Here is a 55,683-nt window from a genome sequence, read left to right as displayed (position 1 = left end):
GAGGGCTTTCCGCGCGGCGATCTGGGCCGGCTGCTGGCCCTCATGCACGAGATCGACCACAACGGCCTGTCGGCCCTGCTGGAGCCGCTGCGCGCCCAGGCCGGGCAGGGCCCGGCGACCCGGCGCTGAACCGCCGCCGCGCGCGCCCTCAGTGGCCTCCGGCCGGCCTGTCGAAGGCCGGCAGGTGCCCGAAGCATTTGCGGAACAGCGCGCAGGCCACGCCGTGCGCGGCCTGCTGTAGCGAATGCGCCACCTCCGGCGCGAAGCGGCGCTCGGTGTGCTGACGCCACAACCCCACCCAGGCCGCGAAATGCGCCGGCGTCACGCCCTCCAGCGCGCCGTGCCGCGCGAGCACGTTGCGGCGGTAGCGCCGGCTGCCCAGCGCCACTGTGCTCCAGAAGTCCACCATGCGCGCCAGGTGCGGCTCCCAGCGGTCCTGCAGTGCCGCGTCGAACACGGGGCCCAGCAGGGCATCGGCGCGCACGTCGGCGTAGAAGCCGTGCACGAGGTCGGTGATGCCCGCCAGGTCCAGGGTGTGCCGAACGGGGGGCTGAAGGGGAGCGGTTGAATCCATCGGATCGGTGCGCGGGGCTGCGCGGTGGTTGAAGTCGGGTGGTCGGGTGGGTTGGACCGGGCCGGGGCAGAGCATGCCCGTTCCGGCGTCAAGGGGTTTGACGCGCAGCAAGCGATGGTCGCGCCGTGCCGTCGCCCAGCCAGGCCCCCGCCGCCGCCATCACGCAGCGCGTGAGCCGCTCCAGCCCCGCCTGGGCCGAGCGCGGCAGCGCCCAGTACAGGGGCACGTCCATCCCCGCCTGAGGCCGCAGCTCCACCAGCGTGCCATCGGCCAGTTGCCGTTCGATCAGCACGGTGGGGTGCATGCCCCAGCCCATGCCGACCTCGCAGCTGCGCAGGAAGCCCTGGTTGGACGGCATGAAGTGGCGGGGCGGGTGGCGGCGCGAGGCCAGGCCCTGGCGCTGCAGCCACTGGTCCTGCAGGCGGTCGTTGCGGCCATAGACCATCATGGGCGCGAGCGCGGCAGTCTCGGGCGTCACGCCGCCGCCGAAGTGGCGCTCCACGAATGGCGGGCTGCCGACCGCCACATAGTGCATGGCGCCCAGCGGCCAGGTGTTGCAGCCCGCGATGCTGCCGGCGCTGGCGGTGACGGCGGCGATCACTTCGCCTTCGCGCAGTCGCTGGGCGGTGTGTTCCTGGTCGTCGATGCGGATGTCCAGCAGCTCGTTGCCTCCTGCGGTGAAGGCCGCCATCGCGTCCATGAACCAGGTCGACAGGGAGTCGGCATTCACCGCCAGCTTCAATGTGGGGGCTGGCGCCTGGGTGTCGGGCATCAACGCAGGGTTGGCACGGCGCAGTTCGTTTTCCAGCAAGGCCACCTGTTCCACGTGCAGGCAGAGCCGGCGGCCCGCGTCGGTGCCCGTGCACGGCGTTCCGCGCAGCACCAGCACCTGGCCTGCGCGCTCCTCCAACTGCTTCACGCGTTGCGAGATGGCCGAGGGCGTGACGTGCAGCTTGCGCGCAGCGCGCTCGAAGCTGCCTTCGCGCACCACGGCCGCCAAGGCTTCCAGGCCGGCATAGTCCAGCATTAGTTTTGCTTCATATTGCTTAGAGACTTTAAGTTTACTTAAATCAATGCGGTTCGGACAATTCACCCATGTGGATCGCCTCGCCCCCCTCCTTTTCTGCCGCTTCCGTCTCCGCCTCGTGGCTGGCCGGATTCACGGTGTGCCTGACGTTGATCGTCTCCATCGGCGCACAGAACCTGTTTGTGCTGCGCCAGGCCGTGCAGGGCCGCCATGTACGCGCCTGCATTGCCTGGTGCGTCATCAGCGACGCGTTGCTGGTGGCGGTGGGCGTGGCCGGCATGGCGCAGCTGCTGGGCCGATCGCCCACGCTGGCGTGGTGCCTGACGTTGGGCGGGGCGGTGTTCCTGTTCGCGTACGGATGCTTTGCGTGGCACCGGGCGTTCTGCGCGCCGCAGGCGGCGCTGGCCGCCACGGGGCGGGCCGAACGCAGTGCACTGGGCGTCGTCGGCGCGCTGGCCGTCATCACGCTGCTCAATCCGCACGTGTACCTGGACACCGTGGTGCTGATCGGGTCGATTGGCGCGCGGCAGGATGGCGGGCTGAAGTGGGTCTTCGTGGTGGGTGCCGCCTGCGCCAGCCTGCTGTGGTTTCTCGTGCTGGCCTTCGCGGGTCGGCGGCTGCAGCACGTGTTCGCCAATCCGCGCGCGTGGCGAGTGGTCGACACGTTGACCGGTGCCACCATGTTTGCGCTGGCGTGGTGGGTGGCGCGCAGCCTGCAGGGCGATTGATCCGGCGAGCGAGCGAGTGAGCGCGCCGGCGGCGGTGCCGCCACGTGCGGATCACCGAGCCGCAGCGCCTTCGCTCGAACGCTGTGCTGCCCGCTTGGTGCGGCGTGGCGCGGCCTTCAGGGCTTCGCGCGGGCCTGCAGGAAGTCAATGAACACGCGCAGCTTGCGCGGCACGTGGGTGCGGCTCGGGTGGTAGAGGTAGAAGCCCGGAAAGGTCGGCCACCAGGGCTTGAGCACCGGCATCAGCCGGCCTGCGGCGATGTCGTCGGCCACCTGCACTTCGAACACGCAGGCGATACCGGCGCCGGCGCGCACTGCCGCGACCAGGATGTCTCCGTCGTTCGAGATCAGCGGCCCCTGCACTTCCACCTCGACCGCGCGCCCCCTGTTCGTGTATTCCCAGCGGTAGATCCCTCCGCCCAGCCGCACGTTGAGGCAGCGATGGCCGGCCAGGTCCTGGGGCACCTGCGGCAAGGCGCGTCCTTGCAGGTAACGGGGGGACGCCACCGTTGCGATGCGCTGCCGCCCGCCGATGGGCACGGCCACCACGTCCTGCGCCAGATACTCCCCCAGTCGGATGCCGGCATCGAAGCCGCCAGCCACGATGTCGAGCAGCGCGTTGTCGCAATGCAGGTCGAGCGTGATGTCCGGGAACTCCGCGAGGAACGCCTGCAGGTGCGGTAGCACCACGATGTCGGCGGCGGTGCGCGAAACATTGAGCCGCAGCAGCCCTGACGGCCTGTCCCGCGACTCGTTCATGCCTTCGATGGCAAGCGCCAACGACGCCAGGCTCGGCTGCGCCTGTGCCAGGAACCGCTGGCCCAGTTCAGTGACGCCGACGCGCCGCGTCGAACGGTCGAGCAGCCGCACACCCAGACTGGCTTCCAGCTTGCGGATCGTCTGCGACAGCGCCGAGGGCGACACACCCAGTTCCGCGGCGGCCCGGGTGAAGCTCGCATGGTGCGCAACGCGCGCGAACGCGGCAATGGGGGCAAGGAGATCGGGGGACATGGCGCCGATTGTGAAGCACTGCTTCATGCCGCATGCCGCGAGCGCCCATTTATCTGAAGCGACGTTGTGCCTATCGTTGGCGCTTCTCCGGCCCGGCGCCGATGGGAATCCCAACACTTCATTCCTCCACCCTCATCACCCCAAAGGAACATCCATGAGCTCACTCTCGGGCAAGGTCGCGATCGTCACCGGTTCGTCCAAAGGCATCGGTGCCGGCATCGCCGAGCGACTGGCCGCCGATGGCGCGTCCATCGTCGTGAACTACGCCACCGCCGCATCGGACGCGGACGCCGTTGTGCGCCGCATCACCGCCGCCGGTGGCCGGGCAGTCGCCGCGCAGGCAGACCTCTCGCAGCCATCGCAGATCCAGCCGTTGATCGATGCTGCCCTCGCACAGTTCGGTCGGCTGGACATCCTCGTGAACAACGCGGGCATCTACCGCATGGACTCGCTGGATTCGCTGACGGCGGACAGCATCGATGACCACTTCGCACTCAACGTGCGGGGTTTGCTTTTGACCACGCAGGCTGCTGCGCGCGTGCTGCCGGCGGGTGGCGTCGTGGTCAACATCAGTTCGGGGCTGGCCAAGAGTCCCTACCCGGTGGTGCATGCCTACTCGGCCACCAAGGGCGCCGTCGACACGCTGACGCGTTCGCTGGCCATAGAGCTTGGACCCCGCCAGATCCGGGTGGTGGGCATCGCCCCGGGCTTCGTGAAAACGGAAGGCAGTGCCGATGCCCCCAAGGAAATGGTCGACATGCTGGTCGGCAAGACGCCGCTCGGCCGGGTGGGGACGCCGGCGGACATCGCCGACGCCGTGGCGTTCGCGGTGTCGCAGCGCGGTGGATGGGTCACCGGAACGACCATCGACGTTGCCGGGGGCATGGTGTTCTGAGCCCGACGGAGTCCGGTGGCTCAAAGCGCCGCTGCGCCGGTGCGCCGGTGCGCTGCTGGCGCTGGCCACCGGACGCGACGGCCGTCTGCAGGCGACGTGGTCCGCACGCATCGCCGCGTGTGCCGGTGCGTGCGGGTCGCAGGCGCGACGTTGGTCCGCCCTCAGAACGCGGGCACCACGGCGCCCTGGTACTTGTCCTGGATGAACTTCTTCACTTCCGGTGTGTGCAGCGCCTTCACCAGCTTCTGGATGCGGGGGTCGTTGGCGCGGTCTGCGCGCGCGGCCACCAGGTTGGCGTAGGGCGAGTCAGCGCCTTCGATGAACAGCGCGTCCTTGGTGGGGTTGAGCTTGGCCTCGATGGCGTAGTTGGTGTTGATGAGCGCCAGGTCCACGTCCTGCAGCGCGCGCGGCAGCAGGGCGGCTTCGAGTTCGCGGAATTTGAGCTTCTTGGGATTCTTCACGATGTCGATCGGGGTGGCCGTGATGTTCTTGGGGTCCTTCAGCTCGATCAGGCCCTGCTTTTGCAGCAGGATCAGCGCGCGGCCAGCGTTGGACGGGTCGTTGGGGATGGCGACCAGAGCGCCTTCCTTGAGTTCGCCCACGGCCTTGATCTTCCGGGAGTAGGCGCCGAAGGGCTCCACGTGCACCTTGCCGTCGGGCACGGCAACGATGCTGCTCTTGCGGTCCTTGTTGTAGCTGTCCAGGTAGGGCTGGTGCTGGAAGAAGTTGGCGTCCAGCTGCTTGTCTTCCACCGCGGCATTGGGCTGGATGTAGTCGCTGAATTCCTTGACCTGCAGGTCCACGCCCTGGGCCTTGAGCTGCGGCTTCACGAAGTTCAGGATTTCCGCATGCGGCACCGCCGAGGCCGCGACCTTAAGCACATCGGCGGCATGCGCCGAGAAGGCCAGGGTGGCAACGGCAATGGCGGACAGCGTTTTCTTCAGCATGGAGAGGGCTTTCATTTCAGTCGGTTGGATCGGTCGGCAGGGCGCCCCAGCGCGCGCCGTTGGAAGACGTGAATGTAGTGAAGGGCGCGGGCATGCGCCATTCTTTTATTTTCATATCGATATAACGAGCGATCCTCTTATGCGATGCAGCGGATCGCCATTCGAATGAAAAGAGGCTGATGCCCTAGTATCGTTTGGCTTGGTTGCTATTGAAAGAATAGCAATCGAAGTGGCGCGCCGATGGGCACGCCAGGGCGTCAGCGCAGCACTTCCAGCAGGCGATCCAGCCCGCCTTCGTTGATCGCCACCTTGGCCTGGGCCCGCACCGCCGGCTTGGCGTGGTAGGCCACCGACAGGCCCGCGGCCCCCATCATGGGCAGGTCGTTGGCGCCGTCACCCACGGCAATGGCCTGGCTGGGCGAAATGCCCAGCAGCGAGGCCACCTCCAGCAGCGTCCGGCGTTTCTCGGCGCCGTCGCAGATGTCGCCCCAGGCCTGGTCCACCATGCGGCCGGTGAGCACGCCGTCCTCGACCTCCAGCTGGTTCGACCGCGCGAGATCGATGCCCAGCCCGGCGCGGACCCGGTCGGCGAAGAACGTAAAGCCGCCCGAGACCAGCAGCGTGGTCAAGCCCGCGGAGCGGGCCGCGGCCACCAGTTCCTTGGCGCCGGGGTTGAAGCGCAGCCGCTCGGCGAACACATGTTCCAGGTGCCCGACGGTCACGCCGCGCAGCAGGGCCACGCGCTGGCGCAGGCTTTCCTTGTAGTCGGTGATCAGGCCCTGCATGGCGGCCTCGGTGATGGCGGCCACTTCGGCCTTGCGGCCCGCCGCGTCGGCGATTTCGTCCACGCACTCGATGTTGATCAGGGTGGAGTCCATGTCGAATGCGATGAGCTTGAAGTCCGACAGGGACAGCGGGGTGGAAAGGCCTTGGACGACAAGGCCGGGAGCGAATTCGGTGGCGGCACTCATGGATGGGGGGAGGAAAGATCCTGCGGCGAAGACAAAGGGAAGGGGAGGGGACTGCCCGGCGCGCAGCGGCGGCGTTCCGGGACACAGCGGGGATTATCCCCAGGTCGCCTGCCGCTGCCTGCCTCTGCCGGGATCGCTGCCGCTCCCGCCTCGTTGCTTCACTGGGGCGCCAGCCCGGCCGCCTTGACCAGTTCGGCGTGCAGTTTGATTTCCGCGGCGATGGTGTCCTGCAGTTGCTGGGTGGTGCCTGGCGCCACTTCCATGCCGCTGGCTGCCAGCCGGGCCTGGGTGTCGCCCGCCAAGGCGGCGTGGGCGGCGCTGCGCAGCCGGTCGATGACGGGCTGCGGCGTCCTGGCCGGTGCCAGCAGGCCGACCCAGGCCGACAGTTCCACCTGCGGCACGCCGCTTTCCGCCATGGTGGGCACCTGCGGCAGCACCGCCGAACGCTGCGCGCTCATCACCGCCAGCGCCTGCAGCTTGCCCGACTGGATGTGCGGCAACGCTTCGGGCAGCACGGCGAACATGAGGTCCACGTTGCCCGCCAGCGTGTCGTTGATGGCCGGGGCACCGCCCTTGTACGGCACATGCAGCATGCTCGATTGCGTGCGCGTGCCGAACATGAGCGCCGCCAGGTGCTGCGGGCTGCCGTCGCCCGACGATGCGTAGGTCACCCGGCCCGGCGCGGCCCGGGCCGCCTGCAGCACGGCGGCCACGCTCGGAAACTTCTGCGCGTCCTTGGCCACCAGCACCATCGGCTGGTTCACCAGCTTGGTGATGGGCACGAAGTCGGCCTGCGGGTCATAGGGCAGGGTCTTGAAGATGCTCTTGTTGGTGGTCAGGAACGACGCGGGCGACACCATGATCGTGTAGCCGTCCGGCGCCGCACGGGCCACCATGGGCGTGCCGATCTGGCCCGAAGCGCCCGCCTTGTTGTCCACCACGAACGGCTGGCCCAGTTCGGCCGCCATCTTCTGGCCCACCATGCGCGCGATCATGTCGGCGCTGCCGCCAGCGGGGAGCGCGACGATCACTTTCACAGGGCGGTCCGGGTAGGTGCCCTGGGCCAGCGCGGGCGCTGCCGTGGCCACGAGGCCGAGGGCGCAGAAAAATGCCAGGATCGGGCGTGCAACACGCATGGGCGGACTCCTTGGATCGGTTGGAACGAATGGCCGCCGGTGCCATCCCGGCGCGTGCCATCGTCCAAGCAATTCCTGCACCTGTTCGCGGTGTGCTGGCGCGTGCGCCAGCGATTGGTGGTTAGGGCGCTATTATTTTTGTAGCTATATGCCCTAGTACTTATTGCGCTCAGGGCACGTTTCGCTCTGAATGCAAAGGGTCCGGCCAGATGGCGGGGCGCCCCGGTTGGAAGGCACCAAAAACCGCGCATGGCATGCCGCTCACCACGGCACCGTCCCAAGCCATCCGTCAGGCGGGCGCGCCCTGCGCCAGCGGCTGACCCAGGCTGCGCAGCACGTCGCGCACCATCTGCACCCGGTCCTTGGCCTCGGGCAGTTCGCGCTCGATGCGCAGCTTTTCGTTGCCCGCCAGCTTGATGTGCTTGTTCTTCTGGATCAGGTGGATGATGTTCATCGGATCGATCGGCGGCTGCGGCTTGAAGGTGATGTGGATCACGCCGGGCGCTGCGTCCACCTTGACCACGCCATAGGGTTGGCTCATGCAGCGCAGGCGGTGCACGTCGATCAGGGTCTGCGCCTGCGGCGGCAGCTTGCCGAAACGGTCCACGATCTCCTCCAGCAGGCTGTCGATCTGGTCGGTGGTCCTGGCGGTGGCCAGCTTCTTGTAGAACGACAGGCGCAGGTGCACGTCGCCGCAGTAGTCATTAGGCAGCAGCGCGGGCGCGTGCAGGTTGATGTCGGTGGTGACGGACAGCGGCGCCAGCAGGTCGGGCTCCTTGCCCGCCTTGAGCGAGCGCACGGCCTCCGACAGCATCTCGTTGTAGAGCTGGAACCCCACCTCCAGCATGTTGCCGCTCTGGTTCTCGCCCAGCACTTCGCCCGCGCCGCGGATCTCCAGGTCGTGCATGGCCAGGTAGAAGCCGCTGCCCAGCTCCTCCATCTGCTGGATGGCATCGAGCCGCTGCGCGGCCTGCTTGGTCAGGCCCTCGATGTCCGGCACCATCAGGTAGGCATAGGCCTGGTGGTGGCTGCGGCCCACGCGGCCGCGCAGCTGGTGCAGCTGCGCCAGACCGAACTTGTCGGCGCGGCTCATGATGATGGTGTTGGCCGTAGGCACGTCGATGCCGGTCTCGATGATGGTCGAGCACAGCAGGATGTTGTAGCGCTGCGCCACGAAATCGCGCATGACCTTTTCCAGCTCGCGCTCGGGCATCTGGCCGTGGGCCACGGCGATGCGGGCCTCGGGCAATATCTCTTCCAGCTTCTGGCGCCGGTTCTCGATGGTTTCGACCTCGTTGTGCAGGAAGTAGCACTGCCCGCCGCGCTTGAGCTCGCGCAGCACGGCCTCGCGGATCACGCCCGTGCCCTCGTTGCGCACGAAGGTCTTGATGGCCAGGCGCCGCTGGGGCGCCGTGGCGATCACGGACAGGTCGCGCAGGCCCTCCAGCGCCATGCCGAGCGTGCGTGGGATGGGCGTGGCGGTGAGGGTCAGCACGTCCACCTCTGCGCGCAGCGCCTTCATCTGCTCCTTGTGGCGCACGCCGAAGCGGTGCTCCTCGTCGATGATGAGCAGGCCCAGGTTGTGGAATTGGGTGGATTCGGAGAGCAGCTTGTGCGTGCCCACCACGATGTCCACCGTGCCGTCGCCGATGCCCTTGATGGCAGAGGTGATCTCCTTGCCCGAACGGAAGCGCGACACCTCGGCCACCTTCACCGGCCACTTGCCGAAGCGGTCCATCAGCGTCTGGTAGTGCTGCTCGGCCAGGAGCGTGGTCGGGGCGAGGAACGCCACCTGCTTGCCGCCCGTGACGGCCACGAAGGCCGCGCGCAGGGCCACCTCGGTCTTGCCGAAGCCCACGTCGCCGCAGACCAGGCGGTCCATGGGGCGGGGCGAGATCATGTCCTGGATGACCGCGTGGATGGCCGCGTTCTGGTCGGCCGTTTCCTCGAAGCCGAAGTCGTTGGCGAACTGCTCGTAGTCCTGTGGCGAGTAGCGGAAGGCGTGGCCTTCGCGCGCCGCGCGGCGGGCGTAGATGTTAAGCAGCTCGGCCGCGGAGTCGCGCACCTGCTCGGCCGCCTTGCGCTTGGCCTTCTCCCACTGGCCGCTGCCCAGCTTGTGCAGCGGCGCCTCGTCGGCGCTCACACCCGTGTAGCGGCTGATGAGCTGCAGCTGGCTGACGGGCACGTACAGCACCGCCTTGTCGGCGTATTCGAGGTGCAGAAATTCCTGCAGCGCGGGCGTGCCGTCGGGGTTCTTCTGGCCCACGTCCATGTTGATGAGCCCGTGGTAGCGGCCGATGCCATGCGCGCTGTGCACCACCGGGTCGCCCACGTTGAGCTCGGACAGGTCCTTGATCAGCGCCTCGACATCGCTCACCTGCTCCTGCTTCTTGCGCCGGCGCGTGGTGGCGCCGGCGGCGAACAGCTCCGTCTCGGTCACGAAGTCGATGCCGTCGCCGAGCCAGCTGAAGCCCGTCGTGACGGCGGCCGTGGCGATGCCCACCTTCTCCTCGGCATGGGCCTGGAACTCGGCCAGCGAGTCGAAGGCCGGCGGGCTCAACTGAGAGGCGCGCAGGAAATCGAGCAGGCTCTCGCGCCGCCCGGCGCTTTCCGCCAGCAGCAGCACGCGGTGCGCGGTGTTGCGGATGTGGGCGTGCAGGCGCGCCAGGGGGTCTTCGGCACCGCGCGCCACCGACAGGTCGCCCAGCTTCTGGAAATGGGCGTTGTCGGCAATGTCCTCCACACCCGGTCGCAAGGCGAGCTGCGGGTGCGCGTTGGCCCGGGTGTAGAACTGCTCGGTGGTGAGGAACAGCGCTTCCGGCGGCAGGGCCGGGCGGTCCGGGTCGCCCTGGATCAGGCGGTAGCGGTCCTTCGTGTCCTGCCAGAACCGCTGGAAGGCCGGCTCCAGATCGCCATGCAGCACCACGGTGGCCTCGGCGCCGAGGTAGTCGAACACGGTCGCCGTCTCGTCGAAGAAGAGCGGCAGGTAGTACTCGATGCCCGCGGTGGCCACGCCGTTGCCCATGTCCTTGTAGATGCGGCTCTTGGTCGGATCGCCCTCCAGCATCTCGCGCCAGCGGCTGCGGAATTTGGCCCGCGCGTCGTCGTCCATCGGGAATTCGCGGCCCGGCAGCAGGCGCACCTCCGGCACGGGGTACAGGCTGCGCTGGCTGTCCGGGTCGAATGTGCGGATGCTGTCGATCTCATCGTCGAACAGGTCCACGCGGTAAGGCACCAGCGAGCCCATGGGAAAGAGGTCGATCAGCCCGCCGCGCACCGCGTACTCGCCCGGGCTCACCACCTGCGACACATGGGAGTAGCCCGCCAGCGTGAGCTGCGCCTTGAACTTCGCCTCGTCCAGCTTCTGCTTGACCTTGAAGTGGAAGGTGTAGCCCGCGAGAAAGGAGGGCGGCGCCACCCGGTACAGCGCCGTGGTGGCCGGCACCAGCACCACGTCCGCGTCGCCCTGGCTGATGCGCCACAGCGTGGCCAGGCGCTCGCTGATCAGGTCCTGGTGCGGGGAGAACGTGTCGTAGGGCAGCGTCTCCCAGTCGGGGAACAGCGCGCAGCGCAGCTCGGGGGCGAAGAACGCCATCTCGTCGATGAGGCGCCGCGCATCGGTGGCGTCGGCCGTCACGATGGCGGTGGTGCGCCGCGCGGCTTTCTCTCGCTCGCCCAGGCGCGCCAGCAGCAGGGCATCGGCGCTGCCCACCGGGCGTGGCAGGGTGAAACGTTTTCCGGGGATGAGTTTGGGGAGGTCCATGCGGGTGGCGGTGCGTCGGGGCCGGGACACCGGCCCCGGGGGCGCGGTGTGCGCGGCGGTCGGGCGGTGCGGGCGAGTGGCAATTCTAGGCGGCGTGCTCTCGGCGCACGTTGTCAGATGGGGACGCCCGGCCCTCCTACAATGGCCGCCCCATGACCGATCTGCTCCCGCACCTTTCGCCGCCACCGCTCTCCGGCCAGGGGCGTTTCTGGGCCCTGGTGCCCTGTGCCGGCGTGGGCGCCCGTGCGGTGGCGCAGCCTTCGGGGATCGACCGGGTGGCGGCAGGCCAGGTGCCGGTGCTGCCCAAGCAGTACCAGCCGGTGGCCGGGCATCCCATGGTCCTGCACACCCTGGCCGCGTTCGCCGGCGTGGGCCGGCTGCTGGGCACGCTGGTGGCCGTGGCCCCGGGCGATGCGTTTTTCGACGGCCAGCCTCAGCCCACCTTCTTCGTGGCCCCCTGCGGGGGCGCCACCCGCGCGGCGACGGTGCTGGGCGGCCTGCGCGTGCTGCAAGAGCGCGGCGCGCTGCCCGAAGATTGGGTGCTGGTGCACGATGCGGCCCGCTGCCTGGTCACCACGGCGCAGATCGACGCGTTGATCGACGCCTGCGCCGACGACGCCGTGGGCGGGCTGCTGGCCCACAAGCTGGCCGACACGCTCAAGACCGCGATTGACGGCCCGGGCGGCGTGCGCGTGTCCTCCACGGTGGACCGCACCGACAAGTGGCTCGCCCAGACGCCCCAGATGTTCCGCCTCGGGCCGCTGCGGCAGGCGCTGGAGCACCTGGGCCCGGCGGCCACCGACGAAGCGAGCGCCATGGAGGCCATGGGCCTGCACCCCCGGCTGGTGCCGGGCGGCGCGCAGAACTTCAAGGTGACCTACCCGGCCGATTTCGCGCTGGCCGAGGCGGTGCTGGCGCAGCGCATGCATGCCGCCACCCTGGACCGCTTCGGCGGCGCCCGGGGCGAAGCCTCGGCCGTGCCGGGCAAGACGATTTTTTAGGCGCGCGCAGCGCCTGCAGGAACGCGAACGATGAACATCCGAATCGGCGAAGGCTGGGACGTGCATGCGCTGGTGCCGGGGCGCCGCCTCGTCATCGGCGGTGTGGACGTGCCGCACACCATGGGCCTGCTCGGCCATTCCGATGCCGACGTGCTGCTGCACGCCATCACCGACGCGTTGCTGGGCGCCGCCGCGCTGGGGGACATCGGCAGCCACTTCCCGGACACCGACCCCACGTTCAAAGGCGCGGATTCCGTGGCACTGCTGGTGGAGGCCGCGCGGCGCGTGCGTGCGCAGGGCTACGAGATCGGCAACATCGACAGTACGGTGATCGCGCAGGCGCCGCGTCTGGCCGCCCACATCCCCGCGATGCGGGCCCGCATCGCGCAGGCGCTGTCGCTGCAGGAGGGGCAGGTCAACGTCAAGGCCAAGACCGCCGAGCGGCTCGGCCCGGTGGGTCAGGGCCTCGCCATGGAGGCCCGGGCCGCGACGCTGCTGTTCGTCAAGCCTTCGCCGGCTTAGGGCGGCGCGGGGGCAGGTTGCGCTTGATCTGCGGGCGCTGCAGGCGCTGCTTGGGGTCCTTGCCGCCGGGCAGGTCGGTCGCCCGCTGCAATTGGATGTGGGCCACCAGCCCGCCCGATCCCGAGTTGGCCAGGGCGAAGATGCCTCCCATGCGCTGCACGGTCTTGTCCACGATGGACAGGCCCAGGCCCGCGCCGGCGGCCGCCGTGCGGGCCGAATTGCCGCGGAAGAACGGCTTGGTCAGGTTGGCCAGTTGCTCCGGCGGCACGCCCGGACCGTGGTCGCGCACCTTGATGAGCACCCACTTCTCGCGCCCCTTCGCCGCGATGTCCACGGTGGCCGTGCCGCTGTCGTGCGTCTTGCCGTAGCGGCGGGCGTTCTCCAGCAGGTTGGAGATCACGCGCGCCAGTTCGACCTCGTCGGCCAGCACGTTCAGGTCCTCGGGCACGTTCATCGAGATCTGCAGCTCGCGGTGGTCCTGCACGGCGTACACGCACGACGACACCACGCCATGCAGGTTGACCGGGTTCAGGGTCACGTTGTCGGGGCGGGCGTAGTCGAGGAACTTGTCGATGGTGGCGTCGAGCTGCACGATGTCGGCCACCATGTGTTCGCGGGCCACGTTGTCCGACACGCTCATTTCGGTTTCCAGCCGCAGGCGGGCCAGGGGCGTGCGCAGGTCATGCGAAATGCCCGCCAGCATCACTGCGCGGTCCTGCTCCAGCTTGGCGAGCTTTTGCGCCATGCGGTTGAAGCCGATGTTCACCTCGCGGATTTCGCTGGTCACGGCTTCTTCGTCGAGCTGGCTGGCGGCGAAGTCGCCGTCGCGCACCCGGTTGGCGGCATACGACAGCTGCTTGAGCGGCCGGTTGATGAGGCGCGCGATGGCTGCAGCACCCGCCAGCGACAGAGCCGCGGCGGTGATGAGCCAGATCATCCAGGTCTTGCCCCCGGCCGCACTCAAGCGGGACCGGTCCATCAGCAGCCAGTTGGGGTCGCCGTTGATGGTGAAGCCCACCCACAGGCCGCTTTCGCCATTGACGTTGCTTGCCACGATGGTGCCCGGCCCCAGGCGGGTGGTCAGCTCTTCGGTCAGCCGCATGCCGAGCGCCGAGGCGTCCAGCAGGTCGAAGCGGTCGGACGGCTCGCGCGGCAGGATGCGAACGCCTTCCTGGTCGGCCATGGTCTTGATCAGCGAGACGCGCGCGATCGCATCGGCATGCACCAGCGCCGCGCGGCTCAGGTTCACCAGCGAGGCGATCTGCTGCGCCGTCTGCAGCGTGCGCGGCTCGAACTCCAGCGCCCGCAGCGTCTGCAGCCAGGCCAGGATGCTGCCCACCAGCAGCAGCGCGAGCAGGAAGAACGTGCGCCAGAAGAGGTTCAGCCCCACCCGTGCGCGCTGCGCCCGCAGGTACACGGGGGCCTCCAGGGGGGCGGGGCTGGTGGCGTCGGACGACGCTGCTTCGTAGTTGGCGCTCATGTCGTGAGAATCATCGGGAAATTGCCGAAGGGCAAAGGGCGCCACGGCGAAAACGCAGCCCTCGGCAAAAGGGAGATCAGCTCGTGCCGTCCGGCACGAACACGTAGCCCACGCCCCAGACGGTCTGGATGTAGCGCGGCGCCGCGGCGTCCACCTCGACCAGTTTGCGAAGGCGGGACACCTGCACGTCCAGGCTGCGGTCGAACGGCTCGAACTCGCGGCCACGCGCCAGCAGGGCCAGCTTTTCCCGCGACAGCGGCTGCCGTGGGTGGCGGACCAGCGCCTTCAGCATGGCGAACTCGCCGGTGGTGAGTGGCAGCTCTTCGCCGCTGCGCTGCAGTGCGCGCGTGCCCAGATCGAAGGTGAAAGGACCGAAGGTGACGACCTCGTTGTCGCCCGACGGAGCGCCCGGCGCCTCTTGCGGCGGCCGGCGGCGCAGCACCGCGTGGATGCGGGCCAGCAGTTCGCGGGGGTTGAACGGCTTGCCCAGGTAATCGTCGGCGCCCACTTCCAGGCCCACGATGCGGTCCACGTCCTCGCCCTTGGCGGTCAGCATGATGATGGGAGTGCGATCGTTGGCGGCGCGAAGGCGGCGGCAGATCGAGAGGCCGTCCTCGCCGGGCATCATCAGGTCCAGCACGATGAGGTCCACGGTTTCGCGCAGCAGAATGCGGTTGAGGGCCTTGCCATCTTCCGCAACCATGACTTCGAAGCCCTCTTGCGTGAGATAGCGCCGCAGCAAATCGCGAATGCGGGCGTCGTCATCCACCACGAGAATCTTGTCGGTACGGTTGGTTGTTGAGGCCATTTGTTTCCCAAGTCCTATTTGTAACAGAGCCGATTCTGACCACCTTGAACCCCGAAGTTCGGCTTTTTGCCAGATACCTGACCAACTGTTACAAGTTTTGCCCCACCACGCACAGACGCTATCGGGCCTTTACCGCCGATTGATCTGGACCGGTTAACGTAGCGTTTCAAGGGTGTCCGATGCACCCGCCCACTTTCTCTTCACAAGGATTCCGATCATGAAAGTTGCTACCAAAATAATAGCTGCAGGCGCTTTTCTGGTGTGCGCTGGCGCCGCTTTCTCCCAAAACGCCGTGATGCCGCCACCGCAGAATGTGCTGCAGCTGTCCGCGACCGGCACCGTGGATGTCCAGCAGGACCTGCTGGTGCTCACGCTCGCTACCAGCAAGGAAGGCGCCGACGCAGCCACGGTGCAGACGCAGCTCAAGCAAGCGCTGGACTCCGCGTTGGCGGAGGCCAAGCGCTCTGCCCAGCCGGACCAGATGGATGTGCGCACCGGCGCGTTCGGCATGTACCCGCGCTATGGCAAGGAGGGCAAGATCAACGGCTGGCAGGGCCGGGCCGAGCTGATCCTGCAGGGCCGCGATTTCTCGCGCATCACCACCACCGCCGGCAAGATCCAGTCCATGCCGATCAGCCAGATCGCCTTCGACCTGTCGCGCGAGGCCCGCGAGAAGGTGGAGGGCGAGGCGCAGACCAAGGCCATCGAGCAATTCAAGGCCCGTGCGAATGAGCTGGCGCGCGGCTTCGGCTTCAGCGGCTACACGCTGCGGGAGGTGGCGGTGAACAGCAACGAGATGATCCCCGGCCCCCGGCCGCGCATGATGGCCATGGAGGCCAAGATGTCGTCGATGTCCGCCGATGCGCCCGTACCGGTGGAAGCCGGCAAGGCGCAGGTGGTGGTGAACGTCTCCGGCGCCGTGCAACTGCGCTGAGGGGTTGGCGGGCTGACGCCCGTGCCGGACCGCCTCCTTCCCTGGATGCCAAGGCAGGGCGCCGGTGATCGGGCGGTTAAGGCTTTTCGTTTTTACTGGGCGGCCCAGCCACCGTCCATGTTCCAGGCGACGCCGCGGACATTGTTGGCCGCCGGCGAGCAGAAGAACACCGCCAGTTCACCCAGCTCTTCGGGCGTGGTGAACTGCAGCGAGGGTTCCTTTTCGCTCAGCAACTGCTTCTTGGCGTCTTCGTTCGACAGGCCCTGGTCGGCCGCCTTGGCATCGACCTGTTTCTGAACCAGCGGCGTGAGCACCCAGCCGGGACAGATCGCATTGCAGGTCACGCCGATGGTGGCGGTTTCCAATGCGGTGACCTTCGTCAGGCCCACGATGCCGTGCTTGGCTGCCACATAGGCTGCCTTCTGGGCCGAAGCCACCAGCCCGTGCACCGAGGCGATGTTGATGATGCGGCCCCAGTTGGCCGCTTTCATTGGAGGCAGGGCCAGGCGCGATGTGTGGAAGGCGCTGGTCAGGTTGATCGCCAGGATGGCATCCCACTTCTCAACGGGAAAGTCCTCCACGTTCGCCACGTGCTGGATGCCTGCGTTGTTGACCAGGATGTCCACGCGCCCGAACTGGCTGGCGCTGTACTTCATCATGTCCTCGATGTCCGCTGCGCGGCCCATGTCGGCGCCGTGGTAGGCCACCTGCGCGCCATGGCTTTCGCCGGCCGCCAGCACTTCGGCACGGGGGCCGTCCACATCGCCGAAACCATTGAGGACGACGTTGGCGCCCTGGCGCGCGAGCGCCTTGGCGATGCCCAGTCCGATGCCGCTCGTGGAGCCGGTGACGAGGGCGGTTTTGCCTTGAAGCATGTGAGTCTCTCCGAATGAATTAGGATGAACGCAACCATTATCGAGCGCCCCCGCGACGAATTCGTTCCCATGACCGAGCCTACGCTGAATTACGTGAATTGCCCTGGAATCGCTGCCAAGGAGGGCTCGGCGGACGGAGCAGCCGTCAGCCATCGCATGGCGTATTGGGAATGGAACGCGACGGGCCAGCCGGGCCATCCCCATGTGGTGGTTTGCGTGCATGGCCTGTCGCGCCAGGGGCGTGATTTCGATGTGCTCGCCCGCCGTCTGTCCCGCCACGCCCGTGTGCTGTGCCCCGATGTGGCCGGCCGCGGCCGCAGCGACTGGCTCGCCGACCCCATGGCCTATCAGGTGCCGGTGTATGCAGCCGACATGCTGGCACTGCTGGCCGACGTGCATGGCCGTGCACCCATCCAGCATCTGGACTGGGTGGGCACCAGCATGGGCGGGCTGATCGGCATGGCGCTGTGCGGCCAGCCAAGCCTGCCGCTTCCCGTGCCGGTGCGCAGGCTGGTCCTGAATGATGTAGGGCCGGTGATCGAATGGAGTGCGCTCCAGCGCATCGGCCAGTACCTCGGGCGGCCCGCCCACTTCGAAACGGAGCAGCAGGCAGCCGATGCCCTGTGGACGATCTCCTCCAGCTTCGGCCCCCATACGCCGGCGCAGTGGCTAGCATTGTCGCGCGCCATGCTCCGGCCTGCGCCCGAGGGTGGGTTCGTGCTGCACTACGACCCGGCCATCGCCCAGCCGTTTCGCGCGATGACGCAGGAGGCCGCCGTTGCGGGCGAGGCGCAGCTGTGGCAGCTGTATGAACAGATCAGTGCGCGCACGCTGCTGCTTCGCGGCGCGCAATCGGATCTGCTCTCGCCCTCGACGGCGCAAGCCATGTCGCAACGCGGGCCCCGCGCGCAGGTGGTGGAGTGGAGCGGGGTGGGGCACGCCCCGACGCTGGTGGCGGACGAACAGGTGGATGCGGTCGAGGCATTTCTCTTCGACCCCGGCGAAAGAGGTGGGCTGTGAAGAGCCTGTCCACCGCCACTCCCGGCATGCAGGGCCAGGGGGGGCGCGGGGAGCGCGTCGCCCCGGTCCGATGCCGTGCCGCAGCTCATCGCTGCCACGGCGCTGTCGCTGCCCGAGCAAGCGGGCGCGCTGGCGCGGGCCCGGGCCTTTGCGGAACCGCTGCTGTCCAGCGAGACGCTGGAGACCGGCGAGAACACCTTCGCGCATGCCGAAGCCGTCGCCTCCATCCTCAAGAACATCGGTGGGTCGGAAGCCATGCAGGCGGCCAGCTATCTGGTGCATGCCTGCTCCCACCTGAACAAGCCCGAGGAGGTCATCGCCAAAGCCTTCGGGCAGAACTTTGCCGCCCTGGCCGTGGAGACCACCAAGCTCATGCGCGTGCAGCAGCAGGCGCGCGAAGCCCAGCTTGCCGGGCAGCCGGTGGACGACCCCGCCACGCAGACCGAGAACGTGCGCAAGATGCTGCTCGCATTCTCCCGGGACCTGCGCGTCGTGATGCTGCGTCTGGCCTCGCGCCTGCAAACCCTGCGCTTTTACGCGGCCACCAAACGCGCCGTGTCGCCCGGCATCGCGCGCGAGGCCCTGCAGGTGTTCGCCCCGCTGGCCAACCGGCTCGGCATCTGGCAGATGAAGTGGGAGTTGGAAGACCTGTCCTTCCGGTTCCTGGAGCCGGAGACCTACAAGCAGGTGGCCCGGCTGCTGGACGAAAAGCGGGCCGAGCGCGAGGTGTACATGGAGCAGCTTCGCGGCCGGCTGGAGTCCGAACTGCGGGCCCGCAGCATCAGCGCCAGCGTGCAGGGCCGGCCCAAGCACATCTACAGCATCGTCAAGAAGATGCGTGGCAAGTCGCTCGACTTCGAGCATGTGTTCGACATCCGGGCGCTGCGGGTGGTGGTGCCTTCGGTGAAGGATTGCTACGCCGCGCTGTCCTGGGTGCACGAGCATTTCAAGCCCATTGATGCCGAGTTCGACGACTACATCGCCAAGCCCAAGCCCAACGGCTACCAGTCGCTGCACACCGTCGTGCGCGACGAGACGGGCAAGGCCATCGAAATCCAGATCCGCACCCAGGCCATGAACGACCACGCCGAGCATGGCGTGGCCGCGCACTGGGCCTACAAGGAGGCCGGCACCAAAGGCTATGCGGGCGTTTCGGCCTCCGGCGAATACGACGCCAAGATCGCGGTGCTGCGCCAGTTGCTGGCCTGGGAGCGGGACATGGCGGGCACCGTGCAGCACGGGGGGCTGTTCGAGGACCGCATCTACGTGCTCACGCCGGACGCGGCCGTGGTGGAGTTGCCGCAGGGCGCCACCCCGGTCGATTTCGCCTATGCGGTGCACACCAGTGTCGGCCACCGTTGCCGCGGCGCGCGTGTCGACGGGGCCATGGTGCCGCTCAACACGCCGCTGCAGAACGGGCAGACGGTCGAAATCACCACCGTCAAGGAAGGCCGCCCGTCGCGCGACTGGCTCAATGCCGAGCTGGGCTACCTCACCAGCCACCGCGCCCGCGCCAAGGTGCGTGCCTGGTTCAACGCCCAGGCCACGCATGAGACCACGGCGCGGGGCCGCGAGGCAGTGGAAAAGCTGCTGCAGCGCGAGGGCAAGACCGCCATCAAGCTCGACGATCTTGCCGTGCAGCTGGGCTTCAAGACGGCAGACGCCTTGTTCGAAGTGGTGGGCAAGGACGAGTTCTCGCTGCGCACCATCGAGACGCTGCTGCGCCCGCCCGAACCCGTGCTGCAGCCGGACGATTACCTGCTGCTCAAGAAGACGCGCACCTCCGAGACCGCGCCCAAGGGCGGGGTGCTGGTGGTGGGCATCGATTCGCTGATGACCCAACTGGCCAAGTGCTGCAAGCCTGCGCCGCCCGACAGCATCCGGGGCTTCGTCACGCGCGGCAAAGGGGTCAGCGTGCACCGCGCCGACTGCAGCAATTTTCGCGAGATGGCGGCGCGCAGTGCCGAACGCGTCATCGAAGTGGAGTGGGGGCAATCCAAGGCGTCCGCCGGTGCCGGCCCGTCGGTCTATCCGGTGGACGTGTCGGTCGAGGCTGCAGACCGGCAAGGCCTGCTGCGCGACATTTCCGAGGTCTTCGCCAGGGAGAAGACCAACGTGATCGGCGTTCAGACGCAGTCCGTGAAAGGCACGGCCTGGATGACGTTCACGGTGGAGGTGGCCGACTCAGGCCGGCTCAACAAAGTGCTTGGCATCGTGGCCACGGTGCAAGGCGTGCGCTCTGCACGGCGCCGTTGAAAGAAAGCGCGCGAAGTTGCCTGGAACGCGTATTTTTTTACTGCTACAATCTCGCTTCTCGAATACACACAGGCGCGTAGCTCAGCTGGTTAGAGCACCACCTTGACATGGTGGGGGTCGTTGGTTCGAGTCCAATCGCGCCTACCAACTAACCATTGGTAAAAGCCTTCCAAATCATCGATTTGGAAGGCTTTTTTATTTCCGAAAGGGCTTTCGGGCGTCCTGCCGCAAAGTGTCAGCGGGACAGGGGGGATGCGGCTCTTGCAATTGGTCCCGGGTCTTCGAGGTCGCGCCTCGAATGGTTTGCTCCCGTGGTCTCGGATCGCTTGGATAAACCTCCGCAAAGCCGCCAGAAAAAGCCTTGGCGTGGATGCCAACAAAAAATGCCAGCCAGCGTTGGCTGACTGGCATTCGATGTTGCAGGCTTTGCCTTCCGGAGAAGAGGCCCATTCCAGGGCCCTCTCCAGAAATACCGCTCAGCGCTTGTCCAGCGGCTGCACGTCGCGGCGCTCCGCGCCCACGAACAGTTGGCGGGGGCGGCCGATCTTGTACTCGGGGTCGCCGATCATTTCGTTCAGCTGGGCGATCCAGCCCACGGTGCGGGCCAGCGCGAAGATGCCGGTGAACAGGTTCACCGGGATGCCGATCGCGCGTTGCACGATGCCGGAGTAGAAGTCCACGTTCGGGTAGAGCTTGCGCTGCACGAAGTAGTCGTCTTCCAGGGCGATCTTTTCCAGTTCCTTGGCCAGGGCGAACAGCGGATCCTTTTCGAGGCCCAGTTCGGCCAGCACTTCGTTGCAGGTTTCCTGCATGAGCTTGGCGCGCGGGTCGTAGTTCTTGTACACGCGGTGACCGAAGCCCATCAGCTTCACACCGGAGTTCTTGTCCTTGACCTGCTTGATGAACTCGCCGATCTTCTCCACGCCGCCCTGCGCCTGGATGTCGTGCAGCATGTTCAATGCGGCTTCGTTGGCGCCACCGTGGGCGGGGCCCCAGAGGCAGGCCACGCCAGCGGCGATGGCGGCGAACGGGTTGGTGCCGGAGGAGCCGCACAGGCGCACCGTGGAAGTGGAGGCGTTCTGCTCGTGGTCGGCGTGCAGGATGAAGATGCGGTCCAGCGCGCGTTCGAGCACCGGATTGACCTTGTACTCTTCGCACGGCGTGCCGAACATCATGCGCAGGAAGTTGCCGGCATAGCTCAGGTCGTTCTGCGGGTACATGTAGGGCTGGCCCACGCCGTACTTGTATGCCATCGACACCAGCGTCGGCATCTTGGCGATCAGGCGGATGGCCGAGATCTCGCGGTGCTGCGGGTTGTTGATGTCCGTGCTGTCATGGTAGAAGGCCGAGAGCGCGCCCACCAGGCCCGTCAGCACGGCCATCGGGTGGGCGTCACGGCGGAAGCCACGCAGGAAGAACTGCATCTGCTCGTTGACCATCGTGTGCTTGGTCACGCTGTCGCTGAACTCGGTCTTCTGCGCGGGGTTGGGCAGTTCGCCCTTGAGCAGCAGGTAGCAGGTTTCCAGGAAGTCGCACTGCGTGGCCAACTGCTCGATGGGGTAGCCGCGGTACAGCAGCTCGCCCTTGTCGCCGTCGATGTACGTGATCGAGGACTGGCATGCCGCAGTGGAAAGGAAACCGGGGTCGTAGGTGAACATGCCCGTCTGCGCGTACAGCTTGCGGATGTCGACCACGTCGGGGCCGATACTGCCTTGGTACACGGGAAGTTCCACGCTGGGGCTGCCGTTGCTGAACGATAGCGTTGCCTTGTTGTCTGCCAGTTTCATTTCCAGTTTCCTTCTGTTGTTAGCCCGCAAGCGGTGGAGGGGGTGCTGACGCTCTGCGGCGCAGCTGTTCAAGCACTTCCTTGACGTCCCTGGTATCGATCTCGCCCGTGGGTTCCTTGCGCCGCAGCAGCAGGTCCAGCAGGTCGTTGTCGGAAAGGTCCATCAAGGTCGTGAGACCTTGTGCCTGGCGCTGGGTCAGGCGCGAGCCGTAGGTGGCGAAGAACTGCTCGATGAACAGATCGTTCTCCACCAGGCCGCGGCGGCTGCGCCACTTCAGCTTGGCGGCCTCGCGTTCGTCGAGCAATTCGTCGTCGGCCATGGCGGTCAGATGGCGCGACGCACCATCAGTTCCTTGATCTTGCCGATGGCCTTGGTGGGGTTGAGACCCTTGGGGCACACGTCCACGCAGTTCATGATGGTGTGGCAGCGGAACAGGCGATAGGGATCTTCGAGGTTGTCCAGACGGGCGCCCGTGGCCTCGTCGCGGCTGTCCGCAATGAAACGATACGCCTGCAGCAGGCCGGCGGGGCCCACAAACTTGTCGGGGTTCCACCAGAAGCTGGGGCAGCTCGTCGAGCAGCTGGCGCACAGGATGCACTCGTACAGGCCGTTGAGCTCATCGCGCTCTTCCGGGCTCTGCAGGCGTTCCTTCTCGGGCGTGATGCCTTCGGTGATGAGGTACGGCTTGATCGAGTTGTACTGCTTGAAGAACTGCGTCATGTCCACGATCAGGTCGCGGATCACGGGCAGCCCGGGCAGTGGCTTGAGCACGATGGTGCCCTTGAGCGTGTTCATGTTGGTGAGGCACGCCAGGCCGTTCTTGCCGTTGATGTTCATCGCATCGGAACCGCAGACGCCTTCGCGGCACGAACGGCGGAACGAGATGGATGGGTCCTGCGCCTTGAGCTTCACCAGGGCGTCCAGCAGCATGCGCTCGTGGCCGTCGAGTTCGATCTCCACGGTCTGCATGTAGGGCTTGGCGTCCTTGTCCGGATCGTAGCGGTAGATTTGAAAGGTGCGCTTCATGGTGTTCTTTCTCGTGGGCTTGTAGGGTCAGAACGTACGGACCTTGGGAGGCACGCTGTCGACCGTCAAAGGCTTCAGGTTCACGGGCTTGTAGGTCAGGTTGTTGCCTGCGCTGTGCCACAAGGTGTGCTTCATCCACTCTTTGTCGTTGCGGCCCAGCGGGAATTCCGCGTGGTCGGCCGGATGCTCGTAGTCATACACGGTGTGGGCGCCGCGGCATTCCTTGCGGGCGGCGGCAGAGGTCATCGTGGCCTGGGCCACTTCGATGAGGTTGTCCACTTCCAGTGCTTCCATGCGCGCGGTGTTCCAGACCTTGGACTTGTCCTTGAGCGTGACGGAACCCACCCGCTCGCGGATGGCGTTGATCTTGACCACGCCTTCATCCATGCCTTCTTGCGTGCGGAACACGCCGGCGTGCTGCTGCATCGACGCGCGGATGTCGTTGGCGACGTCCTGAGCGTAGGTGCCTTCGTTCGAATCCTGCAGCTGGTTCAGGCGCGCCAGGGTGCGGTCGGCGGCGTCGGCCGGCAGGGGCTTGTGCTCGCCGCTGCCCTTGATCATGTCCACGATGTGGCGGCCTGCGGACTTGCCGAAGACCAGCAGGTCGAGCAGCGAGTTCGTGCCCAGGCGGTTGGCGCCGTGCACCGACACGCACGAGCATTCGCCCACGGCGTACAGGCCGTTGACGACCTGGTTGTGCACGTCGCCGTTTTGGATCACGACCTGGCCGTTGATGTTGGTCGGAATGCCGCCCATCTGGTAGTGGATGGTGGGCACCACGGGGATCGGTTCCTTCGTGATGTCGACGTTGGCGAAGTTGACGCCGATCTCATACACCGAAGGCAGACGCTTGTGGATCGTCTCGGCACCGAGGTGGTCGAGCTTGAGCAGCACGTAGTCCTTGTTGGGACCGCAGCCGCGGCCTTCCTTGATTTCCTGGTCCATCGAACGCGAGACGAAGTCGCGCGGCGCCAGGTCCTTCAGCGTGGGCGCGTAGCGCTCCATGAAGCGTTCGCCGTTGCTGTTGAGCAAGATGGCGCCTTCGCCGCGGCAGCCTTCGGTCAGCAGCACGCCGGCACCGGCCACGCCGGTAGGGTGGAACTGCCAGAACTCCATGTCCTGCAGCGGGATGCCTGCGCGTGCCGCCATGCCCAGGCCGTCGCCGGTGTTGATGAACGCGTTGGTCGATGCCGCGAAGATGCGGCCCGCGCCGCCGGTGGCCAGCAGCACGGCCTTGGCTTGCAGGGCATACAGCTCGCCGGTTTCGAGTTCCAGGGCGGTCACGCCGACCACGTCGCCAGCGGCGTCGCGGATCAGGTCGAGCGCCATCCACTCCACGAAGAAGTTGGTCTTGGCCTTGACGTTCTGCTGGTACAGCGTGTGCAGCATGGCGTGGCCGGTGCGGTCGGCTGCGGCGCAGGCGCGCTGCACCGGCTTTTCACCGTAATTGGCCGTGTGGCCACCGAAGGGGCGCTGGTAGATGGTGCCGTCGGGGTTGCGGTCGAACGGCATGCCGAAGTGTTCGAGCTCGTACACGACCTTGGGGGCTTCGCGGCACATGAACTCGATGGCATCCTGATCGCCCAGCCAGTCCGAGCCCTTGATGGTGTCGTAGAAGTGGTAGTGCCAGTTGTCCTCGCTCATGTTGCCGAGCGACGCGCTCACGCCGCCCTGCGCCGCCACGGTGTGCGAGCGGGTGGGGAACACTTTGGACAGCGAGGCCACGTTCAGGCCGGCGCGGGAGAGTTCGAGGGCGGCGCGCATGCCGGAGCCGCCGGCGCCGACGATGACGACATCGAACTTGCGCGTGGTGATGTTCGCTTTGGTGTAGCTCATTGTTATTTGCCTTCAGTCGCGGGGGATTGAATCAGAGACGCCAGAGGATCTGGATACCCCAGCCGGCGCAGCCGACGAGCCAGAAGATCGCGATGGCTTGCAGGGCGAGGCGCAAGCCCACGGGCTTCACGTAGTCCATCAGCACATCGCGCGTGCCTACCCAGACGTGCCAGGCGAGGGCCACGATGACGGAGAAGGTCAGCACCTTCATCCATTGCGCCGAGAAGATCGAGGCCCAGCGGTCGTAGCCGATGGGACCCTTGGTCAGCAGCACCTGGGCGAGCAGCACCACGGTGAAGAGCGCCATCAGGGCGGCGGTCACGCGCTGGCTCAGCCAGTCGCGCACTCCGTAGTGGGCACCGACGACGATGCGCTTGGAGCCGTAGTTCACGGACATAGGAGATCCTTTTTTTGTGGGGTTCGTGGGATAAGCCGGCGCGGCTCAGTACAGGCCGAACAGCTTGGCGCCGAGCACGACGGTGAGGGCGATGCTGATGACGAGCGTGGCGGTGGCGGATTTGCTGCCGAAATCCTTGTTCACCGCGTCATGGCTCACGTCCATCCACAGGTGGCGCAGGCCGGCGGTGAAGTGGTGCAGGTACGACCAGATGAGGGCCAGCACGACGAGCTTGAGGAACCAGCCCGGCACGAAGCCCAGGCCCACCGTGAAGGCGGCCTTGAATTTGCCGAAGGAGATTTCGGAGGACACCGAGGTGTCGAACATCCACAGGATGAAGGGGAGCAGCACCAGCATGATCACACCGCTGACGCGGTGCAGGATCGACACCCATCCTGCGGCAGGAAGGCGGTAGGTGGGCAGGTCCGTGAGGGCATTGATGTTGCGGAATTCAGGCCGCTTTTTGGCGATCTCGGTCATGGCGGTGCTTTCGTGGATGTAACTGCTTTGTAATTTCGCGCGAACGAAACAACCCAAAATTCTATTGCAATGCAACAACCGCAGTGTTTCGGTACGGCGTAATTTCACCGCGCGGTATCGGCATGGTCGGGCAGTCTCAGCTCAGTTCGTTGTGGTAGTGGTGCGTATCGGTGCGATACAGGCCCTTGCGTAACTCCATCGGAACTTCGTTGTAGGTGTAGGCAATGCGCTCCACGCTGAGCAGCGGCGTACCGGGTGCGACCTGCAGCAGCCGCGCCTGCTCGTCATCGGGCTGCACCGCCCGCAGCTTCTCGTCGGCGCGCACCATTCTGACGCCGAAATCGATTTCGAACATGGCGTAGGTGGGGCCCTGGTAGCTGGACATCTGCTCGGCGGTCAGCCCCTTGAAGGCCTGCCCGGGCAGCCAGATGTCTTCCAGGATGGTGGGAACGTCGCCGAACGACAGGATGCGCCGGGCATGCACCACGGCGTCGCCGCTGCGCAGCGCCAGAGCGCGAGCGATCTCGGCGCTGGCACGGATGCGGCGGCATTCGATGATGTGGCGCTGGGCCGGCCCCTCGACCCGGGCGTCGCCCGAGTCGGGCATGAGCTTGAGGAACCGGTATTGCACGTGCCGCTCGGCATGCGTGGCGACGAAGGTGCCCTTGCCCTGGCGGCGAACGACGAGGTTCTCCGCCGCCAGCTCATCGATGGCCTTGCGCACCGTGCCCTGGCTCACGCGGAAGCGGGCGGCCAGTTCCATCTCGCTCGGGATCGATTCGCCCGGCTTCCATTCGCCACGCTGCAGGCTGTGCAGGATGAGTCCCTTGATCTGCTGGTACAGCGGGCTGAAGGCCGGCGTGGGTGCGCCCGCGCTTCCTGCGGGGAGCGCAGGGCTGTCGGAGGCGGCAACCGGAAGGGTGGACATGGCGGCGGATCGAGGGGCGGCTGGCGCGCGGGGCAAAGGTGGGGTGTTTTCGCTCGTCGGCGAGGTCGGATCATATCTTATATAAGACATAAGACAAATTGACCGGATCCGGATTTCAGCGGTACACTCGGGAGCTGTTCTGCAGGGCACGGGCTGCTTGGTTTGACTGGCGCTGGTGCATCGACTGCACCGACACCCGTTTTTCCACTTTCTGGAGTTTTTCATGAGCAAGAAGCCCGTCCGCGTTGCTGTTACCGGCGCCGCCGGTCAAATCGGTTACGCCCTGCTGTTCCGCATTGCCTCCGGCGAAATGCTGGGCAAGGACCAGCCCGTCATCCTGCAATTGCTCGAAGTGCCCGTCGAAGGCCCGCAAAAGGCGCTCAAGGGCGTGATGATGGAACTCGACGACTGCGCCTTCCCGCTGCTGGTTGGCATGGAAGCCCACAGCGACCCCATGACGGCATTCAAGGACGCGGATTACGCCCTGCTGGTGGGCTCGCGCCCCCGCGGCCCGGGCATGGAACGTGCCGAGCTGCTGGCCGTCAACGGCGCCATCTTCACGGCCCAGGGCAAGGCGCTGAACGCCGTGGCCAGCCGCAACGTGAAGGTGCTGGTCGTGGGCAACCCTGCCAACACCAACGCCTACATCGCCATGAAGAGCGCGCCGGACCTGCCGCGCAAGAACTTCACCGCCATGCTGCGCCTGGACCACAACCGTGCTGCCAGCCAGATCGCCGCCAAGACCGGCAAGCCCGTGGCCGCCATCGAAAAGCTGGCCGTGTGGGGCAACCACTCGCCCACGATGTATGCCGACTACCGCTTCGCCACCATCGATGGCGAAAGCGTCGCCAAGACGATCAACGACCAGGAATGGAACGCCAACACGTTCTTGCCCACGGTGGGCAAGCGCGGTGCCGCCATCATCGAGGCGCGCGGTTCCTCCTCGGCCGCTTCGGCAGCCAACGCCGCCATTGACCACATGCGCGACTGGGCCCTGGGCACCAATGGCAAGTGGGTCACCATGGGTGTTCCTTCGGATGGCCAATACGGCATTCCGAAGGATGTGATGTTCGGTTTCCCTGTCACCTGCGAAAACGGCGAGTACAAGGTCGTCGAAGGCCTGGAAATCGACGCTTTCAGCCAGGAACGCATCGACAAGACGCTGGCCGAGCTGCAAGGCGAGCAAGACGGCGTGAAGCACCTGCTGTAATTTTTTCGGGTTCCGTTTTTTCATGCTCGACTGGAATCCCGCGCTCTACCGCCGCTACGAGGACGAGCGCACGCGCCCGGCCCAGGAGCTGCTCGCGCGGGTGCCCCATTCCGCGCCGGTCCACGTGGTGGACCTGGGCTGCGGGCCGGGCAATTCCACCGAGCTGCTGGTGCGGCGCTTCCCGCAGGCGCAGGTGACCGGCATCGACAATTCCGAAGCCATGCTGGCCAGCGCGCGCGAGCGCCTGCCCGGCGTGTCCTTCGTGCTGGGCGACATCGCCCGCTGGGTGCCCGACACGGCGCCCGACCTCATTTACGCCAATGCCTCCCTGCAATGGGTGGGAGGGCATGGCGACCTCTTTCCGCGCCTGTTCGATAGCCTCGCCCCCGGCGGCGTGCTGGCAATCCAGATGCCCGACAACCGCCAGGAGCCCACGCACCGCCTGATGCGCGAAGTGGCGGCGGAGGCCCCGTGGCGCGAGCCCATCGGCGATGCCGACGCGCTGCGCACCGAGCTCCTGGACATCGGCGGCTACTACGACCTGCTGGCCACGCGCGCCGAGCGCATCGACGTGTGGCACACCGTCTACCAGCATGTGATGGCGTCGCCCGCGGCCATCGTCGAATGGGTGCGCGCCACGGGCCTCAAGCCCTTCATCGACCCGCTGGGCGATGCGTTGCGCGAGGGCTTCCTGGCCGAGTACGAGCGCCGCATCGCCGCGGCCTATGCCGTGCGCAGCGATGGCCGCCGTTTGCTGGCGTTCCCGCGCATGTTCATCGTGGCGCAGCGCCCGTCATGAGCGCGACCGGTGCCCACCCTGCGGCGGTGCTCATGGGCGCCCAGGCCAGTGCCATGCGCTTGCCGGTCTGCGACCATTACAGCGGCGTGGAAGCGCGCATGCGCAAGAGCCTGGAACTGCAAGCCGCCATGGCGGCCGAGCTGGGCCGCTGCGTGTTCGATGTGACCCTCGATTGCGAAGACGGTGCCCCCGTGGGCCGCGAGCGCGAGCATGCCGCCCTCGTGGCGCATTTGGCTCGCACCGCATCCCCCGGTGCCCGGGTGGCCGCGCGCGTGCATGCCGTGGACCACCCCGCCTTCGCCGAAGACATGGCCACCATCGCCGGCGAAGCCGCCACGCGGCTGTGCCACATCATGGTGCCCAAGGTCGAGTCGGTGGACGACGTGCTGCACGCCGAAAAGGCCCTGCTCGCCGCATCGGCAGGGCAGGTGCCGTTGCACGTGCTGCTGGAGTCGCCCGCGGCTATTCAGCGGGCTTTCGAGATCGCCGCCCATCCGCGCGTGCAGTCGATCAGTTTCGGCTTGATGGATTTCGTCTCGGCGCATGCCGGTGCGATTCCCGCGAGTGCCATGGGATCGCAGGGCCAGTTCGAGCACCCACTGGTGGTGCGCGCCAAGCTCGAGATCGCCGCGGCATGCCACGCCCACGGCAAGGTGCCGTCCCACTGCGTGGTGACCGAGTTCAACGATGCCGATGCCCTGCGCACGGCGGCCGGGCGCGCCGCGCGCCAACTGGGCTACACGCGCATGTGGAGCATCCACCCGGCGCAGATCCGCCCCATCCTGGAAGCCTTTGCGCCCGCGCAGGACGAGATCGCGCAGGCGGCCCAGCTTCTTTCCACCGCCGCGCACGCCGACTGGGCCCCCGTCAGCGTCGATGGCGTATTGCACGACCGCGCCAGCTACCGCTATTTCTGGCAGGTGCTGGAGCGTGCGCACCAGACCGGCCGCGCGCTGCCCGCCGCGGCGCAGGCCTGGTTTGCCCAGCCGGCCGCGGGTCCACAGGCCTGAGCCGTCCCACCATCAAGTTCCCCACACCTCCTTTTTCGTCGGAGTTCCCATGAAAACCTTCATCGCTTCTGCCCTGATGCTGCTGGCCCCTGCGCTGGTGATGGCGCAAGACGCCGCTCCCGCCAAGCCCGCACCGGCCAAGAGCACGGCCAAGGCCGCACCTGCCAAGGCCGCCGCCAAGGAGAAGTCCGCCGAGGCCAAGCCCGCGGCCAAGCCAGCTGCCAAGAGCGCGGCAGCCAAGCCGGCCGCGGCCAAGAAGGCCACGAGCAGCCGCACGCAGCTCAAGAGCGCCACCAACCAGGTGGCCACCGGCATCATCGCGGCCGAGGCTGCCCTGACGCCGCAGGAACTGGCCATCGCCGAACGCGTGCACACCGGCCACATTCCCTGCGAACTGGGCGCTTCCGTGCATGTGGAAGCCGATGCCAAGTCGCCGGGCCACTTTCGCATCGACGGCAAGGGCTTCAACTACTACATGTCGCCCATCGCGACCAGCACGGGCGCGGTGCGCCTGGAGGACCAGAAGGCCGGCGCCGTGTGGATCCAGATCGCCAACAAGTCCATGCTCATGAACCAGAAGCTCGGCCAGCGCCTGGCTGACGAGTGCATGAGCCCGCAGCAGGTCGCCGTGACCGAATCCATCAAGAAGAACCCGCAGCCCAGCCTGCTGGAAGCCCTGCCTGCCTCCGCCAACGCACCTGCCACCGTGGCGGCGCCAGCGGCTGCATCCGCACCGGCCCAGTGATTCTTCTTGCCCGGGCGCACCCGCTGCGCCCGGACCGCAGGGCCTGCCATGGCCAGCCCCACACACCAAAAACCCACCGGAGAAAAATATGTTGAAAGCCTACCGTGACCATGTGGCCGAGCGCGCCGCATTGGGCATTCCGCCCCTGCCTCTCACGGCCAAGCAGACCGCCTCGCTGATCGAGCTGCTGAAGGCTCCGCCCGCCGGCGAAGAAGCCACGCTGGTGGACCTGATCACCTACCGCGTGCCGGCCGGTGTGGATGATGCCGCCAAGGTCAAGGCCAGCTACCTGGCGGCCGTGGCCCACGGCACGGAAAAGTGCGCATTGATCGGCCGCGAGAAGGCCACCGAGCTGCTGGGCACCATGCTGGGCGGCTACAACCTCACGCCGCTGATCGACCTGCTGGACGATGCGGCCGTGGCGTCCGTCGCGGCCGAAGGCCTCAAGAAGACGTTGCTGATGTTCGATCAGTTCCATGACGTCAAGGAAAAGGCCGACAAGGGCAACGAATTCGCCAAGGCCGTCCTGCAAAGCTGGGCCGACGCAGAGTGGTTCACCAGCCGCCCCGAAGTGCCGCAGAGCATCAAGCTCACGGTGCTCAAGGTCACCGGCGAAACCAACACCGACGATCTGTCGCCCGCCCCCGATGCCTGGAGCCGTCCCGACATTCCGCTGCATGCGCTGGCCATGCTCAAGAACAAGCGCGACGGGATCACGCCGGAAGAAGACGGCAAGCGCGGCCCGGTGAAGTTCATCGAAGACCTGCGCGCCAAGGGCAACCTCGTGGCCTACGTGGGCGACGTGGTGGGCACGGGTTCCAGCCGCAAGTCGGCCACCAACAGCGTGCTGTGGTTCACCGGCGAAGACATCCCCTACGTGCCGAACAAGCGCTTCGGCGGCGTGTGCCTGGGCTCCAAGATCGCCCCGATCTTCTACAACACCATGGAAGACGCGGGTGCGCTGCCCATCGAGCTGGACGTGAGCCAGATGAACATGGGCGACGAGATCGAACTGCTGCCCTACGCCGGCAAGGCGCTCAAGAACGGTCAGGTCATCGCCGAGTTCGAGGTCAAGAGCGAAGTGCTGTTCGATGAAGTGCGCGCCGGTGGCCGCATTCCGCTGATCGTGGGCCGCGGCCTCACCGCCAAGGCGCGCGAGGCCCTGGGCCTGGCGCCTTCGACGCTGTTCCGCCTGCCGCAGAACCCCGCCGCGACGGGCAAGGGCTTCACGCTGGCGCAAAAGATGGTCGGCCGCGCCTGCGGCCTTCCCGAAGGCGAAGGCGTGGTGCCCGGCACCTACTGCGAACCGCGCATGACCTCGGTCGGCTCGCAGGACACCACCGGCCCGATGACACGCGACGAACTGAAGGACCTGGCCTGCCTGGGCTTCAGCGCCGATCTGGTGATGCAGTCCTTTTGCCACACCGCGGCGTACCCCAAGCCCGTGGACGTGAAGATGCACCACGAGCTGCCCGACTTCATCAGCACGCGCGGCGGCATCTCGCTCAAGCCCGGTGACGGCATCATCCACAGCTGGCTCAACCGCATGCTGCTGCCCGACACGGTGGGCACGGGCGGCGATTCGCACACGCGCTTTCCGATCGGCATCAGCTTCCCCGCCGGCTCGGGCCTGGTGGCGTTCGCCGCCGCCACGGGCGTGATGCCGCTCGACATGCCGGAATCGGTGCTGGTGCGTTTCAAGGGCGCGATGCAGCCCGGCGTGACCCTGCGCGACCTGGTGCATGCCATTCCGCTGTACGCCATCAAGGCCGGCCTGCTGACCGTCGAGAAGAAGGGCAAGAAGAACATCTTCTCGGGCCGCATCCTCGAAATCGAAGGCCTGCCGGACATGAAGGTGGAGCAGGCGTTCGAGCTGTCCGACGCCTCGGCCGAGCGCTCGGCCGCCGGCTGCACGGTGCGCCTGAACAAGGAGCCGATCATCGAGTACATCAACTCGAACATCGTGCTGCTCAAGAACATGATCGCCCAGGGCTACGCCGATGCGCGCACCATCACGCGCCGCATCAAGGCCATGGAAGCGTGGCTGGCCAATCCGCAGCTGCTGCAGCCCGACGAAGATGCCGAGTACGCTGCCGTGATCGAGATCGATCTGGCCGAGATCACCGAGCCCATCGTCTGCTGCCCCAACGACCCGGACGACGCCAAGACGCTGTCCGACGTGGCCGGCGCGACGATCGACGAGGTGTTCATCGGCTCGTGCATGACCAACATCGGCCACTTCCGCGCGGCTTCCAAGCTGCTGGAAGGCAAGAAGGACATCCCGGTCAAGCTGTGGATGGCGCCGCCCACCAAGATGGACGCGCACCAGCTGACCGAGGAAGGCCACTACGGCGTGTTCGGCGCGGCCGGTGCGCGCATGGAAATGCCGGGCTGCTCGCTGTGCATGGGCAACCAGGCACAGGTCAAGGAAGGCGCCACGGTGATGTCCACCAGCACCCGCAACTTCCCCAACCGCCTGGGCAAGAACACGAACGTGTACCTGGGTTCCGCCGAGCTGTCGGCCATCTGCTCCAAGCTGGGCCGCATTCCGTCCAAGGAAGAGTACCTGGCGGATGTGGGCGTGCTCAACCAGAACGGCGACAAGATCTACAAGTACATGAACTTCGACCAGATCGAGGAGTACAAGGAAGTTGCGGACGGCGTCGCCGCCTGACCGGCGCCTGCCACCCTGAAGAAAAAGCCCGCTTCGGCGGGCTTTTTCTTTTGCTATTGAAATGATAGCTATATGCCGGCGTTTTTATTGCGCTGGAGGCCTTTTTGATGCTGAACGGTCTGGTGGCGTCTGGATGGCGCTTTCGCCCGGCGCTAGGATCGGGCGTAACCGATCGATGGCGCCGCGGAGCGCCGCAGTCAAACCGCGCAGCTGAAAGCCCTCCCGCCATGCCATCCCATCGCCTGACCCTTTTCGCGGATTACCACCAGTTCTATCTTCAGGACGAGGCGGCGCCAGGCGACCTGGCAAGCGCCTGGGACGAGGCCGCGACGCTTCGCATGCTGGCCGTGTCGCAGGGCGTCGTCGGGTTTGGCACTGCTCGGAACATGCCGGTGCCGGTGACCCTGGAGTTGCTTGAGGCCGAGCCGCAGACCGACCTGGCCCGGTTCGACCATGTGGTCGATGGATCGGTGGCCATTGCCACAGGCCCGCTCGTCGTGGCGGGGTGCACGGACTACTTGCCCGATGCGGCCCGGTTCGATGTGCCGCCTGGAACGTACCGGGTCAGGCTGTCCAGCGCGGGTCTGGATTCGCTGTCTCCCGATGGGCTGGAAGGCGAAGACCGCTATCTCGTGCAGATGTGGCCGGGTGCGCTGCTGGAACCGACGGTGCTCAAGCAGCATGCCGGCTGACCTGAGCGTCAGGGGAGGCTGCCTTTTGGATGGCCCGTGTATTGGCCGCTGCGTGGACGCGCCTGGGGCAACGGCCGGAGCGCCCTGTAGCGGCTTGGCCTGAGCCATTGGGCAAAAGATGGCCGGCCGCATCGATCAGGCGCCCATGGCGTTTCGATTCAGGCCCACCGCCACTCATGGCAGTGCTTCGAGGCGCTCGCATGGGGCTTCGGCAAGGGTGGGCCGGTCCGGGCTCAGAGCGGCGGCCGAAAGCCCGCGTTCGACGAAATGGTCCGGCAGGCCCCCCGTGAGGACCAGGGAGGCCAAGGCTTGTCCCACCGCCGGTGCGATCTGGATGCCGTACCCGCCCAACGCGGCGGCCCAGAAGAAGCCGGGCGCATTCCCGGCGGCCCCGAGCACGGGCGAGCCATCGGCAACAAAGCTGCGAAGGCCTGCCCAGCGGTGGGCCACGCGATGCACCGCCAGGGTGGTGGCCTGTTGCAGCCGATCGACCGCAACGGCCACATCCCACTCCTCGGGCTGCACGTCGCAGGGCGGCATGGGGGTTTCGTCGCTGGGGCTGACCAGCAGGCGCCCGGCCTCGGGCTTGAAATAGAAGGTGTCGGCAAGGTCCGTCACCATCGGCCAGGACGCCAGCGCGGGCTGGCCGGGCATGCCGTCGGGCAGGTCCACGATCACGGCGGTGCGCCGCTTGGGCACCAGGTCGATGGTCGCCACGCCGGCCTGGCGCGCGACCTCGTCGGCCCAGGCGCCTGCGGCGTTCACCAGGCAGGGCGTGTGAAACCGGCCCGCCACCGTGTGGACGGTCCAGTGGCCCGACGCATCGCCCTCGGCGCATTCGACCCCCGCGGCGGTCTGCACGCGGCCGCCGGCGGCCCGGATGCCGCGCAGGTAGCTCTGGTGCAGTGCATCGACGTCGATGTCCATGACCGAGGGGCGCCACACGGCGCAGCGGTAAGGCCTCGGGTCGATGACCGGGCAGCGCGACAGCGCCGCGTCCAGCCCGATCACGCGGGCGGGTTGGTGGGCATGGTGGCCGGCAGCCAGGGCGGTGTCGATGCGGCCGCAGTCCACGTCGTCCTGCGTTGCCAGCGCCACCACGCCGCGCGGCGCCACGAGCGGCACTGAAGCAAAGCCGACAGGGGGTGCTTCGAAAAACGGGCGGCTGGCCGCGGTGAGCGCGCGGACCGTCCGGTTACCGAAATATTCTGAAAACAGGGCGGCCGAACGGCCGGTTGCGTGGTAGCCGCAATGCGCCTCGCGCTCCAGCAGCAGCACCCGCCGGTGCTGCGCCAGTGCCCAGGCGCAACTGGCCCCGGCCATGCCCCCGCCCAGGACGATGGCGTCCCAGTGCGACTCGGCGCCCGTGCCGGCAGAGCCGGTGCGGCTCATGCGGCGGCGGCGGTGCGCGCCGCCGAGGGCGGCACCACCAGCCCCGCGGCGATGAGCCGGGAGACGATGCAATCGGCGGCCTGTTCGGGCGACATGTACGCCGTCTGGATGTGGATGTCCGGCTGCTCCGGCGGCTCGTAGGGCGAGTCGATGCCGGTGAAGTTCTTCAGGGCGCCGCTGCGGGCCTTTCGGTACAGCCCCTTCGGGTCGCGCTGCTCGGCGAGCTCCAGCGGCGCGTCGATGAACACCTCCAGGAACTCGCCAGCCTCCAGCAGCGCGCGCGCTGCACGCCGTTCGGCACGGAACGGCGAGATGAAAGCCACCAGCACGATCAGCCCGGCATCCACCATCAGCCTGGCGACTTCGCCCACCCGGCGGATGTTCTCGACCCGGTCGGCATCGGTGAACCCCAGGTCTTTGTTGAGGCCGTGCCGGACGTTGTCCCCGTCCAGCAGAAAGCTGTGGCAGCCGCGCCGGTGCAACTGCTGCTCCACCCGATTGGCGATGGTCGATTTGCCGGCGCCGGAAAGCCCGGTGAGCCACAGCACGCAGCCTTTCTGGTGCTTGATGGCGGCCCGCTGCGCCTTGCTGACCTGGGTGTGGTGCCAAACGAGGTTGTCGGCATCGCGCAGGGCACGCACGAGCATGCCCGCCCCGGAGGTCTCGTTGTCGATCCGGTCGATCAGCAGGAACCCGCCGGCGTCGCGGTTGAGGTCGTAGGCGTCAAAGGCGATGGGCTGGTCCAGGGTCAGCTCGACCAGGCCCACCGCGTTCATGTCGAGCTGGTCCGCAGGCAGCCGGTCGAAGGTTTCGATGTCCACCCGGTGGACGATGCGCGTGACGGTCGCACCCACGGTGCGGGGGCCGCATTTGAGCCAGTACCCGCGGCCAGGAAAGAGAGGGGTTTCGCTGAACCAGACCATGTCGGCTTCGATGCGGTCGGCCACTTCCGCGGGAGAGGCCGGGTCGGCGATGAGATCGCCGCGCGAGACGTCGAGCTCGGCATCCAGCACCAGGGTGACCGACTGGCCTGCCGTGGCGGCCGGCAGATCCCCATCGTACGTGACGATGCGCTTCACGCGGGCCAGCTGGGCGCGGGGCTGCACCACCACCGCGTCGCCCACGCGCACGCTGCCCGCTGCCACCGTGCCTGCCAGGCCCCGAAAGTCTTCGCTCGGCCGGTTCACCCATTGCACCGGAAACCGAAGCGGCTGTCGCGCGGCGCCTGCCTCGTCGACCTCCGTGGCCTCCAGGCACTGTCCGAGCGTGGGCCCCTGGTACCACGGCGTTTGAAGGCTGCGCTCGACCAGGTTGTCCCCTCGCAGGGCCGACATGGGAATGCACACCGGGGCAGGCAGGCCCATCTGCTGCGCCAGCGCGCAGAACTCCGCTTCGATCTCGGCGAAGCGGTCTTCGCGGTAGTCCACCAGGTCCATCTTGTTGACCACCAGGGCCAGGGCCCGGATGCCCAGCAGCGCGGCGATGTAGGCATGCCGCCGGGTCTGGCTGAGCACCCCTTTGCGCGCATCCACCAGCACCATCGCCGCGCCGGCGTTGGAGGCCGCGGTGGCCATGTTGCGCGTGTACTGCAGGTGGCCCGGTGTGTCGGCCAGGATGAATTTGCGCGTGGGCGATGAGAAGTAGCGGTAGGCCACGTCGATGGTGATGCCCTGTTCCCGCTCGGCCACCAGGCCATCGACCAGCAGCGCGAAGTCGAGCGCACCGCCCTGCGTGCCTGACTTGCGGGAGTCGGCGGCCAACGCCTGCAACTGGTCCTCGTAGAGGCTCTTGGATTCGTACAGCAGCCGGCCGATCAGCGTGCTCTTGCCGTCGTCCACGCTGCCGCAGGTGATGACACGCAGCAGGCTGCGCTGCGGCGCGGGAGAGGGTTGGGTGCCGCTCATCAGAAATACCCCGCCTGTTTCTTCAGTTCCATGGAGCCTTTGCCATCGTGGTCGATGGCCCGGCCTTGCCGCTCGGAGGTGTGCGCCGCCAGGGTCTCGGCAATGATCGCCTCCAGCGAATCGGCATCGCTTTCGATGGCGCCGGTGAGCGGGTAGCAGCCCAGCGTGCGAAAGCGCACCCGCCGCATCCGGGGGTGTTCGCCCGGGGCGAGGGGCAGGCGCTCGTCGTCCACCATGAGCAGCATCCCGTTGCGCTCCACCACGGGCCGTTCCTTGGCGAAGTACAGCGGCACGATGGGAATCTGCTCGCGTGCGATGTATTGCCAGATGTCCGCCTCGGTCCAGTTGGAGAGGGGGAACACGCGGATGCTCTCGCCCTGGTGCTTGCGGGTGTTGTAGACCCGCCAGAGCTCGGGCCGCTGTCGCCGCGCATCCCAGCGGTGGTGCACCGACCGCAGCGAGAACACGCGTTCCTTGGCGCGCGATTTTTCTTCGTCGCGGCGCGCTCCGCCGAAGGCGGCGTCGAACCGGTGGTGGTCCAGCGCCTGCTTGAGCGCCTGGGTTTTCATCAGGTCGGTGTGCACCGCCGATCCATGCACGAACGGGTCGATGCCCATCGCGATGCCGTCGGGGTTGCTGTGCACGAGCAACTCCATGCCGGTGTCCCGCGCCCGCTGGTCCCGGAAGGCGATCATCTCGCGGAACTTCCAAAGCGTGTCCACGTGCAGCAGCGGGAATGGCGGCCGTGCGGGGTAGAACGCCTTCATCGCGAGGTGGAGCATCACCGAGCTGTCCTTGCCGATGGAATACAGCATGACGGGGTTGTCCGCCTCCGCCACCGTCTCGCGCAGGATGTGGATGCTCTCGGCTTCCAGTCGCTGCAGATGATCGAGAAACATGTCGTCGGCTCCTTGGAAAAAAGAGGTGTCTGAATATGAGGGTGTGGCCGGAGGCGTGCCTCATGACGGCAGCGATGGCCGCCCGCGAGCGCGCAGCGGCATCCACAGCAGCATTACGCCGACCGTGCTGGCCAGCGTGGCCGCCAGCATCACGCCGTAGATCTCGGCATAGCCGAAGCGGGCCGCAACGAACCCGGCCACGACGCCCCCGGCAGCGATGCCCAGATCCCAGAACGAGGTGAACATGCCGAGCGCGGCGCCGTGGTGGGCCGGCTCGGTCTTCTGGATGACGATCAGTGCCAGCGAGGGGTAGAACAGCGAGAGTCCGAGCCCCATCGCCAGCCCACCCAGCACCGCCACCATGAGGTTGGGCGCGATGGCGAGCAGCAGCAGGCCCACGGCCTCGCCCAATGCCGCCCACAGGGCAACGCGATATGGCCCGAACTGGTCGGGCCAATGGCCAAGAAAAAGCCGTGATCCCACATATGCGAAGCCGAACACGTTGAATGCCAGGATGCCGTTGTCGATGCCCTTGGCCGCCATGTACAGCGAGACGAACGAGGCCAGCGCGGCATACCCCATGGACCCCAGCGCCAGGGTGACGCCAGGAAGGCACGCCGACCGAGGAAAGAGGGCGCTTTTGGCCGCCGCGGGCACCTTTGGGGGCGCGGGCTTGGCCATGACGAAAGCGAAGCCGGCCAGGGGCGCGGCAACGCAGAGCATCCAGACGGCGGAGAACCCGGCTGCCTGCATCAGCGCCGCGCCGGCCAGCGCCCCCAGCGTCACGCCCGACCACATGCTCACCCCGTAGAGCCCGATGATCTTTCCGCGCCGGGCTGTCGGCGCAAGCCCCACCAGCCAGGTGGCCCCGGCGGTGAAGGCGCAACCTTCGCCCATGCCGTGCAGCACCCGTACGGCAGTCAGCACATCCACCCGCTGCGCCATGGCGTAGCCGGCGCCGGCCAGCACGCAAAGGAGGGCGCCCAGCAGCATCAGCGTCCGGTGCCCGATGCGGTCCGACAGCCGGCCGGCGACGGGCCGGGTGAGCACCACCGCCACCGCGATGGCGGCGATGACGGTGCCCACGTCCACATCGCTGCCGCCGAGCGCGTCCTTGACGTAGAAGGGCAGCACCGACAGCGTGGCGCCGATGCCCAGATGGCAAAAGAAAAGGCCGAGGAAGATCGGCATGAAAGGCCGGTAGAAAGCCAGGCCGGTCTGTGGGGCATTCATGGGGGCGGTCCTTGTCGGTGGGCGCGCGGGCCATCCCGCGCGCGGTGCTGCGGGGCTCAGTCGGCCTTCACGACATGGAAGAAGTGCGTGGGCAGGTGCACTGCCAGCCCTTCGTAGATCTCCGCGCAGACCGCCGTGCCTTCCGTGGCGAAGGTGCCGGCGGGTGGCGTGCCCACGCGGATGACCGACTTGCCCGTGTGCAGGATGCGCGCCGCAACCGCGAAATCGCCGACCAGCGCACAGCCCGGGGCCACCATGCGGGTGCGCACGATCTTCGTGCCGTTTTGCTGCAGGTCGCCCAGGATGCCTTTGCCCAGAAGGCCGTGGTAGTAGTCCACCGGGTTCACGATCATGGCGTGCGCGGTGGCACCGTTTTGCTCGATCGCGTTGCAGGCGGCCATGATGCCGTCGAAGTAGCTGGTGGCGTATGGCAGCCGCGTTACGCCGGGATGGTTGAGCAGGCCGTGCGGGCCGAAGGTGAGCGCCTGGTTTTCCGCCGTGGCCAGGCGCACGAGAAGCCGGTAGTCGATGAATTCGGCGATGCCGCGCTCGTCGCCCGCCAGTTCCGGCGGCAGCTGGACCCAGGCCGAGATCGGGCGCACGATGCCTTCGCCCATGCCGAAGCGGAAGGTGGCCTCCTGGCGCAAGTCTCCTTCGTGGATACCGCCGGTCTCCACTTTTGGGGGGCGGCTCTCGGACCAAAAGCGGTTGTGCGTCTCGCTCACCAGGCGCTTCCTGAAGAGCTGGCTCACCATCAGGCGGGGCCGGTCCTGCGTGGGCTTGAAGGCCTCGGTGATGGTGAAGTCGAAGTGCACTTCGGTCGTGTCCCCTTTTTTTCAGGTACGCCTGGGCGAACTGTTCGCCGGAGGACAGGGCCTCGACGGGGCGGAGGGGGGCGATGGCATTGGCTTGGATCGACGACATGGTGTTGGCTGCTTTCTCTCGGTTGGGAAGGGGTGAGAACGACGTGAAAGGCGGAACGTGTCTGGAAGGGAACTGGGTGGCAATCGCGCGGACGCGCGAACCTCAAATGGCGTGCTGTACGAGCTGCTGGTAGAACGGGTAGTGGTGATCGAAGTACCCCTTCAGCAGCGGGTTGTTGGCCACGGTGTCCGGGTACGCCTTGGCGGTGGCCGCAAAGCCCGAACTGCGCATCGCGTCCAGATGCCATTGGCGGGTGCGGCTCCATTCCGGCCGATCGCCGGGCTGCCATTGAAGGGCCGAGGCGATGAAGGGCAGGCCGACTTCTTCGCAATAGCGCTGCACCACGGCTTGCGGTGTCTTGACCAGGCGGTCGGCATCGACGAGCACCGGGGCCGACCCCTTGAGCCGGGTGGCCAGCTCGAAGATCTCGAAAAGGTGTTCGTAGCCCACTTCATGCAAGGCGATGGTCGGCTTCATGTGGTACATCGAACTGATCGTCGGCGCAGGGTCGCGCACGATGAAGGTGTGTTCGATGTCCGCCACCTCCTCGGGGTGGTCGAACAGGTACCGGTAGCGGTGCTCCACCGTGTCCTTGAAGAACACGGGGCGATGCGCTGCCAGCGTGCGCAGGTGGTCGAAGAAGGCGCGCTCGGACCGCACCACCACCTGGCCGCCCGAACCATCGGGCAGGGGCACTTCGCCCGTGTCGAGCAGTGTCACCAGGGGCTCATGGATCACGGTGACGTCGTTGCGCTCGATCATCATGCGAAGGAAGGCGGTGGACAGCGCGCGTTGATGCGCCCACAGGGCAATGATCTGTTTCATGCAAGGCTCCGGAAAAGGGGGCGAGAGGGGGCTCGGCCGGATGGCCCTTCACTGGGACCACGCGGTGGGCGAGCGGTCCCAGCGGTGCGCGCGCAGCGTCTGCAGCAGCGGAGCCTCCATCCGGCGCCCGTCGCTCACGCTCAGATTGGCCTCGACGTTGCGCAGCTGGCGCATGCCGGGAATCACCGTCGAGACTGCCGGGTGGTGCAGGATGAAACGCAGCGCCATCTCGGGCAAGGCCATGCCCTCGGGCAACACCGTGCGCAGCCGCTCGGCGCGGTCCACGGTGGGGCCAAGGTTTTCCGGCCCGAAGTAGGTCGATCGCCAGTCCTCGGCCGGGAACACCGTGTCGTGGGACAGCGTTCCCGTCAGCCCGCCCTCATCGAAAGGCACCCGCGCGATGAGGCCGATGTCGTTCTGAGCAGCCACCTGGAACAGCCGGTCTTCCGGGGCCTGATCGAAGATGTTGTAGATCACCTGGATCACGTCGATCAGCCCGGTGTCGATGGCCCGCAGGCAGTTGTCCGGCTCCCAGCGGTTGACGCTGATGCCGATGCCCTCGATCAGCCCTTCGGCACGCAGGTCCCCCAATGCGCGCTGCCATTCTTCTTCGTGCGCCCAGCGATCTTCCCAGACGTGCAGCTGCATCAGGTCGATGCGATCCGTGCCCAGGTTTTCCAGGCTCTTCATCGTGAACTCGCGGATGTGATCGGCCGGAAAGACGTCCTGCAGGCGGTCACTCGGTCGGGGCGGCCATTCACGGTTCTTCGGCGGGATCTTGGTTGCCACGTACAGCCGGTCGCCCGTGTGCGCACGCAGCAGGCTGCCCAGCATCTGCTCGCTGATGCCGCGCCCGTACACCCAGGCGGTGTCGAAGAAGTTGCAGCCCAGTTCCACCGCGCGCTCCAGGCAGCGCGGCGCCGTTTCGTAGTTGGCGCCAGTGAAGTTGCCCGGACCTCCCGCGATCCCCCACATGCCATAGCCCACTTCGCTCACCTGCCAGCCAAGCCGGCCCATTCGTCGATAGTGCATCGCGCCCACTCCTGTCGATCAAAGAAAAGAAATACGGGAAACCAAAGCAGTTGAGGGGATCAGCCCACGGCCGATGGCGCTGCGGCACCGGACCGGAGCAACTGCCGCGCGTAGCGGCCGATGGAGGCTGAGAAGTCCCTGCCGTCTTCCGCGGCCATGGCCTGCTCCAGCCCCGCACATTCGTCGCGCCGGAAAAGACGGGGGTTGTCCGTCAGCAGTGCGGACAGGGCGTCGGCGAAGGCCCGTTCATCGCCTGCGGCTGGCAGCAGGCGGCGGACCACGGTGAGTGCCCGCGGGCCGCCCGCTGCCACGGCCGCATCGAGCCGCTCCATCCAGGCCGTGCAGGACACCTGCGGCATCGGGGTGCCGGCGGCTTCGAAGATCGTCGGAAAGGCCATTCGCTGTGGATGCAGCAAATGGAAGGTGCGGCCCCATGCCTGGGGCGAACGCATGGCGAGCACCACGCGGCGCGCCACGTAGTCCGCAGGCGACCAGTCGGAGACGATCTCCGCGGCCGGCCGGACCCCCAGGTGCGCGATGGCCGTCAGCAGAAAGTGGGTCAGCGCGCGCTCATTGGGCAGCTGAAGCAGACCCTCTGCGGCGGCCGGCATGACCTCGCCCAGCCGGTAGATCGATACGTTGGCGCCTTGCCTTCGCGCTGCGTCGAGCAGGCGCTCCGCTGCCCATTTGGAGCGGCTGTAGCCACTGGCGGGCCGGACGCCCTGAGCGAGGTCGAAGTCCTCGGCGAGCGGCGAAGCCTGCAGCGCGGCGTGCTGGTCCAGCGTCCCGAGGGTGGAGATGTGGTGCAGCGGCTTGGCCCGGCCCTCCAGGGCCAGGCGCAGCGCCTCCCGGGTGCCCAGAACATTGGTCGCGCGGTGGGCGCCGTAGTCGTACAGAAAGTTGACCATCGCCCCGCAATGCAACACGGCGTCGCACGATTGCGAGAGCTGGCGCCAGGCGGCCGCTTCCAGGCCGAAGGCCGGCTGGCCCAGATCGCCCGGAACGGCCACCAGCCGGCCTGCAAAGTCCGGCCGCCACAGGCCTCGTTCCTGCAAGTCTTTTTCCATTGCCGACTGTGCGTTGCCGGCATGCCGGCACAGGGCATGCACCGTCGCGGTGGCGTCGCTCGACAGGATTTCGCGAACCAGGTGGCTGCCCACGAAACCGGTGGCACCCGTCATGAAGATGCTGGAAGGCCGCCTTGGTGCGTTGTGATCCGACCGGCGCGCTGCGACCCAGCCGGCGGGCAGCGTGGCGTCGCGTTCCATCGCCTGTTCGTCCTGGGGTTCCTGGCTTTCTTCGCGGCCTTCGCAATGGCCCGGGGTGGCGCTGCGCTGTTTCGCTTCGATGCAGCCAGCGATCTGCCGCGCGGTCGGCTGCGCCATCAGTTCCGCGATGCGCACGGGCACGCCAAAGCGTTTTTCCAGCGACACGATCAGCGACACGGCCTGCAGCGAATCGCCGCCATGGTCGAAAAATGGATCGTCCGCGCCCAGGGCCGGCTGGTGTAACTGACGGCGAAAGACCGCCAGCACGGCATCGGCCAGCGAAATGCCCGCGTCTTGCTGCACGGACGTGTCCGCCGCGGTGTCCAGGGCAGGGCGCTCGAGCTGGCTCAGCAGCGCCCTGCGGTCGAGCTTGCCGTTGTCGGTGGTCGGCATCTCTGCCAGCAGCACGATGTGCCGCGGCACGGTGTGGCGCGGCAATGCCCCGCGCAGGTGGGATTCCAGCGCGTCGCGTGTCAGGCCGGCATCGCCGGCGGCAAACAAGGCCAGTGCCCGGTCGTCACCTTGGCCCACGGTCATCGCTTTGGCGTGGTTCACGCCAGGGCATTGCTCGGCGGCGCTTTCGATTTCGCCCAGTTCGATGCGCACCCCACCGACCTTCACCTGAAAATCCCTGCGGCCCGAAAAGCGCAGCCGGCCCAGGCTGTCGAAATAGCCGAGGTCGCCGGTGCGGTAGAGCTTGGTCCCCGCAATCGAGGCAAAAGGGTTGTCCACAAAGGCGGCCGCCGTGCGCTGTGCATCGTGCAGATAGCCGTTACCGACGCACACGCCGCCCACCAGCAGTTCGCCCCGGGCGCCGGGCGGCAAGGGCCGAAGCGCCGAGTCCACGACGACGACATTGCAGTTGTCGATCGGCCGTCCCAGCGGGATCGACAGTCCGTCGGCATCCTCGACTGGGTGGAACACCATTCCGATCGAGGTTTCCGTCGGACCATACGCATTGGTGATGCGCAGCTCTGGCAGGATGGCACGCAGCCGGTGCACCATTTGCGGCGTGATCTCTTCGCCACCTACCACCAGTTCACGCAGCGTGGCGAGCCGACGGCGGATGTCATGGCTGTGCTCTGCCAGCACCACCAGTTGGTTGAACACGCTGGGCACGAAATCCGTCATGTCGACGCCGTGCCGTGCAATCGTCTCTACCGTGCCTTCGAGGTCGAGGTGGGCCCCCTCCTGCGGAATCACGGTGCTGCCCCCGGCCGTCAGCGGCCAAAACAACTGCCATACCGACGAATCGAAGGTGTGCCGCGTGTTCTGCAGCACGCACCGTATGCCGCCGTCGCGGTGGAAATAGCGCGTCATGAACTGGAACCGGTTGGACAGTCCCGCATGGTTGTTCATGGCGCATTTGGGCCGTCCGGTCGTTCCAGAAGTGAAGATGCCGTAGATGGCCTGTTCAGGGGCAATAGGAGCCTGGATGCGGGCGGCTGAGGTGCCGTCGAGAAGAGCGACGTCGACCGCCACCGCACGGTTCCGGTGACTGGCCGGTACGTTGGAAGCGTCGGTGCACAGCACCGTGTGGCTGTTCAGCGCCTCCAAGGCTTGCTCGCGACGCTCCATCGGCCAGCCCGGGTCCAAAGGAACGAACGCAGCGCCCAGCTTCATCAGCGCGAAGTAACAGACGGGCAGCTCCAGGCTGTTGCCCAGCAGCACCGGAACGGGCGTGGCCGACCCGGTTCCCCGGGCTGCCAGCAGGCCGGCCAAAGCGTTGGCTTTGCCGTTGAAGTCCCGGTAACTGAGCGCTGAATTGCCGAAAAAATACGCTACCTTGTCCCTGTGGCGATCCGCCGATTGTTCCAGCCAATCGGGAATCGAAAGAAACGGTCCATATTCGTGTGAATGGCCGGAGAGCATATTGATTGCATATTGAAGCGATGCAACTCCAATGCCCGCTGCCTGCGACGCGGATATATTCTTGTCCCCCATCATGGTGCACAGGATTTCCAGATACATCTCGGCAATGGCATTGCAGGCTGGTGCTGCAAAATCGCGGGCATTGGCAATCACCACGGCGGACGCTATTTCATTTTCCAGTTGGCAGTGGATCAGAATTTTGGCGGATCCGATTTCAATGGGAGTGGTGTGGTCCGCCAGTTGCACCATGAGCGCACCATTTTCGGGAATTTTTCTGGATAAATCGATGAATGCACCAACTTGGCTGGCAGGGCATTTTCTCCATTGGGCATCGGTATTGGCAGGCCACAAGGCACGGAACATCGGTTGATGCACTGCCGGCCGCACCTCGAAGCCCGACGTGCGTGGCACGCGGCTGCGCCAGAAGTCCAGCACCGCGACGGGGATTTGCAGGTCGAGCCGGTCGCAGAGCTCGAATGCGGCCACGGCAGCCAATGCCCTGAAGTCCATCCGCGCTTCGCCGTCCGGCACAACCTCTGCCCGACGCGAGTACTGCCCCAGAACGTGGCTGCCGAGGGCGTAGGTGCCACCGGACATTTCTTTTTCTGTGGGATTTTCTGAAGGCTGCCTTGGTGCTTGGGGCTTCGCGCTGTTCACCGTTTCAGGAGCGATCGAAAAATGGCTTGAATCCACCCGCATTGGAATTCCCCTGTTTGTTTTCCATGTTCGCAACCCCATGCCTGCAGTGCTTTCGCAATGGGTGAATACCCATTGCGAAAGCAAAAGACAAAGCTTCGCCCAACTGGATAAATCCAGCGGATTAAAGCGATTCCTTTTTCTGAAGATCCCCGATCCCGTGCTTTTGGTCGATCTGAATTTTTTCGGGGGTTTTTGTTGCGGATTCAGTTTCTAAAAAAACAGGTTTGTTTGTCGATGCCTTTTTTGATCTTTATTTGTATGGTGTGTAAATTATTGTTTCTGTAACTGCTTTTTAATTCGCATTTTTATATTTCGGATAAAAGCCCGGCTGCCTTGCCGCATTAACCGTGGGTTTTTGGGGTTTTTTTAGAGGATTCGAAGCCGTGCGTTCGCTTTGCTTGCGTTATCTGCTCAGCCACGCCGCTTGCTGGCGAAGCTAAAAACACTCGCATCGATATTGGTTCATGGCGGCCTGCAGGATCGCCTTCCCCTCGGCTGAGCAGACGGATTTGGGCATGGGTGGGCCTGGGAAACCGCTTTTGGGAGCCTTTGAACTCAGGAATGGACGGCCGCGACGGGCATGGAAGCGGCGCAAGCGCTCCGCTTTCGACGGAGAGGCTTGGGATGAACCTGCTGAAGCGGCGTCGGGCAACGCGCAGATGGCTGCCGCTCCGGCTGCTGGTGCCGCGCGTGCGAACGTGTGAGTGGGGCGCCTCTTCGATTCCAGGGCGCTGGGCGGGCGACTCAGGGCGATGGCATTCCGGTGCCAGATCAGCACCCACGGCCCTTGGACAGATCTGCCCCGGGGGCAGATGGATCGGTGGTGGCTAAGGCTTTGCCTCGGCGGCAGGGGATTGCGCCGCCGGTGCCAGCGGGTAGCGAATCGCATCAGGGGGACCGAGCACCGCCATCTGGTCGATCACCGTGACCACATCGGCCGTCTCTGCCAGTTGTTTCACGAATGCCTCCCGGTCGAAGTCGGCGGCCACGCAGCCCTGTACGTAGATGATGCGTCGCTGGAGCATGAGCCACAGGGTCGACTTGCGGTCCCATTGCGTCTGCTCCGCGATGTGGGTAAGTCGCCGTTTCACGGCCTCGCTGATTTCGCCGTCGTACCGATAGCCGCTGGACAGGCGGCAAGTGCCCTGGATGTAGCAGCTGTTGCCGCGTTCGGCGCGGTAGTGTTCCTCGCGCTGCCATTCCTGCCGGGTCAGCAGCGGCCCCAGGGGTTGCGGGCAGTCCGCCACGGCATGGGAGATCTGAAAGAAAGGGTCGTTGCCCCAATTGCGCAGGTCTTGGTCTGCGCGTGCGGGCGCAATGAAAGCCAGAGCCAGCATGGCGCTGGCAGCCCAACGCGCCTTTTCGGATTGCCGCATGGTGTTTGTTCTCCCTTGGTGTCGATGAGCCTCGCCGGCCTTCAGCGGCGGCCTGCGCTCTCCTGCCTGCGCCAGATTTGGCGAAGGCCCCGCTGTCAGGTCAGTGTGAGCGTACCAATGCTTCCGATCGGTGTCGATGCTTGTACAGGCAGGCATGGCCGGCATCCCTCTGAGCAGGGTGCCCGGTGGAGCGGGACTCAGTTCACGCGCCGCTTGTCCAGCTTGCGTGCCAGGGTGCGCCGGTGCATGCCGAGGCGCCGCGCGGTTTCCGAAATGTTGAAGCCGGTTTCGGCCAGCACCTCGTGGATGCGCTCCCATTCCAGCGTCTTGATCGAGCTGGAGCGGTTGGTCAGCTCCACTTCGATATTGCCCTCGGTTAGGCCGAAGGCGGCCTCGATGTCGTCGGTGTTGGAAGGCTTGGCGAGGTAGTGGCATGCGCCGAGCTTCACGGCCTCCACGGCCGTGGCGATGCTGGCGAAGCCCGTCAGCACGACGATCAGCATGTCTTCGTTGGCGGAGTGGAGCTTCTGCACGCAGGCCAGGCCCGAGGCCTCGCCCTTGAGCTTCAGGTCCACCACGGCGTAGCCCGGCGTGTGCCCGTCCAGCAGCGCCTCCACCTCGGGCAGGTTGGCCGCATGCAGCACGTGGTAGCCGCGCCGTTCGAACGAGCGCGCCAGCGTGCGTGCGAAGGCCTCGTCGTCCTCCACGATCAGCAACAGGCGGTCAGCGTCCATGGTCCGGGGTCTCCTGCAGCGCGACGGCTGCCAGCGGAAGGGTAATGGTGACGGCGGCGCCGCCGGCCGCGCGGTTGCGCGCGGTGATGGTGCCCCCGAGGGTGCGCGCCACGTTGGTGGCCAGGTAAAGCCCCAACCCACCGCCCGGCCGGCCCTTGCTGGACTGGTAGGGCTTGCCGAGCTGCTCCAGCATGGCCGGGGCGAAACCGGGGCCGGCATCGGTGACGGTGATGAGCAGGGCATCGGCCTCCTGCTCAGCCGCCAGGCCCACCCAATGCGGCGACGCATCCCGTGCATTGTCCAACACGTTGAAGACCATCTGCTGCAGGGTGACATCCGAGACCATGGGGCGGTCTTCGCCGAACTGGTTGTCGTAGGCGAACGTGCCCACGGGCCGCGTGCTGCGCCACTCCTCGGCCAGTTGGTCGAGGAAGGTGCACACGGTGGTCTGCATCGATTCCTCGCCCCGGGTTTCTCCGGCCGACAGCAGGATGCCGCTCACGATGGTCTTGCAGCGCCGCACCTGGGCCTGCATCTCGGCGATCTCGGCCTGCAGCTCGGCATCCTGCGCCAGGGCCGGCATGCGGCGCCAGTCGCCTAGGATCACGGCCAGGGTGGACAACGGCGTGCCCAGCTCGTGGGCCGCGCCAGAGGCCAGCAGCCCGGTGCGGACGATGTGGTCTTCTTCGGCGGCGCGCTGGCGCATGGTGGCCAGCCGGGCGTCGCGCTGGCGCAGGTTGCGGCCGATGCGCGTGATGAAGATCACCAGCAGCACGGCGTTCAGCATGAAGCACACCAGCATGCCCAGCACGTAGGGGCTGTACAGCCCCCGGTCGTGGTCCAGCGGCAGGGCGAGCGGGCGGCTGAACAGGGCCAGCCCGCACAGGCAGGCCACCGTCATGGCGACGATGGTCCAGGTGTAGCCCGCGCGCAGCAGCACGGCGGCCAGCGTGACCTGCAGCAGGTACAGGAAGACAAATGGGTTGGTGGTGCCGCCGCTCAGGTAGAGCTGGGCGGTGAGCATGGCCACGTCCACCACCATGGCGAAGAACAGCTCCACGTTGCGCACGCGGCGGCCGATGCGCCAGCGCAGCAGGCTGGCCGTGTTGAACACGACCAGGGCGCCCAGCACCATCAGCATGGCCTGCAGCGGCAGGATTATGCCCAGGCTGTAGTGCACCACCTCGATGGTGAAAAGCTGCCCGATCACGGCGATCCAGCGCAGCTGGATCAGCTGCTGCAGGTTCTTGAGCCCGGTGGAGTCCGCTACTGCCGCCCGCGTGCGCGGCGCGGGCCGTTCGGCCGGGGCGTCAGGGGACAGCGGCATCGGTGGCGGGCGAAGCGTGGTGCTGGCGGCGCCTGCGGTCGTCGCGCCATACGTACCAGGCACCCGCGGCCACCATCAGGGCCAGCGTGTACCAGGTGATGGCATAGACCAGGTGGCTGTTGGGGAAACGCACCACCGTCAGGCCGCCGACGGGCCACTGGAGGGCGTCCGCTGACGTGCCCGTGGTGGCGGTGGCGGTGGCGGTGGGTGCGGCGGAGCGGGGGGCGGCGTCCTCGTCCACGAAATAGGGCGCGATGCCGGCCACGCCGCGCGCGGCGGCAATGGCGGCCACATCTCGGGAGAACCAGCGGTCGGCGGTGGGGTCGTTGTGCCGCAAAAACCCACCTCCGGGCTCGCTCAGTCGCAGCAGGCCGGTCACCTCGGTCTCGCCCTGGGGCGCGGGGGCGGTGCGTGCGGCGGGATCGCGGGCCTGCGGCGGCACGAAGCCCCGGTTGACCAGCACGGCCGTGCCATCGGCCTGCCGCAGCGGCGTCACCACCCAGAAGCCGGCGCCCAGCGTGGTGTTGGCCTGTACCAGCGCCTCCTTGGCGTGGTCGAAGGTGCCGCGAAGGCGCACATGGCGGTACTCGGCGTCGCGCGCCGCATCGGGGCTGCGCTGCCATTCGGCGGGGGAGGGGGGGGCGGTGGGAGCGGCATGGATGCGTTGCTCCACGCGCTCGATGAGATCCAGTTTCCAGGCGCGGCGTGCCACTTGCCAACTGCCCAGCGCCACGAGCGTGGCAAACACCAGCAGCGCGCACACCCCCATCGCGGCCAGTCCCGCCCGGGAGCGGGGCGGGGCGGGCCTGTCCGCGCCCGTGGCGGGCGCGGGAGAGGATGCAGTCGCGCTGCCGGAGATCGGGGTCAAGGCATGTTCTTCATGTCGTGGATCGACATGGGCATCATGTTGTGGTTGAGGTGGAACATCACCCACAGCGAGCCCGCCAGCGTGATGACCACGAGCACGACGGTAAAGACCAGTGCCAGCATGTTCCAGCCGCCTTCGGACTTGGTGTTCATGTGCAGGAAGTACACCATGTGCACCACGATCTGCACCGCGGCGAAGCCCAGGATGACCAGGGCCGTGGTGCTCGACTGCTCGAACACCTTGCCCATCACGAGCCAGAACGGAATCGCGGTCAGGATGACCGATGCGACGAAGCCGATCACGTAGTCGCGCATGGAGCCGTGGCTGGCGCCATCGTCTTCATGGTGGTGATCGTGGTGGTCGTCGTGGCCGTGGTGGCCATCGTGGGTGTCGGTGAGGTTCTGGTGGTTGTGGGGGGTGCTCATGGCAGGACTCCCATCAGGTAGACGAAGGTGAAGACGCCGATCCAGACCACGTCCAGAAAGTGCCAGAACATGGACAGGCACAGCAGGCGGCGGCGGTTGGCGGGGGTCAGGCCGTGCTTCTTGAGCTGGAACAGCAGCACGACGAGCCAGATGATGCCGAAGGTGACGTGCAGGCCGTGCGTGCCCACCAGGCCGAAGAAGGCCGACAGGAACGCGCTGCGCTGCGGACCGGCGCCTTCGTGGATCAGGTGGTTGAACTCGTACAGCTCCAGGCCGATGAAGGCCGCGCCCAGCAGGCCGGTGATGGCCAGCCACACGATGGTGCGGTTGACCTTCTTCTTTTGCATCTCCAGCATGGCAAAGCCATACGTGATCGAAGACAGCAGCAGCATGGACGTGTTCAGCGCCACCAGCGGCAGGTCGAACAGGTCGGCGCCGGACGGGCCGGCGGCGTAGCTGCGGCCCAGCACGCCGTAGACGGCGAACAGGCAGGCGAAGATGAGGCAGTCGCTCATCAGGTAGATCCAGAAGCCCAGCAGGGTGCCGTTCTGCGGATGGTGTTCTTCCGTGAGGTGGAAGACCGGTTTCGCCGGGGCGCCCGAGGCGCCGGGGTGGTGGAGTGCGGTGGTATCAGACATGGCTGGCCAGGAGACGGGTGCGATCGGCTTCGGTGCGGGCAACGGTGTCCGCATCGATGTAGTAGTCGCGTTGGTAGTTGAAGGTGTGGGCGATGCTCACGACCAGCAGGGCGGCGAACGACACGCCGGCCAGCAGCCACATGTGCCAGATCAGCGCGAAGCCCAGCACCGTGCAGATGCCGGCGATGACCACGCCAGCGGCCGTGTTCTTGGGCATGTGCACCGGGATGAAGCCGCTCAGCGGACGCTCGTAGCCGCGCTGCTTCATGTCGTGCCAGGCATCGTTGTCATGCACTTGCGGCGTGAACGCGAAGTTGTAGGCAGGTGGCGGCGACGACGTGGACCATTCCAGCGTGCGGCCACCCCATGGATCGCCCGTCGTGTCGCGCAGGGCTTCGCGGTTGCGCCAGCTGACCACCAGCTGGATCAGGAAGCTGCCGATGCCCAGGGCGATCAGCACCGCGCCGAAGGCGGCGATCTGGAACCAGATCTGCAGCGACATGTCCTCGAAGTGGCTCATGCGGCGCGTGACGCCCATCAGGCCCAGCACGTACAGCGGCATGAAGGCCATCCAGAAGCCGATCAGCCAGAACCAGAACGAGCACTTGCCCCAGAACGGATCGAGCTTGTAGCCGAAGGCCTTGGGATACCAGTAGTTGATGCCGGCGAACAGGCCGAACACCACGCCGCCGATGATCACGTTGTGAAAGTGGGCGATCAGGAACAGGCTGTTGTGCAGCACGAAGTCGGCCGGTGGCACCGCCAGCAGCACGCCGGTCATCCCGCCGATCACGAAGGTCACCATGAAGCCGATGGTCCACAGCATGGGCACCTCGAACTTGATGCGGCCCTTGTACATGGTGAACAGCCAGTTGAAGATCTTCGCCCCGGTCGGGATCGAGATGATCATGGTCGTGATGCCGAAGAACGAGTTCACGCTGGCGCCCGAGCCCATCGTGAAGAAGTGGTGCAGCCACACCAGGTACGACAGGATGGTGATCACCACCGTGGCATAGACCATGGAGGCGTAGCCGAACAGCTTCTTGCGGCTGAACGTGGAGACGACTTCGGAGAACACGCCGAACAGCGGCAGGATCAGGATGTAGACCTCAGGGTGGCCCCAGATCCAGATCAGGTTCACGTACATCATCGAGTTGCCGCCGAAGTCGTTCGTGAAGAAGTTGAAACCGGCGTAGCGGTCCAGCGACAGCAGCGCCAGCACGGCCGTCAGCACCGGGAAGGCGGCGACGATCAGCACGTTGGTGCACAGCGAGGTCCACGTGAACACGGGCATCTTCATGAGGCTCATGCCGGGCGCGCGCATCTTCACGATGGTCACCAGCAGGTTGACCCCTGACAGCAGCGTGCCCACCCCCGCGATCTGCAGCGACCAGATGTAGTAGTCCACCCCCACATCCGGACTGTGCAGGATGCCCGAGAGCGGCGGATACGCCAGCCAGCCGGTCTTGGCGAACTCGCCCACGAACAGCGAGGCCATCACCAGCACGGCGCCGCTGGTGGTCATCCAGAAGCTGAAGTTGTTGAGGAACGGGAAGGCCACGTCGCGCGCGCCGATCTGCAGCGGCACCACGTAGTTCATCAGGCCCGTGACCAGCGGCATCGCCACGAAGAAGATCATGATCACGCCGTGGGCAGTGAAGATCTGGTCGTAGTGGTGCGGCGGCAGGAAGCCGGGGTTGTCGCCGAAGGCGATGGCCTGCTGCATCCGCATCATGATCGCGTCGGCGAAGCCGCGCAGCAGCATCACCAGCCCGAGGATGATGTACATGATGCCGATCTTCTTGTGGTCGATGCTGGTGAACCACTCGCGCCACAGGTAGCCCCATAGCTTGAAGTACGTCAGCGCACCGAGCACGGCGATGCCGCCGAGCACGACGGCGGCGAACGTCGCGATCAGGATCGGTTCGTGCAGTGGGATGGCCTCCCAGGAGAGGCGGCCAAAGATAAGTCGGGTGAGGTCTGTAGGATCGGACATCGGAGGTCGCGTGCCGTTGGCGCGTGAAAAGTGAGGGGTCTGAACGCGTGCCGCTTAGATCGGCTGCGTGGCAGGGGCCGGGGAGGCCGTCGCGGCGCCCTCGGGGTTCGTGACGGTGCACATGGCGCCCACGTAGCTGCGGGCGGGCGTGTCGGCCAGGCCCAGGCGCGAGCGGGTGGCGTCGTCCAGCGAGGCCACGTTGAACGAACCGGGCTTGCCCAGGCCGCCATTGGCATCGATGGCCATCATGTCCTTCATGCACATGCGGTTGGCTTCCACGCAGCGGTTCAGGATGGCGTCATACAGGCCGGGGGCCACGGTGGCCCAGCGGCGCACGGGGTCGCGTTCGCTGGGCTTTTCCAGCTGCAGGTAGCCGTCGCGGCCCAGTTCGCCGCCGGCGTCCTTGGCCTGCTTGACCCACTGGTCGAAGCCCGCCTGGTCCACGCCATGGAAACGGAAGCGCATGCCCGAGAAGCCTGCGCCGCTGTAGTTGGCGGAGAAGCCCTCGAAGTTGCCCTGCGCGTTGATCACGGCGTGCAGCTTGGTTTCCATGCCGGGCATGGCGTAGATCTGGCCGGCCAGGGCCGGGATGTAGAACGAGTTCATGACCGTCGAGGCGGTGATCTTGAACTGGATCGGGCGGTCCACCGGCGCTGCGATCTCGTTCACCGTGGCGATGCCTTGCTCGGGATACAGGAACAGCCACTTCCAGTCCAGCGCGACGACCTCGATCACCAGGGGCTTGGCGCCTTCCGGCACGGCACGGCCTTCGCTGATGCGGTCGAGGGGGCGGTAGGGGTCCAGTTTGTGGGTGCTGACCCAGGTGATGGCCCCCAGGGCGATGATGATCGCCAGCGGCGCCGACCAGATGATGAGTTCCAGCCCTGTGGAGTGGTCCCAGTCCGGCTGGTACTCGGCCTCGGTGTTGGCCTGGCGATAGCGCCAGGCGAACAGGAAGGTGAGGAAGATCACCGGCACGATGATCAGCAGCATCAGGACGGTCGAGACGATGATCAGATCGCGCTGCTGTGCGGCGATGTCGCCGGAGGGGCTGAGCACGACGGCATTGCAGCCGGCGAGCAGCGCGGCCGCGGGCACTGCGAGCAGTCCGCGAAGTCGGTGGGTGGAGGGCATACCGGGCAAGAAAGGTGGAAGGCGGCACGGATGGCCGCGGGAAGGCGTCGAATCTACGTGAAAACCATTGTGGTGTGAATGGGACGTTTTGTCCTACAGTGGGTTGCGGCTGCCAGAGACAGTTCACTGGCCCGCCAAAGCAAAAACTGCTGGTGCATTCAAAAAGGAGCACGCCGATGACCACATTGACACAGCATTTTCCCGGATCTTCATCGCGCGCCACCACGGAAGAAGACTCCCGGCCCGTACAGAACGGACACTCCCCCGTCGCTCCCGAGGAGATAGCGATCGGCGTGGTGATCGGCCGCGCTTCCGAGTATTTCGACTTCTTCGTCTACGGCATCGCCTCGGTGCTGGTCTTTCCCACCGTGTTCTTTCCCTTCGTGGACCGGCTGCAGGGCACGCTCTACGCCTTCGCCGTCTTCTCGCTGGCCTTCGTCGCACGCCCCTTCGGCACCGCGCTGTTCATGGCCATGCAGCGCCGCTGGGGCCGTGGCACCAAGCTGACGGCCGCGCTGTTCCTGCTGGGTTTTTCCACAGCCGGCATGGCCTTCCTGCCCGGGTATGAAAGCCTGGGGGCCTATTCCATCGTGCTGCTGGCTCTGTTCCGCATCCTGCAGGGGGTGGCGATGGGCGGTTCGTGGGACGGGCTGCCCTCGCTGCTGGCGCTGAACGCGCCGGCCAGCCGCCGCGGCTGGTATGCCATGCTGGGCCAGTTGGGCGCGCCCACCGGCTTCATCATCGCCAGTGCCCTGTTCCTGTTCCTGCACGCCAGCCTGTCGGCGGAAGACTTCATCTCCTGGGGTTGGCGCTATCCGTTCTATGTGGCCTTCGCCATCAACGTGGTCGCGCTGTTCGCCCGCCTGCGCCTGGTCGTGACGGACGAGTACACCAAGCTGCTGGAGGAGCGCGAACTGGAGCCCACGCCCATCGGCGAGATGGTGCGCACCCAGGGCTACAACGTCTTCATCGGCGGTTTCGCGGCGCTGGCCAGCTACGCGCTGTTCCATCTGGTGACCGTGTTTCCCCTGTCCTGGGCGGCCCTGTACCCCGAGCAGCCGATCAATGACGTGTTGTTCGTCCAGCTGATCGGCGGCGTGCTGGCCATCGGCAGCATGATCGCGTCAGGCGTGATCGCCGACCGCCTGGGCCGGCGCACCACGCTGGGCGTGCTGGCGGTGATGATCGCCGTCTACAGCGGTTTCGCGCCCACGCTGATCGGTGGCGGCGCCGTGGCGCTGGATGCGTTCATCCTGATCGGTTTCGTGCTGCTGGGCCTGTCGTACGGCCAGGCGGCCGGCGCGGTGACCGCCAATTTCGCGTCCAAGTACCGCTATACCGGCGCGGCCTTCACCGCCGACCTGGCCTGGCTGGTGGGCGCGGCATTCGCACCGCTGGTGGTGCTGGGCCTGTCCGCGCACTTCGGCCTGTTTGCGGTGAGCCTGTACCTGCTGTCCGCGGCGGCCTGCACGCTGGGGGCCTTGAGCGTCAACCGCATGATCGAACGGCGCGACTGAGATCGGGACCGGGCGGAAGGCGGGCCGGCGCACGGCGCCGGCCGCCACCTTGGGTTGGCGGTATTTGCTATTGAAAAAATTAGCAAAAT

47 protein-coding genes, 1 tRNA gene and 2 pseudogenes (1 of these 50 only partly in view) are annotated in these 55,683 nt (G+C 66.5%); 17 read left to right on the top strand and 33 right to left on the bottom strand.

The annotated features are described in order from the left end of the window. Positions 1-129, top strand: the 3' portion of a protein-coding gene (locus AC27IO_RS02765) for a DUF3820 family protein (RefSeq protein WP_284408989.1). Its footprint begins 111 nt before the window's first position; the window shows 129 of its 240 coding nt (coding positions 112-240); the start codon falls outside the window, past its left edge; it ends in the stop codon at positions 127-129. 19 nt (positions 130-148) lie between these two features. Here AC27IO_RS02765 and AC27IO_RS02760 read toward each other — a convergent pair whose 3' ends face one another. Beyond that, a complete protein-coding gene (locus tag AC27IO_RS02760; RefSeq protein ID WP_498737169.1) occupies positions 149-574 on the bottom strand; it encodes a group III truncated hemoglobin in 426 nt (141 codons plus the stop codon). 88 nt (positions 575-662) lie between these two features. Beyond that, positions 663-1,601 carry an HTH-type transcriptional regulator ArgP gene (locus tag AC27IO_RS02755; protein ID WP_487087961.1) on the bottom strand — a complete coding sequence of 313 codons (939 nt, stop codon included), beginning with the start codon at positions 1,599-1,601 and terminating at the stop codon, positions 663-665. Positions 1,602-1,669: 68 nt separating this feature from the next. On the opposite strand from AC27IO_RS02755, the gene AC27IO_RS02750 reads away from it, so the two are divergent. Continuing rightward, complete coding sequence (locus AC27IO_RS02750; RefSeq protein WP_498737156.1) at positions 1,670-2,329, top strand: LysE/ArgO family amino acid transporter; 660 nt, start codon at positions 1,670-1,672, stop codon at positions 2,327-2,329. Positions 2,330-2,445: 116 nt separating this feature from the next. Here AC27IO_RS02750 and AC27IO_RS02745 read toward each other — a convergent pair whose 3' ends face one another. Next, positions 2,446-3,339, bottom strand: coding sequence for a LysR family transcriptional regulator (locus AC27IO_RS02745; protein WP_498737154.1), 894 nt, complete (start codon positions 3,337-3,339; stop codon positions 2,446-2,448). Positions 3,340-3,493: 154 nt separating this feature from the next. Between AC27IO_RS02745 and AC27IO_RS02740 the strand changes: the two genes are divergently transcribed. Beyond that, positions 3,494-4,234 carry an SDR family NAD(P)-dependent oxidoreductase gene (locus AC27IO_RS02740; RefSeq protein WP_284428829.1) on the top strand — a complete coding sequence of 247 codons (741 nt, stop codon included), beginning with the start codon at positions 3,494-3,496 and terminating at the stop codon, positions 4,232-4,234. Between the two features lie 161 nt (positions 4,235-4,395). Here the strand turns inward: AC27IO_RS02740 and AC27IO_RS02735 are convergent, their stop codons facing one another. The 4 genes from AC27IO_RS02735 to mfd form a co-directional block, all read right to left on the bottom strand. Next, positions 4,396-5,181 carry a MetQ/NlpA family ABC transporter substrate-binding protein gene (locus AC27IO_RS02735; RefSeq protein WP_284409001.1) on the bottom strand — a complete coding sequence of 262 codons (786 nt, stop codon included), beginning with the start codon at positions 5,179-5,181 and terminating at the stop codon, positions 4,396-4,398. A gap of 257 nt (positions 5,182-5,438) precedes the next feature. Then, positions 5,439-6,152 (bottom strand): phosphoserine phosphatase SerB, encoded by a 714-nt coding sequence (gene serB, locus AC27IO_RS02730; protein WP_272564097.1) that lies wholly within the window; start codon positions 6,150-6,152, stop codon positions 5,439-5,441. A 158-nt stretch (positions 6,153-6,310) separates the two neighbouring features. Next, positions 6,311-7,288: a Bug family tripartite tricarboxylate transporter substrate binding protein gene (locus tag AC27IO_RS02725; protein WP_498737151.1), complete on the bottom strand. Its 978-nt coding sequence runs from the start codon at positions 7,286-7,288 to the stop codon at positions 6,311-6,313. 289 nt (positions 7,289-7,577) lie between these two features. After that, a complete protein-coding gene (gene mfd, locus AC27IO_RS02720; protein ID WP_498737149.1) occupies positions 7,578-11,051 on the bottom strand; it encodes a transcription-repair coupling factor in 3,474 nt (1,157 codons plus the stop codon). Positions 11,052-11,203: 152 nt separating this feature from the next. Between mfd and AC27IO_RS02715 the strand changes: the two genes are divergently transcribed. Together AC27IO_RS02715 and ispF are read left to right on the top strand one after the other, a co-directional pair. Then, entirely contained in the window at positions 11,204-12,052 is an 849-nt protein-coding gene (locus AC27IO_RS02715; protein ID WP_498737148.1) for an IspD/TarI family cytidylyltransferase, read from the top strand. A 30-nt stretch (positions 12,053-12,082) separates the two neighbouring features. After that, on the top strand, positions 12,083-12,574 hold the full coding sequence (gene ispF, locus AC27IO_RS02710) for a 2-C-methyl-D-erythritol 2,4-cyclodiphosphate synthase (RefSeq protein ID WP_284399393.1): 492 nt from the start codon (positions 12,083-12,085) through the stop codon (positions 12,572-12,574). Here the strand turns inward: ispF and AC27IO_RS02705 are convergent. Together AC27IO_RS02705 and ompR are read right to left on the bottom strand one after the other, a co-directional pair. Continuing rightward, the gene (locus tag AC27IO_RS02705) at positions 12,555-14,054 is read right to left on the bottom strand and encodes a sensor histidine kinase family protein (protein ID WP_272564092.1); all 1,500 of its coding nucleotides are present in this window, start codon (positions 14,052-14,054) and stop codon (positions 12,555-12,557) included. The two genes, ispF and AC27IO_RS02705, sit on opposite strands and share 20 nt — an antisense overlap. Positions 14,055-14,130: 76 nt before the next feature. Further along, positions 14,131-14,862: an osmolarity response regulator transcription factor OmpR gene (ompR, locus tag AC27IO_RS02700; RefSeq protein ID WP_272564091.1), complete on the bottom strand. Its 732-nt coding sequence runs from the start codon at positions 14,860-14,862 to the stop codon at positions 14,131-14,133. 217 nt (positions 14,863-15,079) lie between these two features. Here ompR and AC27IO_RS02695 point away from each other — a divergent pair, with 217 nt between their 5' ends. Next, positions 15,080-15,796 (top strand): SIMPL domain-containing protein, encoded by a 717-nt coding sequence (locus AC27IO_RS02695; protein WP_498737145.1) that lies wholly within the window; start codon positions 15,080-15,082, stop codon positions 15,794-15,796. Between the two features lie 92 nt (positions 15,797-15,888). On the opposite strand, the gene AC27IO_RS02690 is transcribed toward AC27IO_RS02695, so the two are convergent. Further along, positions 15,889-16,671 (bottom strand): 3-hydroxybutyrate dehydrogenase, encoded by a 783-nt coding sequence (locus AC27IO_RS02690; protein WP_498737143.1) that lies wholly within the window; start codon positions 16,669-16,671, stop codon positions 15,889-15,891. 69 nt (positions 16,672-16,740) lie between these two features. Here AC27IO_RS02690 and AC27IO_RS02685 point away from each other — a divergent pair, with 69 nt between their 5' ends. The 3 genes from AC27IO_RS02685 to AC27IO_RS02675 all read left to right on the top strand — a co-directional run bounded on the left by AC27IO_RS02685 (position 16,741) and on the right by AC27IO_RS02675 (position 20,094). Next, a complete protein-coding gene (locus AC27IO_RS02685; protein ID WP_498737167.1) occupies positions 16,741-17,691 on the top strand; it encodes an alpha/beta fold hydrolase in 951 nt (316 codons plus the stop codon). 75 nt (positions 17,692-17,766) lie between these two features. Next, entirely contained in the window at positions 17,767-19,947 is a 2,181-nt protein-coding gene (locus AC27IO_RS02680) for a RelA/SpoT family protein (protein ID WP_498737141.1), read from the top strand. A 70-nt stretch (positions 19,948-20,017) separates the two neighbouring features. Then, positions 20,018-20,094 (top strand) — tRNA-Val (locus tag AC27IO_RS02675). A gap of 329 nt (positions 20,095-20,423) precedes the next feature. Here the strand turns inward: AC27IO_RS02675 and AC27IO_RS02670 are convergent. The 7 genes from AC27IO_RS02670 to AC27IO_RS02640 form a co-directional block, all read right to left on the bottom strand. Further along, the gene (locus AC27IO_RS02670; RefSeq protein WP_284399417.1) at positions 20,424-21,734 is read right to left on the bottom strand and encodes a citrate synthase; all 1,311 of its coding nucleotides are present in this window, start codon (positions 21,732-21,734) and stop codon (positions 20,424-20,426) included. Positions 21,735-21,753: 19 nt separating this feature from the next. Next, positions 21,754-22,053: a succinate dehydrogenase assembly factor 2 gene (locus AC27IO_RS02665; RefSeq protein ID WP_284403346.1), complete on the bottom strand. Its 300-nt coding sequence runs from the start codon at positions 22,051-22,053 to the stop codon at positions 21,754-21,756. 5 nt (positions 22,054-22,058) lie between these two features. Next, positions 22,059-22,760, bottom strand: coding sequence for a succinate dehydrogenase iron-sulfur subunit (locus AC27IO_RS02660; RefSeq protein WP_272548188.1), 702 nt, complete (start codon positions 22,758-22,760; stop codon positions 22,059-22,061). A 27-nt stretch (positions 22,761-22,787) separates the two neighbouring features. After that, positions 22,788-24,596, bottom strand: a complete 1,809-nt coding sequence (gene sdhA / locus AC27IO_RS02655) for a succinate dehydrogenase flavoprotein subunit (RefSeq protein WP_284428824.1) — start codon at positions 24,594-24,596, stop codon at positions 22,788-22,790. Positions 24,597-24,627: 31 nt separating this feature from the next. Continuing rightward, positions 24,628-24,993, bottom strand: a complete 366-nt coding sequence (gene sdhD, locus AC27IO_RS02650) for a succinate dehydrogenase, hydrophobic membrane anchor protein (protein ID WP_272564085.1) — start codon at positions 24,991-24,993, stop codon at positions 24,628-24,630. Between the two features lie 45 nt (positions 24,994-25,038). Further along, entirely contained in the window at positions 25,039-25,473 is a 435-nt protein-coding gene (gene sdhC, locus AC27IO_RS02645; RefSeq protein ID WP_284399427.1) for a succinate dehydrogenase, cytochrome b556 subunit, read from the bottom strand. Positions 25,474-25,609: 136 nt separating this feature from the next. After that, positions 25,610-26,401, bottom strand: coding sequence for a GntR family transcriptional regulator (locus AC27IO_RS02640; protein WP_498737136.1), 792 nt, complete (start codon positions 26,399-26,401; stop codon positions 25,610-25,612). A gap of 223 nt (positions 26,402-26,624) precedes the next feature. Between AC27IO_RS02640 and AC27IO_RS02635 the strand changes: the two genes are divergently transcribed. The 6 genes from AC27IO_RS02635 to AC27IO_RS02610 all read left to right on the top strand — a co-directional run bounded on the left by AC27IO_RS02635 (position 26,625) and on the right by AC27IO_RS02610 (position 33,531). Continuing rightward, positions 26,625-27,611, top strand: a complete 987-nt coding sequence (locus AC27IO_RS02635; RefSeq protein ID WP_284399433.1) for a malate dehydrogenase — start codon at positions 26,625-26,627, stop codon at positions 27,609-27,611. A gap of 22 nt (positions 27,612-27,633) precedes the next feature. Beyond that, positions 27,634-28,410: a trans-aconitate 2-methyltransferase gene (gene tam / locus AC27IO_RS02630; RefSeq protein ID WP_498737134.1), complete on the top strand. Its 777-nt coding sequence runs from the start codon at positions 27,634-27,636 to the stop codon at positions 28,408-28,410. After that, the gene (locus tag AC27IO_RS02625) at positions 28,407-29,420 is read left to right on the top strand and encodes an HpcH/HpaI aldolase/citrate lyase family protein (RefSeq protein WP_317353971.1); all 1,014 of its coding nucleotides are present in this window, start codon (positions 28,407-28,409) and stop codon (positions 29,418-29,420) included. Before tam ends, AC27IO_RS02625 begins: the two co-directional genes overlap by 4 nt. 49 nt (positions 29,421-29,469) lie before the next feature. Beyond that, positions 29,470-30,165 (top strand): hypothetical protein, encoded by a 696-nt coding sequence (locus AC27IO_RS02620; protein ID WP_284428820.1) that lies wholly within the window; start codon positions 29,470-29,472, stop codon positions 30,163-30,165. Between the two features lie 88 nt (positions 30,166-30,253). Next, positions 30,254-32,839 carry a bifunctional aconitate hydratase 2/2-methylisocitrate dehydratase gene (acnB, locus tag AC27IO_RS02615; RefSeq protein WP_272564078.1) on the top strand — a complete coding sequence of 862 codons (2,586 nt, stop codon included), beginning with the start codon at positions 30,254-30,256 and terminating at the stop codon, positions 32,837-32,839. A gap of 227 nt (positions 32,840-33,066) precedes the next feature. Continuing rightward, positions 33,067-33,531, top strand: coding sequence for a hypothetical protein (locus tag AC27IO_RS02610; RefSeq protein WP_284428819.1), 465 nt, complete (start codon positions 33,067-33,069; stop codon positions 33,529-33,531). Between the two features lie 174 nt (positions 33,532-33,705). Here the strand turns inward: AC27IO_RS02610 and AC27IO_RS02605 are convergent, their stop codons facing one another. The 8 genes and pseudogenes from AC27IO_RS02605 to AC27IO_RS02570 all read right to left on the bottom strand — a co-directional run bounded on the left by AC27IO_RS02605 (position 33,706) and on the right by AC27IO_RS02570 (position 45,477). Then, a complete protein-coding gene (locus AC27IO_RS02605) occupies positions 33,706-34,923 on the bottom strand; it encodes an NAD(P)/FAD-dependent oxidoreductase (protein ID WP_498737131.1) in 1,218 nt (405 codons plus the stop codon). Beyond that, the gene (gene cysN / locus AC27IO_RS02600) at positions 34,920-36,827 is read right to left on the bottom strand and encodes a sulfate adenylyltransferase subunit CysN (protein ID WP_498737129.1); all 1,908 of its coding nucleotides are present in this window, start codon (positions 36,825-36,827) and stop codon (positions 34,920-34,922) included. The genes AC27IO_RS02605 and cysN overlap by 4 nt, the downstream gene beginning before the upstream one ends. Next, positions 36,827-37,729: pseudogene (cysD, locus tag AC27IO_RS02595) on the bottom strand (sulfate adenylyltransferase subunit CysD); the annotation flags it as partial. The pseudogene cysD and the gene cysN, both read right to left, overlap by 1 nt. A gap of 57 nt (positions 37,730-37,786) precedes the next feature. Then, positions 37,787-38,959 carry an MFS transporter gene (locus tag AC27IO_RS02590; protein WP_284403366.1) on the bottom strand — a complete coding sequence of 391 codons (1,173 nt, stop codon included), beginning with the start codon at positions 38,957-38,959 and terminating at the stop codon, positions 37,787-37,789. 56 nt (positions 38,960-39,015) lie between these two features. Further along, positions 39,016-39,780, bottom strand: a pseudogene (locus AC27IO_RS02585) (family 3 encapsulin nanocompartment shell protein); the annotation flags it as partial. Between the two features lie 205 nt (positions 39,781-39,985). Next, complete coding sequence (locus AC27IO_RS02580; RefSeq protein ID WP_284403371.1) at positions 39,986-40,708, bottom strand: sulfotransferase-like domain-containing protein; 723 nt, start codon at positions 40,706-40,708, stop codon at positions 39,986-39,988. Between the two features lie 48 nt (positions 40,709-40,756). Beyond that, on the bottom strand, positions 40,757-41,740 hold the full coding sequence (locus AC27IO_RS02575) for an aldo/keto reductase (protein WP_498737126.1): 984 nt from the start codon (positions 41,738-41,740) through the stop codon (positions 40,757-40,759). Between the two features lie 59 nt (positions 41,741-41,799). Beyond that, entirely contained in the window at positions 41,800-45,477 is a 3,678-nt protein-coding gene (locus tag AC27IO_RS02570) for a non-ribosomal peptide synthetase (protein ID WP_317353998.1), read from the bottom strand. Between the two features lie 10 nt (positions 45,478-45,487). Here AC27IO_RS02570 and AC27IO_RS02565 point away from each other — a divergent pair, with 10 nt between their 5' ends. Then, positions 45,488-45,793 (top strand): hypothetical protein, encoded by a 306-nt coding sequence (locus tag AC27IO_RS02565; protein WP_317354001.1) that lies wholly within the window; start codon positions 45,488-45,490, stop codon positions 45,791-45,793. Positions 45,794-46,406: 613 nt separating this feature from the next. Here the strand turns inward: AC27IO_RS02565 and AC27IO_RS02560 are convergent. The 8 genes from AC27IO_RS02560 to cyoA all read right to left on the bottom strand — a co-directional run bounded on the left by AC27IO_RS02560 (position 46,407) and on the right by cyoA (position 54,077). Next, positions 46,407-46,955, bottom strand: coding sequence for a BON domain-containing protein (locus AC27IO_RS02560; protein ID WP_317354004.1), 549 nt, complete (start codon positions 46,953-46,955; stop codon positions 46,407-46,409). Between the two features lie 197 nt (positions 46,956-47,152). Beyond that, a complete protein-coding gene (locus AC27IO_RS02555) occupies positions 47,153-47,689 on the bottom strand; it encodes a response regulator transcription factor (protein ID WP_284399448.1) in 537 nt (178 codons plus the stop codon). Next, entirely contained in the window at positions 47,679-49,016 is a 1,338-nt protein-coding gene (locus AC27IO_RS02550; protein ID WP_317354009.1) for an ATP-binding protein, read from the bottom strand. Before AC27IO_RS02550 ends, AC27IO_RS02555 begins: the two co-directional genes overlap by 11 nt. Continuing rightward, positions 49,000-49,884, bottom strand: coding sequence for an SURF1 family protein (locus AC27IO_RS02545; protein ID WP_372588170.1), 885 nt, complete (start codon positions 49,882-49,884; stop codon positions 49,000-49,002). The genes AC27IO_RS02550 and AC27IO_RS02545 overlap by 17 nt, the downstream gene beginning before the upstream one ends. Further along, on the bottom strand, positions 49,881-50,309 hold the full coding sequence (gene cyoD / locus AC27IO_RS02540; RefSeq protein WP_272564074.1) for a cytochrome o ubiquinol oxidase subunit IV: 429 nt from the start codon (positions 50,307-50,309) through the stop codon (positions 49,881-49,883). The genes AC27IO_RS02545 and cyoD overlap by 4 nt, the downstream gene beginning before the upstream one ends. Continuing rightward, positions 50,306-50,947 (bottom strand): cytochrome o ubiquinol oxidase subunit III, encoded by a 642-nt coding sequence (gene cyoC / locus AC27IO_RS02535; RefSeq protein WP_284403380.1) that lies wholly within the window; start codon positions 50,945-50,947, stop codon positions 50,306-50,308. Before cyoC ends, cyoD begins: the two co-directional genes overlap by 4 nt. Then, positions 50,940-52,943 carry a cytochrome o ubiquinol oxidase subunit I gene (cyoB, locus tag AC27IO_RS02530; protein ID WP_284428811.1) on the bottom strand — a complete coding sequence of 668 codons (2,004 nt, stop codon included), beginning with the start codon at positions 52,941-52,943 and terminating at the stop codon, positions 50,940-50,942. The genes cyoC and cyoB overlap by 8 nt, the downstream gene beginning before the upstream one ends. A gap of 54 nt (positions 52,944-52,997) precedes the next feature. Further along, positions 52,998-54,077, bottom strand: a complete 1,080-nt coding sequence (gene cyoA, locus AC27IO_RS02525; protein ID WP_272564071.1) for a ubiquinol oxidase subunit II — start codon at positions 54,075-54,077, stop codon at positions 52,998-53,000. A gap of 176 nt (positions 54,078-54,253) precedes the next feature. On the opposite strand from cyoA, the gene AC27IO_RS02520 reads away from it, so the two are divergent. Continuing rightward, positions 54,254-55,594: an MFS transporter gene (locus AC27IO_RS02520; protein WP_498737120.1), complete on the top strand. Its 1,341-nt coding sequence runs from the start codon at positions 54,254-54,256 to the stop codon at positions 55,592-55,594. Positions 55,595-55,683 lie beyond the last annotated feature (89 nt).

The sequence above is a fragment of the Acidovorax sp. KNOB132 genome, from assembly GCF_057541515.1.
Note: the sequence above shows the minus strand (reverse complement) of the source record. Positions and strands in the feature narration are given on the sequence as shown.

What these genes read in the sequence shown, in the direction of transcription:
- AC27IO_RS02760 (WP_498737169.1), bottom strand. Translation starts at nt 574, where the DNA reads ATGGATTCAACCGCTCCCCTTCAGCCCCCCGTTCGGCACACCCTGGAC.
- AC27IO_RS02755 (WP_487087961.1), bottom strand. Translation starts at nt 1,601, where the DNA reads ATGCTGGACTATGCCGGCCTGGAAGCCTTGGCGGCCGTGGTGCGCGAA.
- AC27IO_RS02750 (WP_498737156.1), top strand. Translation starts at nt 1,670, where the DNA reads ATGTGGATCGCCTCGCCCCCCTCCTTTTCTGCCGCTTCCGTCTCCGCC.
- AC27IO_RS02745 (WP_498737154.1), bottom strand. Translation starts at nt 3,339, where the DNA reads ATGTCCCCCGATCTCCTTGCCCCCATTGCCGCGTTCGCGCGCGTTGCG.
- AC27IO_RS02740 (WP_284428829.1), top strand. Translation starts at nt 3,494, where the DNA reads ATGAGCTCACTCTCGGGCAAGGTCGCGATCGTCACCGGTTCGTCCAAA.
- AC27IO_RS02735 (WP_284409001.1), bottom strand. Translation starts at nt 5,181, where the DNA reads ATGCTGAAGAAAACGCTGTCCGCCATTGCCGTTGCCACCCTGGCCTTC.
- serB (WP_272564097.1), bottom strand. Translation starts at nt 6,152, where the DNA reads ATGAGTGCCGCCACCGAATTCGCTCCCGGCCTTGTCGTCCAAGGCCTT.
- AC27IO_RS02725 (WP_498737151.1), bottom strand. Translation starts at nt 7,288, where the DNA reads ATGCGTGTTGCACGCCCGATCCTGGCATTTTTCTGCGCCCTCGGCCTC.
- mfd (WP_498737149.1), bottom strand. Translation starts at nt 11,051, where the DNA reads ATGGACCTCCCCAAACTCATCCCCGGAAAACGTTTCACCCTGCCACGC.
- AC27IO_RS02715 (WP_498737148.1), top strand. Translation starts at nt 11,204, where the DNA reads ATGACCGATCTGCTCCCGCACCTTTCGCCGCCACCGCTCTCCGGCCAG.
- ispF (WP_284399393.1), top strand. Translation starts at nt 12,083, where the DNA reads ATGAACATCCGAATCGGCGAAGGCTGGGACGTGCATGCGCTGGTGCCG.
- AC27IO_RS02705 (WP_272564092.1), bottom strand. Translation starts at nt 14,054, where the DNA reads ATGAGCGCCAACTACGAAGCAGCGTCGTCCGACGCCACCAGCCCCGCC.
- ompR (WP_272564091.1), bottom strand. Translation starts at nt 14,862, where the DNA reads ATGGCCTCAACAACCAACCGTACCGACAAGATTCTCGTGGTGGATGAC.
- AC27IO_RS02695 (WP_498737145.1), top strand. Translation starts at nt 15,080, where the DNA reads ATGAAAGTTGCTACCAAAATAATAGCTGCAGGCGCTTTTCTGGTGTGC.
- AC27IO_RS02690 (WP_498737143.1), bottom strand. Translation starts at nt 16,671, where the DNA reads ATGCTTCAAGGCAAAACCGCCCTCGTCACCGGCTCCACGAGCGGCATC.
- AC27IO_RS02685 (WP_498737167.1), top strand. Translation starts at nt 16,741, where the DNA reads ATGACCGAGCCTACGCTGAATTACGTGAATTGCCCTGGAATCGCTGCC.
- AC27IO_RS02670 (WP_284399417.1), bottom strand. Translation starts at nt 21,734, where the DNA reads ATGAAACTGGCAGACAACAAGGCAACGCTATCGTTCAGCAACGGCAGC.
- AC27IO_RS02665 (WP_284403346.1), bottom strand. Translation starts at nt 22,053, where the DNA reads ATGGCCGACGACGAATTGCTCGACGAACGCGAGGCCGCCAAGCTGAAG.
- AC27IO_RS02660 (WP_272548188.1), bottom strand. Translation starts at nt 22,760, where the DNA reads ATGAAGCGCACCTTTCAAATCTACCGCTACGATCCGGACAAGGACGCC.
- sdhA (WP_284428824.1), bottom strand. Translation starts at nt 24,596, where the DNA reads ATGAGCTACACCAAAGCGAACATCACCACGCGCAAGTTCGATGTCGTC.
- sdhD (WP_272564085.1), bottom strand. Translation starts at nt 24,993, where the DNA reads ATGTCCGTGAACTACGGCTCCAAGCGCATCGTCGTCGGTGCCCACTAC.
- sdhC (WP_284399427.1), bottom strand. Translation starts at nt 25,473, where the DNA reads ATGACCGAGATCGCCAAAAAGCGGCCTGAATTCCGCAACATCAATGCC.
- AC27IO_RS02640 (WP_498737136.1), bottom strand. Translation starts at nt 26,401, where the DNA reads ATGTCCACCCTTCCGGTTGCCGCCTCCGACAGCCCTGCGCTCCCCGCA.
- AC27IO_RS02635 (WP_284399433.1), top strand. Translation starts at nt 26,625, where the DNA reads ATGAGCAAGAAGCCCGTCCGCGTTGCTGTTACCGGCGCCGCCGGTCAA.
- tam (WP_498737134.1), top strand. Translation starts at nt 27,634, where the DNA reads ATGCTCGACTGGAATCCCGCGCTCTACCGCCGCTACGAGGACGAGCGC.
- AC27IO_RS02625 (WP_317353971.1), top strand. Translation starts at nt 28,407, where the DNA reads ATGAGCGCGACCGGTGCCCACCCTGCGGCGGTGCTCATGGGCGCCCAG.
- AC27IO_RS02620 (WP_284428820.1), top strand. Translation starts at nt 29,470, where the DNA reads ATGAAAACCTTCATCGCTTCTGCCCTGATGCTGCTGGCCCCTGCGCTG.
- acnB (WP_272564078.1), top strand. Translation starts at nt 30,254, where the DNA reads ATGTTGAAAGCCTACCGTGACCATGTGGCCGAGCGCGCCGCATTGGGC.
- AC27IO_RS02610 (WP_284428819.1), top strand. Translation starts at nt 33,067, where the DNA reads ATGCCATCCCATCGCCTGACCCTTTTCGCGGATTACCACCAGTTCTAT.
- AC27IO_RS02605 (WP_498737131.1), bottom strand. Translation starts at nt 34,923, where the DNA reads ATGAGCCGCACCGGCTCTGCCGGCACGGGCGCCGAGTCGCACTGGGAC.
- cysN (WP_498737129.1), bottom strand. Translation starts at nt 36,827, where the DNA reads ATGAGCGGCACCCAACCCTCTCCCGCGCCGCAGCGCAGCCTGCTGCGT.
- AC27IO_RS02590 (WP_284403366.1), bottom strand. Translation starts at nt 38,959, where the DNA reads ATGAATGCCCCACAGACCGGCCTGGCTTTCTACCGGCCTTTCATGCCG.
- AC27IO_RS02580 (WP_284403371.1), bottom strand. Translation starts at nt 40,708, where the DNA reads ATGAAACAGATCATTGCCCTGTGGGCGCATCAACGCGCGCTGTCCACC.
- AC27IO_RS02575 (WP_498737126.1), bottom strand. Translation starts at nt 41,740, where the DNA reads ATGCACTATCGACGAATGGGCCGGCTTGGCTGGCAGGTGAGCGAAGTG.
- AC27IO_RS02570 (WP_317353998.1), bottom strand. Translation starts at nt 45,477, where the DNA reads ATGTCCGGTGGCACCTACGCCCTCGGCAGCCACGTTCTGGGGCAGTAC.
- AC27IO_RS02560 (WP_317354004.1), bottom strand. Translation starts at nt 46,955, where the DNA reads ATGCGGCAATCCGAAAAGGCGCGTTGGGCTGCCAGCGCCATGCTGGCT.
- AC27IO_RS02555 (WP_284399448.1), bottom strand. Translation starts at nt 47,689, where the DNA reads ATGGACGCTGACCGCCTGTTGCTGATCGTGGAGGACGACGAGGCCTTC.
- AC27IO_RS02550 (WP_317354009.1), bottom strand. Translation starts at nt 49,016, where the DNA reads ATGCCGCTGTCCCCTGACGCCCCGGCCGAACGGCCCGCGCCGCGCACG.
- cyoD (WP_272564074.1), bottom strand. Translation starts at nt 50,309, where the DNA reads ATGAGCACCCCCCACAACCACCAGAACCTCACCGACACCCACGATGGC.
- cyoC (WP_284403380.1), bottom strand. Translation starts at nt 50,947, where the DNA reads ATGTCTGATACCACCGCACTCCACCACCCCGGCGCCTCGGGCGCCCCG.
- cyoB (WP_284428811.1), bottom strand. Translation starts at nt 52,943, where the DNA reads ATGTCCGATCCTACAGACCTCACCCGACTTATCTTTGGCCGCCTCTCC.
- cyoA (WP_272564071.1), bottom strand. Translation starts at nt 54,077, where the DNA reads ATGCCCTCCACCCACCGACTTCGCGGACTGCTCGCAGTGCCCGCGGCC.
- AC27IO_RS02520 (WP_498737120.1), top strand. Translation starts at nt 54,254, where the DNA reads ATGACCACATTGACACAGCATTTTCCCGGATCTTCATCGCGCGCCACC.